Source organism: Micrococcus luteus, from assembly GCF_014138885.1.
Classification (GTDB): Bacteria; Actinomycetota; Actinomycetes; order Actinomycetales; family Micrococcaceae; genus Micrococcus; species Micrococcus luteus.
On the sequence record NZ_JACJIK010000001.1, the window covers coordinates 2326628 to 2383946 of the forward strand.

The window sequence follows — 57319 nt, forward strand, 5'->3', positions numbered from 1 at the left end:
GTGGCCCGTTCGGCGGGGGCGGGTCCTCCGCCGCGCGCGGCAGGGGCCGGCCGGGCCGGCCGAGCGCGCTCGTGCTGACCATCATCGCGGTGGCCGTGCTCGCGGGGCTGTTCGTGGTGTTCACGAACGTCTACACGGACGTGCTGTGGTTCTCGCAGCTGGGCTTCACCGAGGTCTTCTGGACCGAGGTCGTCGCCAAGGCCGCGCTGTTCCTGATCGCCGGGCTCGGGATGGCCCTCGCCGTGTGGCTGGCGATCCGCACGGCCTGGCGCCACCGCCCCGCGGACGCGTCCGCGGCCGCGCGGGACTCGCTCAGCCAGGCCCAGCGCCAGCTGGAACCCATCCGGCGCCTGGTGTTCCTGGGTGTCCCGCTCGTGCTCGGCGTGTTCGCCGGCTCCACCGCGATGAACGGGTGGAACACGGTCCTGCTGTTCCTGAACCAGGTGCCTTACGGCCAGGCGGACCCGGAGTTCGGCCTGGACCTCATGTTCTTCATGGCCACCCTGCCGTTCCTGACGCTCGTGGTCGGGTACCTGATCTCGGTGGTCCTGGTCTCCGGCATCACCGGTCTTCTGGTGCACTACCTGTACGGCGCGGTGCGCGTGGAGGAGGGCGGCGGCGTGCGGATCACCCCGGCGGCGCGCGCCCACATCGGCATCACCCTGGCCGTGTTCCTGCTGCTGCAGGGCGTCAACTTCTGGCTCAACCGCTACCGCACCACGCAGTCGCAGACCGGCAACTGGGCCGGCGCGCTCTACACGGACGTGAACGCGGTCATCCCGACGTCGGCGATCCTGGCGGTCACGGCCGTGATCGTGGCCGGCCTGTTCGTGTGGACGGTGGTCTCGGGCCGGTGGCGGCTGTCGCTGATCGGCACCGCGGTCCTGGTCATCACGGCGCTCGTGGTGGGCACGGCGTACCCCTTCATCGTGCAGGAGTACCAGGTGAAGCCGTCCGAGCGCACGCTCGAGTCCCAGTACATCGAGCGGAACATCGCCATGACGCGCGAGGCGTACGGCCTGGACGACGTCGAGGTGACGAACTATGAGGGCGCCACGGACACCGAGGCCGGGGCCCTGGCGGGCGAGGAGGCCAACACGGCCAACGTCCGTCTCATGGACCCGAACCTGATCTCCCAGACCTTCGGGCAGCTCCAGCAGTTCCGTCCGTACTACGCGTTCCCCACCACCCTGCACGTGGACCGCTACGAGGTGGACGGCCAGACGCGGGACACCATCCTGGCGGCCCGTGACGTCAACGTGGACGACTCCCAGTCGTGGGTGAACCGCCACACCATCTACACGCACGGCTACGGCATGGTCGTGGCCGACGCCTCCGAGGTCGCGGCCGGCGGCCGGCCCCAGTGGCTGCTCTCCGAGATCCCGACGCGCGGGCCGCTGGCCTCCGACCAGGACTACGAGCCGCGCATCTACTTCGGGCACAACTCGCCCTCGTACTCGGTGGTGGGTGCGCCCGAGGGCGCGCCGGCCGTCGAACGCGACCGGCCGCAGACGGCCGACTCCCAGGAGGACACGGCGTACACCTTCTCCGGCGACGGCGGCCCCTCGGTGGGCAACCTGTTCAACCGGCTCGCATACGCCGTGAAGTTCGGCTCGCCCGAGCTGGTGCTGTCCTCGGACGTGAACGAGGCCTCGCAGATCCTCTACGACCGCGACCCGGCCGAGCGCGTCCGCAAGGTCGCGCCCTACCTGACGGTGGACACCGCCCCCTACCCGGCGATCGTCGACGGCCGCGTGCAGTGGATCGTGGACGCCTACACGACCTCGGACCAGTTCCCGTACTCCACCGCCCAGCAGCTGGGCGAGGTCACGGTGGACTCCCTGAGCCAGGGCCAGAACCCGGCGCTGCAGGGCCGGGTGAACTACATCCGCAACTCGGTGAAGGCGACGGTGGACGCGTACGACGGCTCGGTGTCCCTCTACGCGTGGGACGACCAGGATCCGCTGCTGCGGGCCTGGCAGAACGTCTACCCGTCCTCGCTGCGCCCGTACTCGGAGATGAGCGCCGGACTCATGGACCACGTCCGCTACCCGGAGGACATGTTCAAGGTCCAGCGCGAGCTGCTCGGCCGCTACCACGTGACCGATGCGGACGACTTCTACGAGAACAACGACGCGTGGTCCGTGCCCTCGGACCCCACGCGCGAGGAGGACGTCAAGCAGCCGCCGTACTACATGACGCTGCAGATGCCCGGCCAGGACGAGCCGGCGTTCTCCCTCACCAGCAGCTACATCCCGCAGATCACGGACGGCGCCCAGCAGCGCAACGTGCTCTACGGCTTCCTCTCCGCCACCGGCGACGCCGGCTCGGGGGAGGACGGCGTGAAGGCCGAGGGCTACGGGAAGCTCCGACTGCTCGAGCTGCCGCGGTCCACCACGGTGCCCGGCCCTGGCCAGGCGCAGGCGAACTTCGACTCGAACGCGGACGTCTCGCGGGAGCTGAACCTGCTGCGCCAGGGCGCGTCCGAGGTGCTCAACGGCAACATGATCACCCTGCCGGTGGCCGGCGGCATCCTCTACGTCCAGCCGGTGTACGTCCGCTCCTCGGGCGGCACCACCTACCCGACGCTGCGCAAGGTGCTCGTCTCCTTCGGCGACAAGGTCGGCTTCGCGGACACCCTCCAGGAGGCCCTGGACCAGGTGTTCGACGGCGACTCGGGCGCGGTCACCCCGGAGGAGAAGCAGGCGGAGGCGCCCGCGCCGGGCGAGAAGCCGACGGCTCCGGGCACGGTCGAGGAGGAGCTCTCGGCGGCCCTCGAGGAGGCTCAGGACGCCCTGGTCCAGGGCCAGGAGCGTCTGGCCGAGGGCGACTGGGCCGGCTACGGCGAGCAGCAGAAGCGTCTCAACGAGGCCCTGAAGCGTGCCACCGCCGCCGACGACGCCCTGGGCGGCGACGCGCCTGCCCAGGACCAGGCCCCGGCCGAGGCGAGCCCCCCGCCGTCGTCGAGCCCCAGCCCGACGCCGAGCGGCTGACGGGCGTCGGCGGGCCGGGCCCGCCGGACCCTCGACGGCGGCCCCGGCCACGCACCGCGCGTGGTCGGGGCCGCTGTCGTCTCGGGGCAGGTGGCCGCCGCATGGCCGCCGGATGGCGGGGTGCTGGCGCCGATTTGAACTCGACGGAACAGGTGTGTATAGTTCTAGAAGTCGCCGCGGGGTGGAGCAGTTCGGTAGCTCGCCGGGCTCATAACCCGGAGGTCGCAGGTTCAAATCCTGCCCCCGCAACGAGAAGGAGAAGGCCCCCAGCATCTGCTGGGGGCCTTCTCGCATGTCCGGGTCCGGTCGCCCCGGCCCGCCGGCACGGTGCCGGCGGGCGAGCCGACCGCCCTCGGGCGATCAACGGGGGAGCGAGAGCGTCAGCGGCTCGAGGCCCGGACCGCCTGCTGGGCCGGCGTGCGGCGGCCCGGATCGGTGCGGCGCAGCCAGACGGCGGCGATGATCGCGGTGATCGCGATGGCGCCCCAGATGCCGACGACGGCCCAGGACAGGCCCGCGATGAGCAGCAGCGGCACGAAGGACACCGCCGCGATCTCCACGGGCACCACCGGGATGTATGCCACCCCGAACTGCTCCATGGTCCCGGACTTCAGCTTCGGGTCCACGATGCGCAGCATGGCCACGCCCGTGGCGACGGCGCCGGTGGCCCAGCCCCACGTGAACAGCTGCTTCTCGAACCACGCGTCGGTCATGACGCGCGGCGCCACGACGGTCCCCAGGAACAGGGCCAGCGCGAGGCCGATCACGAACAGCAGCAGCAGCGGCTGCCAGTAGTCCACGACCACGGTCGGGGCGATCGCGGCGATGCCGCAGACGATGAGGATGTCCGTGGCGGTGCCGGACACGGAGTTCAGCGAGCCCGGGTCGAGGAACTTCGCCGTCTTCGTGGCCTGGAACAGGACGCGGGCGATCAGGCCGAGGAGGAACGCGATCGCGAACGCGGGGATGATCAGCTGAGGACCGTCCTCACCCACGACGCTCGGCCACGCGGCCGTGATCCAGGAGACGACGCCGTGCGCGGCCGCCGCGATCATCGCGACGACGCCGATCTGGAAGGCCAGCGACTCCACCGAGGCCGCCGAGAAGGTGTGCCGGCCGATGACCGGGCGTTCCTCGACCTGGTTCAGCACCCCGGTGCGCAGCTCTTCCGGGATGGAGGTCAGGCCCGCGAACTCCTGCGCGTGGCCGCGCTGCGCGCCGATCTTGGCCTGGATGATGCCGCCCACCACGCCGACGATCATGCCGACCGTGGCGGAGGTGTAGGCCAGCGAGGTGACGGTCGCATCACCGTTGGCCGCGTACGCCTGGCCCACGGCGGCCGCGGAGCCGAAGCCGCCCGCCCAGCCGGCGAACAGCAGGGCGGCGAACGAGTCGGGCGCGTCGAACAGCGGCTGCAGGACGACCAGCGTGACGAGGGCGCCGATGGCCACCTGCGACGCGTAGATCAGTACGCCGTACGAGGCGAACGCGCCCACGGGGCGGCCGATCTTGCGGATGTCGAAGTCGTCGGTGAGCGCGATGCACACGAACACGATGACGATCAGGATCGAGCCGTACGTGCCCAGCTGGGAGCTGAACGGCAGCCAGCCCAGGCCGTTCGGGCCGAGGGCCAGGCCCAGGATGCCGGCGATGACGGAGGCCGGGATCATCAGGGTCTGGAGGGGCGTGATGACGGCACGGGCCAGCGTGCCCACGGCCAGGAGAGCGCCGATGAGGCCGGCGTCGACCAGCACGGACCAGGCCGTGAACTGCTCTTGCATGGGGTTCTTCCTCTGTGCGGGGACGGGGGTGTCCCACGGAGCGTGCCGAGGGACCCCGGGACAGTACCAGAGGAGCGCGGGGACCGGGGCGCGGCCGGGGGAGTCCCGGGCCGGGGCACACGAGGACGGCCCGCCGCGCCGGCGTGGGCCGGGCGACGGGCCGTGGGGTGGGGCGGGGTCAGCCGCGCGCGGTGCCGGTCTCCTCGGCGGTCCCCTCGGCCGCGTAGTCGAGGGTCAGGGTCTCATCGGCGTCGGCGTCGCCCGAGGTGAGGGCGGCCTGGCCGGCGCCGCCGGCCTTGAGGGCGGCGAGGCGGGCCTCCACCTCGGTCTTCTCGCCGAGGTCCTCGAGGGACTCGAACTGGGCGTCGAGGGAGGAGGCGGCGATCTCCTGCTGGCCGCGCACGCGGGCCTCCTCGCGACGGACCTTCTCCTCGAAGCGGGAGACCTCGGAGGTCGGGTCCAGCAGGTCGATCGACTTCACGGCGTCGGCCACCGCGGACTGGGCATGGGCGGACTTGGCGCGGGCGGTCAGCTCGTCACGCTTGGCGACCAGCTGCTGACGCTTGACCTTCATCTGATCCAGACCGGTCTTCAGGCGCTCCACGATCTCGCGCTGCGAGGCGATGGTCGGCTCCGCGGACTTCGCCTGGCGCTCGAAGTCCATCTGGCGCTCGATGGCCACCTTGGCGAGGTTGTCGAACTTGTCCGCCGAGGCGGTGTCGCCCTTGGCGCGGAAGTCGTCGGCCTTCTGGGAGGCGGCCAGCGCCTTCTGGCCCCAGCTGCGGGACGCGTCCTGGTCCTCGCGGTAGTCGTCCTCGATCATCCGCAGGTTGCCGATGGTCTGGGCGACGGCGGCCTCGGCCTCCGCGATGTTGTTCGTGTAGTCGCGGACCATCTGGTCCAGCATCTTCTGGGGGTCCTCGGCCTTGTCCAGCATCGCGTTGATGTTGGCCTTCGCCAGCGTGCTGATGCGGCCGAAGATGGACTGCTTGACCATGGTGTCTGCCTTTCGTCGGTCTTTCACGTCAGCGCAGACCGTCGGCCTGCGTCCACCCCGTCCCGCGCGTGCGGGCCGGGCCGACGCCCGAGGCGCCGGAGTTCATGGGGGCGGCGATCAGAAGCCGCCGCCGGAGATGTCGCCGAACCCGCCGAAGTCGCCGCCGCCGAGGCCTCCGCCGTCGAACCCGCCGAAGCCGCCGCCGCCCCAGCTGTCGCCGTGGCCGCTGTTCAGGATCGAGTTCATCAGGATGCCGCCGAGCAGCGCGCCGCCGAGGCCGCCGCCGAAGCTGCCGCCCACTCCGGCGCGCGGGCGTGCGCCGTACATGCCGCCCATGCCGGGGCCGTAGCCGAAGCCCTCGACGTCCGCACGGGCCAGCTCGCTCGCGCGCTCGGCCAGCTGGGAGGCGCGCTGCGCCTGCTGGAGGGCGGCCACGGGGTCGGTGCGGCCGAGGCCGATCGCCGAACGCAGCGTGTGGTCGGCCTCCGCGAGCCGGGTCCGGGCCTCCGAGCCCACCGCACCGCGTCGGGCGCCGATGAAGTCGGCCGTGCCGTCGATCTGCGCCTGGGCCTGGGCGATCGTGGAGGTGAGCACCTGGGAGGCCTGGCGGGCCTGCTCACGAGCGTCGCGGACGCCGGCCAGCGGGGTGTTGAGCTGGCGGTGCGCGGCCTCGAGCTGGTGCAGCAGCTCCAGGGGGTCCGGGCGGCCGGCCGCGAGGGACTGGCGCACCGCGTTCACGGCGGTCTTCATCCCCGCCACCGGGCCGGCCAGCTCGGGGTTCGACCCGTTGGCCACGAGCGCCTCGGCCTCGGCCACGTCCTGCTCGGACTGGGCGAGGCCCGTCTGCAGGTTGCCCAGCATGGCCCGCAACGACCCCTCGGCCTTGCCCACGGCCTCCGTGAGCGTGTCCACCTGGCTGAGCGCCTCCTCGGCGGCACGCACGGCCAGCGCCGCCGTGGAGCGGTCCTGGGCGTCCCACGCGCTCCGCGACTTCGCGACGGCGGTCTCCACGAACTCCAGCCGCTCCCGGGCCTGCGCCGCGTTGTCCGCGACCTCGGCGAGGGCGGACTCCGCGTACTGGCCGTGCAGCGCGGCGATCGCCGACTCGGACTCCTGCACCCGGGACCGCGCCTCGGGCAGGCGGGCATCGACGCGCTCGAGGGCCTCGGGCACCTGGTTCTCGAGGTCGCGCAGGGAGTCGAACTCCTCCTTGTGCGCCGCGAGGGCCGCGCCCACGGCCTCGCTGCGCTGGATGATCTCCTTGAGCCAGGCGCGCTGCTCGGCCTCGGTGTCCGGGATCTCGTCGTCGAGCTGGTGCTGAAGCTGGAACGAGGCCCGCATGTGCTCCTTGGCCTGGTCGATGTCCTCGCGGAACGTCGCCACGGACTTCTCCCCGTAGGACGCCTCAGCGAAGCCCAGCTCCTGCTCCGAGGAACGGATGGCGTCGTCCGCCGCCACGAGCTTGGAGCCCGCCTGAGTGCGCAGCTGCTCCACGCTGAGCTCGTCGAGGGGGTCGCGGCGGACCTCCTCCGTGCGGCCCCGTTCGACCGCGCCGCCCTGCGTGCGCTTCCGGCTGCGGGCCACGAGCACGCCGCCGCCCACGGCCGCGGCCACCGCGCCCGCGCCGAGCACCGCCGTCAGGGCCCCGCCGCCGGAGGCGCCCTGGGCCGTGCTCCCGCCGCCGGTGGTGCCGGCCGGCAGGGCACCGGCCGGATCGTACTCGGCCCCGCTGGCCCCCCTGCCGTCGAGCGTGCCGTCGGCGGCGTCGTCGAGCCCCTGCACCGCAGCGGTGCCCGCCGCGAGCCAGTCCGCCGAGCCGGGGTCCGTGCCGATCCTGGACAGCTCCGGACCCACGTAGGTGCGCGTCACCTGGTTCTGCAGGTTCGCGTCCCCGCCGCTGTCCAGCCCATAGGCGCGGTCCTCGACCGCGATCGCCAGGACCGAGTCGTTCGTTCCGAGCCCGCGCTGGCGCGCCACGTCCTGGGCCAGCGTCTGGGCGTCCGTGCTGAACTCATCCACGTAGACGACGTACAGCCCCTGCCCGGTGTCCCGGCGCAGGTCCTGGATCTCCTGGGTCAGCCGCTGCTCATCGGAGGTCGAGAGCACCCCGGCCTCGTCCACCACGTACACGCCCGGCGGCACCGTCACGGCGTGCGCGGCGGGTGCCGCCACCAGGAGGCCCAGGCCTCCCAGACCCGCGGCGGTCACGGCGCGCGCCAGACGGCCGACGTCGGCGGGGCGGGCGGGCACGGTCATGCGGGGTCTCCTTCGACGACGGAGGCGAGCCGCCGCACCGGGCGGACCCGCCGGATCCTGGGGTTGAGTGTAAGGCGGCGTGGGAAGCGGACACCAGAGATCCGGCGCGGCCGGGACCGTGGGAGGAGCGGATGTTCGGCCTCTAGGCGGCGTTCAGTCATGCACGCTAGCGTGGACGTGCCCCGGGGCGCGCGTCCGCAAGACGACGGGCGTCTGTGTCGACCGCCCGGGGCCCGACCCGAAGCGAGGACCCCGTGGACCAGACCGCCGCCCCCACCCAGCCCCCCGTGCCGACGGCCCGCACCGTCGCGCGTCCCCGGCCCCAGTCCCGCGCCCGTGCCGGGGCGGGCCTGCTCGCCGCAGCCGTGCTCATGGTGGGGCTCTCCGGTTGCGCGGTCGCGGAGGACGGCGGCGAGGCCGCGTCCGAGGCCGCGAGCTCCTCCTCCTCGCAGGCGACGGACACCTCGGCCGAGGCCGGGGGACAGCCCGTGGCGGACACCGCCGTCGGGAACGCCGCGAGGACCGCGCTGCCCTCCGTGGTGACCATCTCCGCGACGTCGAGCTCCGCCTCCGGTTCCGGTTCCGGGTCGATCCTGGACACGGAGGGGCACATCCTCACGAACACCCACGTGGTCACCCTCGGCGGCCAGGCCAACGACGCCGAGCTGACGGTGCGCACCTCGGACGGGGAGGTCTACGCTGCCACCGTCGTGGGCACCGACCCGCTGTCCGACCTGGCCGTCATCAAGATCGACGCCCCGGACCTCACCCCCATCCAGATCGGCCGGTCCGGGGATTTGAAGGTCGGGGACGAGGCCGTCGCCATCGGCGCCCCCCTGGGCCTGCCGAACACCGTGACCGACGGGATCATCTCCACCCTGGACCGGACCATCGCGGTGGCGTCCTCCGAGGCGCCCGAGCCGCAGGGCGAGAGCTCCGGCTCGTCCTCCGGCACCGATCAGTACCGTTTCCAGCTGCCGGGCACCCCGCAGGGCACCCGGGGCGAGGTGTACATCAACGTGCTGCAGACCGACGCGGCCATCAACCCCGGCAACTCCGGAGGCGCGCTCGTCGACGCCGAGGGTCGCCTGGTGGGCGTGAACGTCGCGATCGCCTCGGCCGGCCAGGACCCGAGCGAGGCGGGCAACATCGGGGTCGGATTCGCCATCCCCGTGGACTACGCCCAGCGGGTCGCACAGGACCTGATCGACCACGGCAAGGCCACGCATGCCATGCTCGGCGTGAGCGTCACCCCGGAGCCCGCCGAGGTGCAGGGCGGCAGCGAGAACGCCCGGACCGTGTTCAGCGACGGCGCCCGCGTCCAGCAGGTCGTGGGAGAGTCGGCGGCCGACGCGGCCGGGCTGAAGGAGGGCGACGTGATCACCGCCGTCGGCGACCGCGCGGTGATCGACTCCGAGTCCCTCACCGCCGTCGTCCGCGAGCACCGCGTGGGAGACTCGGTGGACGTCACCTACCTCCGCGACGGCGCGGAGCAGACGACCGAGGTGACGTTCACGGAGGACACCCGCTCGTGACCACCACGCTCACCACCCCCGCCGCGCTCGCGGCCCACCACGGCTGGCGCCGGGTCCTGGCCGTCGGCGCCCACCCGGACGACCTCGACTTCGGGGCCGCCGCCACCCTGGCCGGCTTCCGCGCGGCCGGGCTGCACATCGAGCTGTGCATCGTGACGGACGGGGACGCCGGCGGCTTCGACTCGGAGGGCCCGGAGGCGATGACCGCCCGCCGGCACGCCGAACAGCGCGCGGCCGCCGCCGTCGTCGGTGCCGCCGAGGTCCACTTCCTCGGCGAGCGCGACGGACACCTCGAGCCGGACCACGGCGTGCGCCGCAAGCTCGTGGCGCTGATGCGCCGCGTCCGCCCGGACGTGGTGCTCAGCACCCACCCGGAGCGGGACTGGGAGCGGATGCAGGCCGCCCACCCGGACCACCTCGCCTGCGGCGAGGCCGTGGTGCGCGCCGCGTACCCGGCGGCCGAGAACCCGTACGCGTACCCGGAGCTCGCGGCGGAGGGGCTCGAGGCGTTCAAGGTCCGGAACCTGCTGCTGTACGCCGCCCCCGCCGCGCGCCGGAACACGGTCGTGGACGTCACGGGCCTGGCGGAGCAGAAGCTGCGCGCCCTCGACGCCCACCTCTCCCAGCACCCGGACGTCGACGCGATGCGGCGGCACGTGCTCGCCCAGATGGCCGAACATCACCGGCGCGCCGCCGGCCCGGCCGCCGCGCCGGGTCACGCCGAGGCGTTCCACCTGGTCACGGTCAACGGTCCGAGCACCATCGCCGGGTTCTGAACCGCCCCCCCTGCGGGGGATCTCAGTTGGTGCTCGGCCGACCGCCGTAGCGCGGGCCGGTCTGCGCGGTGGGGTCGAGGTCCACGCCGACGACGGGCTCCGACGTCGGCACCTCCGAGCCCGAGCTGGGCTCCACGGAGATGCCCATCGCCGCGAAGCGGTCCAGCCCCCGGAAGGTGATGGGCTCGCCGAAGCCGTTGGCGTCGTACGTGCCGAGCGAGGCCGGGGCCGTGCCGTCCGAGGGGTAGAGCCACAGCTGGTAGGACTGACCCTCCGGCAGCTGGGGCATCCCGCTGATCGTCAGGTAGCCGCTGTTCTGCTCCCGGGACAGGAACGCCTGGACCGTGCCGCCGTCCTGGGCCGGGTACTCCGAGGTCGTGAACAGGTCCTTCGACTGGTCGATGCGGTGCACGATGCCCGGCCGTGTGAACTGGCTCCACACCGTCCACCCGCCGACGCCGAGCACGAGGGCCGCGAGCAGCAGGAGGGCGGTCACCTTGAGCCAGCGCAGGCGGTCCCGCGGCGGGCCGGCGGGGGCGGACTCGTCGCCGATCAGGTCCATGCCCACGTCCTGGGCGGGCAGGCGACGCAGGACCTCGTCGAGCAGGGCCGACGGCGGCTCGGCCGTCACGGACCGGAACGCCCAGGCCACCGCCTGGCGCGCACCGTCCACCCGGGAGCGCCACCGGGCCAGCTCGCCGCCCCGCCGCTGCACGGCGGAGAAGGCCGCGGTGTGCCCGGCCGTGTCGAGCGCGTGCACGGCCGAGAGGTCGGCCAGCTCGAGTGTGCGGCCGGCGTCCACGTCCTCGCGCACGTCCGCGCCGAGTGCCGGGCCGGTCGCCGGGGCCGGCGCGGACGGACGGGCGGCGTCCTGCGTGAGGTCGCGGCGGGCCGCCACGACCTGCCGCACGCCGTCACGCAGCAGGGTGCGGGCCTCGTCGGCCGGCAGACCGAGCCGATCGGCGACCTCCCGGTCGGTGCAGCCGCCCAGCCACGCCAGTCGCACGGCCTCGTAGGCGTCCGGGGCCACGCGGCCGACGAGGTCCTCGGGCAGCGGCGCGGGCCCGGCCGGGCCGGGACGACGCCCACGTTCCGCCGCGGAGCCACCGGCGCGGCGCAGCGAGGTCATCACGCGGTGGGCGAGGACCTCGAGCCACGTGAACACCTGGCGCTCACGGTGGGTCGCGTCGTCACGCTCGCTCAGGTCGAGCCCGGCCTCGGAGGCCTCCTCCCACGCCGTCAGGTAGGTGCGGACCGTGGCCGCGGCGGCGTCGTCGCCGGGGCCGAACATCGCTTCGGCCAGGCCGTGCACCCACGGGACCGTGGCGTCGTAGAACGCGGAGAACGCGGCCCGGTCACCCTCGGCGCTGCGGCGCAGGAGGGTGTCCAGGGCGGGCTGGCCGGCGTCATCGGGGCGGTCGACGTGGGGCTCGGGCGCGTCAGGAGTCTGCATGGTGGCCTCAGTCTAGGGAATCGGGACGGGCCGCGGACCCGGCGAAGTCGTGCTGGCGCCAGGCCTCGTACACGGCGATGGAGACGGCGTTCGCCAGGTTCAGGGACCGACGGGCCGGCTGCATGGGCAGGCCGACGGTCTCGGTGACCCGCGGATCGGCCAGCACCTCCTCGGGCAGGCCGGTGGACTCGCGGCCGAAGAGCAGCACGTCGCCGGGCCGGTAGGCGACCCGGTCGTGCCGCACGGACCCGCGCGCGGTGAAGGCCAGCACACGGGCGGGGGCGAGGGCCGCGAGGGCCGCGTCGAGGTCCGGGTGCACCGTCACCACCGCGAGGTCGTGGTAGTCCAGACCGGCGCGGCGCAGGTGGGCGTCCTCGAACCCGAAGCCCAGCGGCTCCACGAGGTGCAGCTCGGCCCCCGTGAGGGCGGCGAGCCGGATCGCGTTGCCGGTGTTGCCGGGGATCTCCGGGGTGAGCAGCAGGATCCGGAAGCCGGGGGTGCCGGGCGCCGGGGCGCGGTCGGCGCCCTCGTGCGGGTTCGGGCGGGGTGGGGTGGGGGAGTCGGGCACGCGCCCAGCCTAGTGGGGCGCCGCCGGGCGGGGACGTGCCTCAGTGGAGCCGGCCGACCAGCGCGCCGAGCGCGCGCCGGTCCACGAGATCCGGGTCCGTGCCGGTGCCCAGGAAGAGCGCGACCTCGCGCGCGAACGCGATCCCGGGCGCGGGCGGGGCGGTGAGCAGGTCGGCCTGCGCCTCCGGTGCGTCGGCGCCGCGCGTGTGGCGGATCACGGGTGCGTGCCGCGCGTCGCGGTCCGTCATCACGTGCACGAATCCGCCGACGGTGACTTGGGGCAGGGCCTGCTGCCACGCCATCATCGCGGGGCCGAGCAGCGGCGGGGCCACGGGACGGCCCCGGGAGCGCAGGTCCGCCCCGTCCCAGGTGTAGGTCCCTTCCGGGACCATGACGGAGCCGATCAGCGCCAGGCGATGGCCGCACAGCACCGCGTGGTCCACGTCGAGGTGCCGTCCCCAGCGCCCGCCCAGCCGCAGCCCGGTCAGGACCCGGGCGGCCGGCAGCGCGTCCGCCACGTGGCGCAGCAGCACGTCGAGGGTGCGGGCCTGCCGCAGCACCCGGTGCTCGTCCGGCAGGATCCCGCGCGGCCGCGGCGCCCCGTGGACGCGTTGGCTCGATCGCGGCAGGTCCAGCACGGTCGGGTCCGTCTCCGCCTCGCCGGGCGGGGGCTCGTAGCGCACGGGGCGGGCGGCACGTCCGCCGGGTCCGGACCGTCCCGACGGTCTCGCCCGCCCTGATCCGGCCGTCGCGTGGGGGCCGCGGGCACCGACGTCCGGGTCGGGCAGCGAGAGGTCGTACCGGCGCCGGGCCTCGGCGTCGCCGAGCAGGTCCCACGCCCGCGTCACGGCCCGGAAGGCGGCGGGGTCGCCACCGACGTCGGGGTGCGCGGCCCGGGCCGCGCGGCGGTAGGCCCGCCGGACCTCCTCGGCGGTCGCGTCGCGGGGCACGCCCAGGACCTCGTAGGCGGTGCGGTGCTCCTCGGCCGCGCTCACGGCGTGGCGTCCGGGCCGGGGGAGGCGCGCCGCTCGTGGTGCAGGCGCAGGAACAGCATGCCGTCGTCGTGGAGCACCTGGACCAGCTGCAGCCGGGCGGGGAAGCCGGGGCCGTCCTCGCCTGTCAGGACGCGGCCGGCGGCGGGTCCGGCCAGCAGCGGCGCCACGGTGAGGTGCACCTCGTCCACGAGGCCGGCCGCCGCGAGGCTGCCGAACAGGCGCGGTCCGCCCTCGCAGTGGACGACGCGGGCGCCGCGCGCGTGCAGGGTCGCCACCACGGTCTGGGGGTCCACGTGCTCCTCGCCGACCGCCAGCACGTCCGCGCGCGCGGCCAGCGCCGCCGCCCGCTCCGGCTCGGCCGCGAGGGCAGCCCGGGACGTGAGGATCCAGGGGCGGACCGGGGCGGCCGTGAAGAACGCGGACTCCGGGTCCAGGTCCAGGCTGCCGCTGACCACGGCCACGGGCGGGTCGGCAGGCCGGTCGGCCGCCGCGCGTCGACGCCGGTCCTCCTCGGAGAGGAGCGGTCCCTCGTAGCCTTCGGCGCGGATGGTCCCGGCCCCCACGAGGACGACGTCGGCGTCGTGCCGGGACAGGGACAGCAGCCGCTGATCGGCGGGGGAGCCGAGCCCGCCGGCACGGCCGTCCAGGGTGGCCGCGCCGTCGGCGGAGGCGATGAACACGACGCGGACCCAGGGTCCGGGGCCGGTGTCCTCGGCCGGGGGCGCGGCGAGGGCGGCGCGGAGGGCGTCGTCGTCCAGCTCGGGGCCGGTCTCGGTCAGCCGTCTCATGCCCGCCCCCCGCGGTGGGCGCGGTGTCCGGCCAGGGTGCTGCGGTCCGGCGGCGGGTTCTCCGCGCCCATGTTGTGGACCAGGCGCGCCGGCTGACGCCACCCGAACACGCACTCGAGCATGCGGGCCGCCGAGACGGAGGCGTCGGCGTCGTGCATGCGCAGGATCCGGGCGCCGCCGTACACGCAGGCCGCAGCCGCGGCCAGCGAGCCGGGCAGGCGCTCGTGCCGGTGCCGGTCCAGGCTCTCGCCGATGAAGTCCTTGTTCGAGACCGCGGCCAGCACGGGCAGCCCCAGGGCGGCGATCTCGTCCAGCCGCCGCGTGATCTCGAGGGTGTGCCGGGTGTTCTTGTTCAGATCGTGGCCGGGGTCCACGACGATCCTCTCCTCGGGGACGCCGAGCGCCACGGCCCGGTCGACGGTGCGCCGCAGGTGGTCGCGGACCTCCGTGACGACGTCGCCATAGGTCGGCCGGGGGACCACGGCCCGGGGTCCGCGCACGTGGGCGAGGGAGTGGGTGACCACGAGGTGCGCGCCCGCGGCGGCCACCACCCGGCCCAGGTCCGCGTGGAACAGCCCCGTGGTGTCGTTGACGACGTCCGCCCCCGCGGCCAGGGCCGCCTCGGCCACGGCCGGCTGGAACGTGTCCGCCGAGAGGATCAGCCGGCGTGACGCCTCGGACGACCCGGCCCCGTCCCCGCTCCGCAGGGCCGCGATCAGGGGGACCACCCGCGCCGCCTCCTCGGCCGGGTCGAGCTCCGCCCCGGGCGCGAACGGCACGCCGCCGACGTCGACCCACTCGGCTCCGGCGTCCGCCGCGGCGTGGGCCTGGGCGAGGGCGTCCTCGAGGACGGCGCCGGCGCCGTCGTCATAGAAGGAGTCCGGGGTGCGGTTGACCACGGCCATCGTGACGATCCGGCGGCGGAAGTCGATCTCGTGGTGGGCGAACCGGTGCACCGGGTGGACGAGCGGGACGGAGGGGGTCGGCACCCGGCCATTCAACCACCGGCGCCGCACGGTGACAGTGCGCCCCGGAAGGACTATGTTTCCCTCCCGTGACATTTACCTCGTCGCCGCGGGTCGGCCCGCGCCGGCCCCGCATCCGTCCGACCCAGCTCGTGGTCGGGTCCTTCCTCGTCGCCATCGTGACGGGCACCGGCGCACTGCTGCTGCCCGCCTCGTATCAGGGCCGCGCGCCCACCCCGCTGGAGGCCGCGTTCACGGCGACCAGCGCCACCACGGTGACGGGCCTCGGCGTCGTGGACACCCAGACGTTCTGGACACCCCTGGGTCAGCTCGTGATCCTCACGCTCATCAAGCTCGGTGGCCTGGGCGTCATGACGTTCACGTCGCTGCTGGGGCTGGTGATCCTCCGGCGGCTCGGCCTCACCCAGCGCCTCGACGCCGCGGCCTCCACCCGGGCCGAGGGGATCGGGGACCTGCCCCGGGTGCTGCGGGCCCTGATCCTGTACTCCACGGCCGTCGAGGCCTCGGTGGCGCTGCTGCTGAGCCTGCGCTTCTGGCTGGGCGCGGGAATGTCCCCGGGCCAGGCACTGTGGCAGGGGGTCTTCCACGCGGTCTCCGCATTCAACAACGCCGGGTTCGCGCTGTTCAGCGACAACCTCATGGGCTTCGTCTCGGACCCGTTCATCTGCCTGCCGATCGCGGCGGCGATCATCTTGGGCGGCCTGGGCCTGCCGGTCGTGCTGACCCTGCGGCGAGACCTGCGCCGACCCGAGCGGTGGAACCTCACGGTCCGGCTCGTGCTCGTGGGCACCGCGGTGCTGCTGGTGGGCGGCACGCTCATGTACCTCGTCCTCGAGTGGTCCAACCCGCGGACCCTGGGCGGTCTGGACCCGGCCTCGCGCGTGCTCGCGGCGTTCTTCCAGTCCGTCACGACCCGCACCGCCGGCTTCAACACCCTGGACTACGGGCAGATGCACCCCGTGACGCTCTTCGCCACCGACGTGCTCATGTTCATCGGCGGCGGCCCCGCCGGCACCGCCTCGGGCGTGAAGATCACGACGGCGAGCGTCCTGCTGTTCATCGTGCTCGCGGAGATCCGGGGGGAGGGCGCCGTCCATGCGTTCGGCCGCCGGCTCTCCCGGACCACGCACCGCGAGGCGATCACCGTGATCATGCTCTCCGCGACCGCGATCGCCGTCGCCACGATGGCGCTCATGGGCCTGTCCTCGTTCACGACCGACCAGATCCTGTTCGAGTGCGTGTCCGCGTTCAGCACGGTGGGCCTGTCCACCGGCATCACCGCCCAGCTGCCGCCGGCCGCGCAGGGCATCCTGATGCTCCTCATGTTCGTCGGCCGCATCGGCCCCGCCACCGTCGCCGGCAGCCTGGCCCTGACCGACCGCACCCGCCACTTCGAGTACCCGAAGGAGAGGCCCCTCATTGGCTGATCTCACCCGTTCCCTGTTCGCCCCCCGCCGGGGCGACCGCCCCACCGTGGCCGTCCTCGGGCTCGGCCGGTTCGGCTCAGGGGTCGCCCGCGAGCTCATGGAGTCCGACTGCCACGTGCTGGGGGTCGACGCCGATGCCGAGGCCGTCCAGGCGCTCAACGGCCGGCTGACCCACGTCGTCCGCGCGGACAGCACGGACGAGGAGGCGATGCGCCAGCTCTCGGTCCACGAGATGGACCACGTCGTCGTCGCCATCGGCGGCGACCTCGCCGACTCGATCCTCACCGTCTCGCTGATGCGGCGGTTCGGGACGCACCAGCTCTGGGCCAAGGCCAATGACGACCGCCACGGCGAGATCCTGCGTCAGCTCGGCGTGGAGCACGTGGTCCACCCGGAGCGGGACATGGGCCGCCGCGTGGCGCACCTGGTCAGCACGTCCTTCCAGGACTTCGTCGAGGTCGAGCCGGGCCTGGCCATGGTCCGGGCCGCGCCGCCGTCGCGCCTGCTGGGCAGGGACCTGCGAGCCACCGGGCTCGCGGGGGAGCGGGGCATGCGCGTGGTCGCGGTCCGCAGCCGCGGCACGTGGCTCTACCCGCCGAGTCACTACGTCCTCGAGCCCGAGGACACGATCCTCCTGGTGGGCCCGACCCGCGACGTCGAGCGGTTCCTCGCCCGGGACTGATCCGGGCACATCCGGCGCGGCTCCTAGACTGGCCGGGTGACCACCCCGGACCGCGTGCACCTGGACCACGCCGCCACCACGACGGTGCGCCCCACCGCGCTCGCGGCCCTGGCCGAGGCGGCCGCGCTGCCGGGCAACCCGGCCTCCCTCCACGCCTCCGGCCGCCGGGCCAAGCTGCACCTCGAGGAGGCGCGGGAGCGCATCGCCGCGGCGCTCGGGGCGCACCCCTCCGAGGTGATCCTCACGTCCGGGGGCACCGAGGCGGACAACCTCGCCGTCCAGGGGCTGTACCGGGCCCGCCGCGCGGCCGCGCCGGAGCGCACCCGGATCGTGCTGACCGGCATCGAGCACCACGCGGTCCTCGACGTGGTGGACTGGCTCGCCGCGCACGAGGGCGCCGAGCCGGTGCTCGTCCCGGTCGACGACGACGGGCGGGTCGACCTCGCCGCATGGGGGGCCGCGCTGGCGGCCGCGCCCGAGCGGACCGCCCTGGCCACGCTGATGTGGGCCAACAACGAGATCGGCACGGTCCAGCCCGTCGCGGAGGCCGCCCGGCTCGCGGCCGACCACGGGGTCCCGTTGCACACCGACGCCGTCCAGGCCCTCGGGGCGGTGCCCGTGGACTTCGCCGCGTCCGGGGCCGCGACCCTGGCCGTCTCGGGGCACAAGGTCGGCGCCCCCGTGGGGGTCGGCGCCCTGCTCGTGCGCCGGGACGTCACGCTGGAGGCCGTCGTGCACGGCGGCGGCCAGGAACGCCGCCTGCGCTCGGGCACGGTGTCGGTGGCCCTGGCCGCCGCGCTGGCGGCCACCGTGGCGGAGGCCGTCGCGGAGCAGCCCGCCGAGGCCGCCCGCCTGGGCGGGCTGCGGGACGAGGTGATCGCCGCCGTCGACGCCCTGGACGGGGTGCGCCTGACCGGGCCGCGGGACCTCGACCCGGCGACGGGGGAGCCGCTGCCGCCGGGGACGCGCCGACTGCCCGGCAACGTCCACATCACCGTGCCGGGCCGGACGGCGGACGCGCTGCTGTTCTCCTTCGACATGGCCGGACTGGACACCTCGTCCGGGTCGGCGTGCACCGCCGGGGTGGCCGAGCCGTCGCACGTGGTCGCGGCCCTGCCGGGGCGGACGGAGGCCGACGCACGGGCCACCCAGCGGTTCACCCTCGGCCGGACGACGACGCCGGCCGAGGCGGCCGCGCTCATCGACGCGCTGCGGACGCTGCTGGGGCCGGGCGTCTAGACTGGACCGCCCGCCCGCCCGCCCGCCCGTCCGTCGTCGAGAGAGGAGTCCGCCCGTGAAGGTCCTGGCCGCCATGTCCGGGGGAGTCGACTCCGCCGTCGCCGCGGCGCGTGCCGTGGACGTCGGGCACGACGTCGTCGGCGTCCACCTGGCCCTGTCCCGCATGCCCGGCACCCTGCGCACCGGCTCGCGTGGCTGCTGCACCATCGAGGACGCCTCGGACGCGTGGCGCGCGTGCGAGCGGCTCGGCATCCCCTTCTACACGTGGGACTTCTCCGAGCGGTTCGCGGAGGACGTCGTGGACGACTTCGTGGCCGAGTACGAGGCCGGCCGCACGCCCAACCCGTGCATGCGCTGCAACGAGCGCATCAAGTTCGCGGCGCTGCTCGAGCGCGCCCTCGAGCTGGGCTTCGACGCCGTCTGCACCGGCCACTACGCCGCCGTGCGGCCCGGTCCGGACGGCTCGCTGGAGCTGCACCGCGCCGCGGACGACGCGAAGGACCAGTCCTACGTGCTCGGCGTGCTCACCGCGGATCAGCTCGCCCACTGCCTCTTCCCGCTCGCGGACACGCCGTCCAAGGAGCTCGTGCGCGCCGAGGCGGCCGAGCGCGGCCTGTCCGTGGCGGCGAAGCCGGACTCCCACGACATCTGCTTCATCCCGGACGGCGACACCCGCGGCTGGCTCGCCGAGCGCATCGACCTCGCCCCCGGCCCCATCGTCGACCCGGAGGGGCAGGAGCTCGGCACCCACGCGGGCGCCCAGGCGTTCACGGTCGGCCAGCGCAAGGGCCTGGCCATCGGCCGTCCCGCGCCCGACGGCAAGCCCCGGTTCGTGCTCGAGGTGCGGCCGAAGGAGAACACCGTGGTCGTCGGCGGGCGCGAGCTGCTCGACGTCGACCGCATCACCGGCATCCGCCCGTCCTGGGCCGGCGCCCCGGTGCCCGAAGCCCGCACGGGCGCCTGGTTCGACTGCGCGCTGCAGTTCCGGGCCCACGGCGAGATCGTCGAGGCCCGCGCCCGCCAGCGCGCGGACGCGGCGGGGCACCCGGGGTGGGAGATCGAGCCGGCGCGCCCCCTGCGCGGGGTGGCTCCCGGTCAGACGGCCGTCCTGTACCGAGGCACCCGCGTGCTCGGCCAGGCCACCATCGACACCGCCCGCAATGCCCGGCTGTCCGCCCCCGCGGATGCGTAGGCTTCGGCCATGAGCCCGGACTACGACCCCCACGCCAGCTCGCTGCCCGGCACCGCGGACCCGGCGGTCCTCGACGAGCTCTTCGCGATCCGCGGCAGCATCGACAACATCGACGCCTCGCTCGTCTACCTGCTGGCCGAGCGGTTCAAGTTCACGCAGCGGGTCGGCGCGCTCAAGGCCCGGCACGACCTGCCGCCCTCGGACCCCGGGCGTGAGGCCGCCCAGATCGCGCGGCTGCACCGGCTCGCGCTCGAGGCGGACCTCGAGCCCGCGTTCGCCGAGAAGTTCCTGAACTTCATCATCGCCGAGGTCATCCGCCACCACCGCGCGCTGGCGGCCGAGGGCCGGCCGGACGCCGAGGCGGAGCCGGGGGAGAGCCCCGGGGACGCGGATGACTGAGGCCGCCCACGACGACGGCGCCACCGGCCCCGTCGCCCTCGGCGGCACGCCGTGGCGCGGCACCGACGTCGCCGAGGCGCAGCTCGTCACGCTCGGCGAACTCGGCGCGGACCACTGGCCGGTGCTCCCCGAGCTGCCCGATCGCGGACCCGGCGCCGACGCCACCGGCCGCTCGGCCGCCCTCCTGCAGGAGCTGGCCGTCGACCTGCAGCCGCACGGCTGGCGGGTCAGCCCGCCCGGGGCCGCCGGCTCCGGCCGTGACCGACGCCGCGCCGTCTCCCTCTGGCACGAGGACGCGCACCGCTGGGCGGACACCGCGGGGGCCGAGGGCGCCGTCGTCGAACGTCTGGCCGTGCGGGTGCGCGGCCCGCTCAGCCTGCTCGCCGGCCTCTGGCTGCCCGGGGGAGAGCGCGTCCTCGGCGACCACGGCGCGCGCCGCGACGTCGCCGAGTCCTATCTCGAGGGACTGCAGGACGCCCTGCCCCGCCTCCGGAGGGCCACCGGCGCGGGACGCCTCGGCGTCGTCGTCGACGAGCCGTGGGCGGCGGCCGTCCTCGCCGGGACCCTGCCCACCGCGAGCGGGTACCGCACCGTCCGGTCGCTGCCGCGCGAGGAGGCCCGCGGGCTGTGGCGCGCCGCCCTCGACGGGCTCACCGCCCTGCCCGACGTCGCCCGGGTGTGGCTCGCACCGGGCCGCCGCGCCGCCTCCCCGGGGGCCGAGCTGCCCGGGCCCGCCGCGCTGGCGACGCTGACGGGAGAGTCCCTGCCCAGGCCCGACGCAGCCGCGGACGCGCCCGTCCCGGCCCCGGTCTCCCTCGTGGTGGGCGTGGGCGCCCTCGACGACGGCGCGGACGGCACGCCCGGCACCCGCGAGGCGTGGGAGGCGGCGGCCGGCTGGGCCGACATCGGGCGCGGGCTGACGCTGGCCCCCGAGCCGGGCGTGCGTCCGGTCGACGTCGTCCGCACGTGGGAACGGCTGGGGGTGGACCCCGGACGCGTGGGCGACGTCGGCCTCACGGCGGCGGGGTCGCACGACCCCGCCGTGCTCCGCACTCTGCGGCGGGACGCGGAGGAGCTGACCGCACGGCTCGCCGAGCTGCGCGGCTGAGCCGGCGCCCCGACAGACCGGGGCGACCTCCGGCGTCGTCCGCCGGGGACGGGCCCGCCCGGCGGGTATCATCGGGCTGATCCTGAAAATTTCCTGTGCCCGGGGCCGGTCCCGCCCGCGGCGCCGGGGGGAGCGCTGACGAGGAGGTCAGGATGGGCAAGGCCAAGATCCTGGTGGTGGACGACGACGAGGCGCTGGCCGAGATGATCGGCATCGTCCTGCGCAACGACGGCTTCGAGCCGACGTTCGCCGCAGACGGCACCTCCGCACTGCCCGCGTTCCACCGCGAGCGCCCCGATCTGGTGCTGCTGGACCTCATGCTCCCCGGCATCGACGGCATCGAGGTCTGCAAGCTCATCCGAGCCGAGTCGGACGTGCCGATCGTGATGCTCACGGCCAAGTCGGACACGGCGGATGTGGTGCGCGGCCTCGAGTCGGGTGCGGACGACTACGTGCCCAAGCCGTTCAAGCCCGCCGAGCTCGTGGCTCGCGTCCGGGCGCGCCTGCGTGAGGGGGAGGCCAAGCCGGCGGAGGTCCTGCACATCGGGGACCTCGAGATCGACGTGGCGGGCCACCAGGTCACCCGCGCCGGCGTCGGCATCGCCCTCACCCCGCTGGAGTTCGACCTCCTCGTGGCCCTCGCCCGGCGGCCGCGCCACGTCTTCACTCGCGAGATGCTCCTGGAGGAGGTCTGGGGCTACCGGCACCAGGCCGACACCCGGCTCGTGAACGTCCACGTCCAGCGCCTGCGCTCCAAGGTCGAGCCGGATCCCGAGAACCCGTGCGTCGTGCTGACCGTCCGCGGCGTCGGGTACAAGGCCGGCCAGGGCTGAGCGCATGACCGTGTCCGGCCCGGATGTGAGCGCGGCCCCGGCGGCCGAGTCCGGTGCCGAGCCGGTCGAGCCCGCCGCCGCCCGCCCACGGTCGTGGGGCCCCGGCCCCGCGTGGCGTGCGCTGCGCCGCCGGTGGCGTCGGTCCCTGCGGCTGCGCACGGCGGTGCTCGCGGCCCTGCTCTCGATCCTCGCGGGCCTCGTGGTCGCCGCGTTCCTCACGCAGCAGATCACCCAGGCCCTCTTCGAGGCCCGCTACGAGCAGGTCCAGTCCGAGGCACGCCGTGGCCTGAGCCAGGTGCGCGAGACGTTCGCGCAGACCACCGCCACGGACGCGCAGAGCACGGACGTGCTGGTGACCCAGACCCTGCGCGCCCTCGAAGGCGACTCCGGCACGACGATCCGCCGCCGCTACCACCTCGCCCCGCTGCCGGACTCCGAGTCCGCGTACGTGGGGACGATCTCCTCCGCCGGGCTCGATCCCGCGGTGATCCCCCAGGAGCTGCAGGACGCGGTCGCCTCCGGGCCGGGCGTGTACGACGCGAGCGTGGCGCTGCCGAACCCCGGCGGCGGCACCCGGCCCGGCCTCGTGTTCGGCGCCCAGGTGGTGCTGCCCCCGGGTGCCACCTACGGGCTCTACCTCGTCTACGACCTCGCGGACGTCCAGAGCTCGCTCGACTCGGTGCTCGGGGTGCTGCTGGTGTTCGGCGTCGGCTTCCTGGTGATCAACGTGCTGGTCTCGTGGTGGGTCTCGCGGCATGTGACCCTGCCCGTGCAGCAGGCGGCCCGGGCGGCCGAGTCCCTCTCGAGCGGCAACCTGGCGGTGCGGATGCCGGTCGACGGTGAGGACGAGATGGCCCGCCTGGGCATGTCCTTCAACCGGATGGCGGACAGCATCCAGGACCAGATCGGCCAACTCGCCCAGCTGTCCCAGATGCAGCAGCGGTTCGTCTCGGACGTCTCCCATGAGCTGCGCACGCCGCTGACGACCGTGCGGATGGCGGCCGACGTGCTGTACGGCTCACGCGAGGACTTCGACCCGGTCAGCCGACGCTCGACCGAGCTGCTCTACCACCAGGTCGACCGCTTCCAGGCCATGCTCGCGGACCTGCTGGAGATCACCCGGTTCGACGCCGGCGCCGCCACCCCGGCCCTCGAGGCCACGGACATGCTCGAGCTGGCCCGCGACGTCGTGCTCACCTCTCAGCCGCTGGCCGATCAGATCGGCGTGCCCGTGTACATGGTGCCCATGGACCGGGACCGCGCCGACGGCCACGTCGCCCACGTCGACCCGCGGCGGATCGAACGGATCCTGCGCAACCTGGTGAACAACGCGATCGAGCACGCCGAGGGCCGGCCGGTGGACGTGCTCGTGGCGGCCGACGAGGAGGCCGTCACGTTCGCGGTCGTGGACCACGGCATCGGCATGAGCCCCGAGCAGGTGCAGCGCGTGTTCGACCGGTTCTGGCGCGCCGACCCCTCACGCAAGCGCACCACCGGCGGGTCCGGACTGGGTCTGGCGATCGCCACCGAGGACACCCGGCTGCACGGCGGTCGGCTCGAGGCGTGGGGCGAGCTGGGGGAGGGGTCCACCTTCATGGTGACCCTGCCGCGGGCGCCGCGCCCGGCCGTGCAGGGCGCCGAGGCCCCTGAGCCGATCGGCCGCTCCGTGCTGCCCATTCCGCCCCGCTACAGCACGGCGGACCGCCGGTACGCCGATGACCTGTCCCGGCCCGTCCCGCAGGAGGCGGACGCCGACGCCGTCGGCACGGTCGCGGACGTCGCCACGGCGGCCCCGCCGTCCGCGCGCCAGGCCGAGCAGGCCCTGACCGCACCGACCAGGCCGGTGCGCGTGGTCCCTGCGGAGGATCCCGCCCACGGGTCGGCCCCCGGGGACCCGACCGGCGATGACCCGGCCGAGGAGGCCCGATGACCACCGTGGATCCGCAGTCGCCCCGCCCGCCGCGGCTCGCCGTCGTCGGCGTGATCGTCGCCCTGATGCTCGCCCTCAGCGGCTGCACTCAGATCCCCCAGAGCTCCGAGGTGCGCAGCGCGGACCCGGTCGACGGGGCCACCGCAGACGCCGACGCGCCGCAGTTCCATCCGCCGGGACCGGCCGAGTCGGACACGGCGGAGGAGGCCATCCGGGGCTTCCTGCTCGCGGGCACGAGCCCGCAGGACGACTACGCGGTGGCGCGCGAGTTCCTCGACGGGCCCGCGGCCACCCAGTGGACGCCCGGGCAGCGCACCCTCGTGTACTCGGCGGAGCCGCGCATCACCCGGGGCGACGGCGCCGGGGACTACCAGATCCAGGTCGAGGTCGACTCGGAGATCGACGAGTACGGCCTGCGGACCATCGTGCCGCCGGGGACCACGCGGGCCTGGGCGGTCACGGTGCAGGAACGGCCGCAGGGCATGCGGATCACGTCCACGGAGAACGGCACGCTGCTCTCCCAGGCGCAGTTCGGACAGCTGTTCGCCCCGCACGAGCTCGCCTTCTACGACACCGCGAAGCGCTACGTCGTGCCGGACGTGCGGTGGTTCGTCAATCGGGGCACCACCGTGACCGCGGTGACGCGAGCGCTCCTGCGCGGGCCGGCACCGTATCTGGCCGGGGCGGTGGACACGGCCTTCCCGCTGCGCACCGGCACCGACCTGGCCGCGCCCACGGTGCCCGTCGACGACGACGGCGTGGCCCACGTCGACCTCACCCAGGCGGCCGCCGAGGGGGCCGACGCCGACCGGCGGCACCGCATGCGGGAGCAGCTGGAGCTGACCCTGACGGGCCTCCAATCGGTCAAGGAGGTCGAGGTGACCGTCGCCGGCGCCCAGCTGTCCACGTCGGGAGACGACGGCCCCGCCCCGGTCCAGACCGACCCCGCCGTCGGCTCAGTCCAGGTGGGCATCGACACGGCGACGGGCGGACTCGTGTACGTGCAGGGGACCAGCGTCACGCCGGTGGGCGGCGCCCCGGACGTCACCGCGCTCGATCCGGTCCGCCCGACCATGTCCGGCGACCGCAGCCGCTTCGTGTTCGTCACCCGTGACCGGACGGCGGTCCACGTCGCCGGCACGGACGGCACCCTGCGGGAGATGCTGCGCGGCACCGGGCTCACCGTCCCGTCACTGGACCTCCTGGGCTGGGTGTGGGCGGCCGACAGGGAGACGACCTCGCGGATCCGCGCCGTCCCGGCCCAGCCCGGCGGGCAGGAGCGCATCGTGACGGCCACCTGGCTGCGGCCCGGCGAGCGGATCGTCGACCTGCGGTTGTCGCGGAGCGGGGCCCAGGCCGCGATGCTCGTCGACGACGGCCAGCGGACCACCCTGCGCGTGTCCGGCGTCGTGCGCGGCTCGGACGGGGTGCCGAACGCCCTGACCGAGCCGATCCTGCTGCCCTCCTCCGGCTCCGAGGACTCGGTGGAGTGGGCCGGAGACACGAACCTGCTCGTCTCGGCGTACGCCGAGAAGCCCGACGAGCGCGTGGTGCCGCGGATCGTCTCGATCGACGGCACCGTCCGGGAGCTCAACCCGCTGGGCGGTCTGCGGGGGATCTCCGCCGGTGACGACGGCGCCTACTACGCGGAGACGGAGGAGCTCGTGTTCCTGCTGGTGGGCTCCTCGTGGCGGGCGCAGGAGCTCGACCGCGGGGTGCGCGACCTCTCGTTCCCGGACTGAGCCGAGCTCGCGCCCGCCGCCCCGTCGTCCACTCCTGCACAGCCGCCCCGGCCCGCACAGCGGCTCGCCCCGGCGCCCGGACGGCGGCGGCGTGCGGTGGACTCGTTGCATGCGTTCCCCGCCGTCCTCCCCGTCCCCGCCGTCGGTGTTCGGCACCCTCGGTCGGGCCCTGGCCGACCTGGTCCTGCCCGCCGAGTGCGCGGTGTGCGCCGCGCCGGGTCACCGGCTCTGCCCGGCCTGCGCGGAGGGACTGACCGCCGTCCTGTCCCGGCCCTTCCGGGCGGAGCAGGACGCCCCGGCCTTACCCTTGGGCCCCGGCGGCGCTCCCCTGCCGGTGATGGCGGCCGGGCGCTACGCAGACCCGCTGGCGGCCGCCGTGCTCGCGTTCAAGGACCATCACGCGCTGCACCTGCGCGGCGTGCTGGGCGAGGCCCTGTGCCGGGCCGTCGCCGCGGCGCGCCTCGAGCCGGACCTGCCCGGGGCGCCGCACGCCCTGCTCGTCCCGGTCCCGGGCGGCGCGGCCGGATTCCGACGGCGTGGCTACGACCCGCTCGCCGAGCTCACCCGGGCGCTGCCGGCGCCGTGGCTGGTCTCCGACGCCGTCCGTGCGCGCCTGCTGCCCCGCGCGAGCACGCTCCGGGGCGGCGGCCCGTCCCACGCGGGCGCCGGGGCGGGCCAGCGCCGCCGGCGGGCCCGGGACTGGCGCGTCGTCGCCGGGCGGCTGCCGGCCGGCGCGCCCGTCCTGCTCGTGGACGACGTCCTCACCACCGGCGCCACCCTCGCCGCGCTAGCGGAGGCGGTGCGCCGCGCCGGCGGGCACCCCGTCGGGGCCGTCGTGCTCGCGGCCGTGGCCCCGCCGCGGGACCCCGCCGAGCCTGGCCCCCGGCCAGGCCCCCGGGTAGGGTGAACGGCACGGAATCGCCCCTACGGTTCCCGTCCTGCCGACGGTTGGAAGGAGGTCGCACCCTCGGACCCGCCGCCGCCCTGCGGACGCGACACCGAGGCGCACCTCCCCTCCCGAGGCCGGACCCGTGAGAGTCGGACCAGGAGGACGCCATGACCATGGATGTCAGCTACATCGCCCGCAACCTCAGGCTCCCGGAGAGCTTCCGCGACCACGTCGTCGAGCGCACCGAGCGCCTCCAGCCGCTCGCCGAGGGCGCCGACACGCTCGAGGTCCGCGTGACGAAGTCCTCCCACCACAAGCACTCGGACGAGACGGTCCGCGTGGAACTGACGGTCCGTGGCCCGCGGGACGTCGTGCGGGCCGAGGCCGACGCGGACGACAAGCTGGTCGCCTTCGACCAGGCCGCCACCCGACTGGCCGAGCGCCTGCGGCGCATGCGCGACCGCCGCAAGGACCGCCGTCACGGCAAGCTCGGCGCCTCCCGCGGCGCGGGCGAGGTCGGATTCGTGCCGCCGCTGCCGCCGTCGGGTGCCGCGCTGGCCGCGGAGGAGGCCGCCGAGCAGGACGCCCCCGAGGTGGGCACCCCGGTGCGCATCCGTCAGAAGGCGTTCCCCGCGACCCCCATGAGCGTGGACGAGGCCGTGGACGCGATGGAGCTGGTGGGCCATGACTTCTTCCTCTTCCAGAACGCCGAGACCGGCGTGCCCTCCGTGGTCTACCGCCGCCGGGGCTGGAGCTACGGCGTGATCCGCCTGGACGAGTCCCTCCCGCAGGATCACGTCTCCGCCTCCGAGGGGGAGCGGGCCTACCAGGCGCGCGAGGACTGACCGCCCCGCCGACGTCGACCACGACCTGCTGACGCCGCGGCGCCCGTCCCCTCCGGGACGGGCGCCGCGGCCCGTCCGGACTCGGCCCGTACACTGTCCCGGAGACCGCGCCACGGCCGAGCGCGAGGGGCATCCCGTCCCGCCCCGGCCACACCGCAAGGGAGCAGAGAACCAGTGCCTTCGATCATCGACCGCGTCCTGAAGATCTCGGACAACCGCGTCCTCAAGCGCATGCAGGCCACGGTGGACGCCGTGAACCTCCTCGAGGACGACTTCCGGGCACTCAGCGATGCGGAGCTGCGTGCCGAGACGGATGCGCTCCGGGCCCGGCATGCGGACGGCGAGTCGTTGGACCTGCTCCTGCCGGAGGCGTTCGCCGCGGTCCGGGAGGCCGCGGGACGCACGCTCGGCCAGCGGCACTACGACGTCCAGCTGCTCGGCGGCATCGCGCTGCACCAGGGCAACATCGCGGAGATGAAGACCGGCGAGGGCAAGACCCTCGTGGCCACCGCCCCGGCCTACCTCAACGCGCTGTCCGGCAGGGGCGTGCACGTGGTGACGGTCAACGACTTCCTCGCCTCCTACCAGGCCGACCTCATGGGCCGCGTGTTCCGCTTCCTCGGCATGCAGACGGGCGTCATCGTGGCGGGCCAGACCCCGGCCGTACGCCGCGAGCAGTACGCCGCGGACATCACCTACGGCACGAACAACGAGTTCGGCTTCGACTTCCTCCGGGACAACATGGCCTGGTCCCTCGACGAGCTCGTGCAGCGTGAGCACCACTACGCGATCGTCGACGAGGTGGACTCGATCCTCATCGACGAGGCCCGCACCCCGCTGATCATCTCCGGCCCCGCCCAGGGAGAGGCCAACCGGTGGTACGGCGAGTTCGCCCGGTTGGTGCGCCGCCTCGAGGCGGACACGGACTACGAGGTGGACCACAAGAAGCGCACCGTCGGCATCCTCGGCCCCGGCATCGAGAAGGTCGAGGACCACCTCGGCATCACGAACCTGTACGAGACGCAGAACACCACGCTCATCCAGTTCCTGAACAACGCGGTCAAGGCCAAGGAGCTGTTCAAGCGGGACAAGGACTACGTGGTCCTCGACGGCGAGGTGCAGATCGTCGACGAGCACACGGGCCGCGTGCTCAAGGGACGCCGCTACAACGAGGGGCTCCACCAGGCCATCGAGGCCAAGGAGGGCGTCGAGGTCAAGCCCGAGAACCAGACGCTGGCCACGGTGACCCTGCAGAACTACTTCCGTGGCTACGAGAAGCTCGCCGGCATGACGGGCACCGCCGAGACGGAGGCCGCCGAGTTCACGTCGACCTACGGCCTCGGCGTCGTCGTGATCCCGCCGAACCGGGAGCGACAGCGCGTGGACCGCAACGACGTGGTGTACAAGAACGAGAAGGTCAAGTTCGACGCCGTCGTCGACGACATCGCCGAGCGGCACGCGAAGGGCCAGCCGGTCCTGGTGGGCACCACCTCGGTGGAGAAGTCCGAGTACCTCTCCACGCTGCTGGCCAAGCGCGGCGTCCGCCACGAGGTCCTGAACGCGAAGAACCACGCTCGCGAGGCCGCCATCGTGGCGCAGGCGGGCCGCCCGGGCGCCGTCACCGTGGCCACCAACATGGCCGGCCGCGGCACCGACATCATGCTCGGCGGCAACGCCGAGTTCACGGCGGTGGCCCGCATGCAGGAACTGGGCCTCGACGCCGCCGAGGACCCGGAGGCGTACGAGGCCCGCTGGCCCGAGGTGCTGGCGCAGGCCGAGGCCGCCGTGGAGGACGCGCACCGTGCGGTCATCGAGGCCGGTGGCCTGTACGTGGTGGGCACCGAGCGGCACGACTCGCGCCGCATCGACAACCAGCTGCGCGGTCGTTCCGGCCGTCAGGGCGACCCGGGCGAGTCCCGGTTCTACCTCTCCCTCACGGACGAGCTCATGCGCAACTTCAACCCGGGCGTGGCCCAGCGGATCATGAACAGCCCGTCGATCCCGGACGACATGGCGCTCGAGTTCGGCTTCGTCTCGAAGGCGATCCAGAACGCGCAGGCGCAGGTCGAGGGGCGCAACGCCGAGCAGCGCAAGAACGTGCTCAAGTACGACGACGTGATGAACCGCCAGCGCGAGGCCATCTACACGGACCGCCGTTCCATCCTCGAGGGGGAGGACCTGCAGGACCGGGTGCGCCGCTTCGTGGAGGACGCCGTCGGGAACATCGTGGACGCGGCCACCGAGGAGGGCCACGCCACCGACTGGGACCTCGACCAGCTGTGGCGGGACCTGGCAGAGCTCTACCCCGTGGGCATCTCGCAGGAGGACGTCCTCGACGAGGTCGGCGGCCGGGGCCGGCTCAAAGCCGAGGTCCTCAAGCGCGAACTCGTCTCCGATGCGCTCCTGGCGTACGAGGACCGGGAGGCGCAGGTGGGATCCGAGGCACTGCGCGAGGCGGAGCGTCGCGTGGTGCTCGCCACCATCGGGCGCCGCTGGCAGGAGCATCTCTACGAGATGGACTACCTCAAGGAGGGCATCGGGCTGCGCGCGATGGCCCAGCGCGAGCCCCTCGTGGAGTACCAGCGCGAGGGCTACACGATGTTCCAGAACATGCTCGCCGCCATCCGCGAGGACGCCGTGCGCACGCTGTTCCAGGCGCAGATCAGTGCGGCCCCCGCGCCGACGTCTCTGCCCGGCGTCAAGGACGCCCGCGCCGTGACGATGGCACCGCAGATCTCCGTGGAGGGCATCGACGCCCCGCAGCAGCCGGCGCAGCTGCGTTTCACCGGTCCGTCCGAGGACGGGCAGAGCGCGGTCACCCGCAGTGGCACGGACTCCGGCGCCACGGTCGCGGCGGGCACGAACCGCCGCTCCCGCCGTCAGGCGGAGCGCCGCGGCCGCCGCGGCTGACCGGCATCCCGCCACGACGCAGCACGAGGGCCCGCAGACCTCCAGGTCTCCGGGCCCTCGATCGTCAGTCCGACGGGGCGATCCGGCTCAGCCGATCTCGACCGACGTCACCTTCCACCGGCTGAGCCGCCGCTCGAGTCGGAGCGCGAAGGCCCGGGCCCGGCCCTCCCACAGCACCGTCGCGCTGGCCTCCACCCGGCCGGGCGCGACCTCGCACACGCGGGCACCCACCGGGCGGGGTGCGGACGCGGGCGTCCGGGGCGGGACGGCCGCGGAGGGCCGTCGACCGGGCCCGGTCGGCGCGACGGCGCCCAGCAGCTCCATGCGACGGGTCAACTTGTCCAGGACCTCGGGCGAGAGCCAGGCGGAGAGGTCCCGCAGGGCACGGCGGCCCGTCTCTACCTCGACGCAGGCGACGGCGATCACGGCGGCGAGCGAGCGGACGCGGCGCAGCTCCTCGCGCCCCTGTTCGGTGCGGGCCCGCCGGGCGATCTCCTCACCGCGGGGCAGGACCGCGGGGCTGTGGGCGGGCCCGTGGAGGAGGGTGTCGGCGGTGCGCCGGGCGGACGCGGTGCGGGGGCGGGTGGCGAGGGCGGTCATGGCGGTCTCCTGAGGACGAGGCGAAGCGGGGGAGTGCAGGGTCGTGGATGTCATGGCCGTGGTCCGTCCACGCCGGCGTGCGGGGTGAACACGGGGGAGGTCAGCACGGTGCCGGGCAGCAGCAGGTGCGGGTCGTCGCCGATCACCCGTCGGTTGGCCTCGTACCAGCGGCGCCAGCGGGCGTCGATCTCTCGGGGGGTCGCGTCCGGGCCGAGCTCGGCGGCGGCGAGGTGCCACAGGCAGTCGCCGCGCCGGACGGTGACGGTCGGGTGGTCCGGATCCGCACGGCCGGTGCCGGCGCCCGGTGGGGCCTGCGCCGGGGGCCGGGGCGTCCACGCGGCGTCCGGCGCCGGGGCCTCGACGCCGGTGGCGTGCGCAGGCACCGCAGCCACGGTCCAGGAGGCGTCCGGCACGGGATGAGCCGCGTCCGCCCACGCGGCCGGTGCCGCGAGCAGCTGGGCACCGACGACGGCGCCTGCCACGCGTCCGAGCAGGGCGGGAGTGAGGCTCCGGCCCAGGCGGGCCCAGGCCGGCCGACCCGCGCGGCGCCCCAGCGCGACGAGCGCCAGCCCGATCAGGCCCACCGCCCACCATGCGAGCAGTCCGAGCCCGGCGAGACCGGCACCGAGGCCCAGCACGCGGGTCAGTTCCGCCCCGGGCGCGCTGGTGCCCGTCTGCAGCAGCGCCGCGGCACAGGCGAGCAGACCGGGACCGGCCAGAAGCAGGACGGTGAGGCCGACGGCGTCCGCCGCGTCGACCGGACGGGTCGGGGCCGGGCCGGCCGGTGATGTCGAGCGCTCCATGGATTCCCCTCCTGTGCGTCCGTCCGGCCGGGATCCCGCGATCAGGCCGGTGATGATGATCACAGTGAACTGCACGGGCCGATAGGTGTCAAGAGTGATGTTTGATGATGTTTGATGACGACCGATGTCCGGCGCTGAGCCTCCTATGCTGAGCGCATGCGGTGGAACGGACTCTTCGACGACCTGGAGGCGCACTGGGCCGACCTCGGCTGGCAGGAGACGGTGGCCGAGGCCGCGGAGCTGACCCGAGCGGAGTGGATGGCGCTGTCCCTGGCCGACCGCCTGCGCGGAGCCCGAGGGCGGCAGGTCCGGCTCCACCTGGCCTGGGGCGAGGTCGTGGACGGCGTGGTGCACACGGTGGGCCAGGGCTGGGTCGGCGTGCACGTCGACGGCTCGGGATCGGCGATCGTCGCGGTGGACTGCGTGGCGGCCGTGGAGGCCGACCTGACCCGGGCCGTGGCCGCGCCCGAGCTCGCCGCGGCCGGCTGGGGGACGGTGCTGCGCGGCATCGCGCGGACGCGCCAGCCGGTGGCGGTGACGGGACGCCTCGGCGCGGCGCTGGCGGAGGGCACCGTGGACCGGGTCGGCGGCGACCACCTCGACATCGCCCGCCACCCGCGGGACGAGGCCCGGCGGGCCGCGGCCGTCCGCGGGCGGCTCGTCATCCCGTTCGGGGCGCTGGGGACGGTCCGGACCGCGCTGCGCCCCGCCTGAGCAGACCGTGTGGGCTCAGCGGGCCTGCGCGTCCGCCTCGGTCCACTCCCGGACGCGGGCGCGCGTCACTTCCTTCTGACGTTCCACGTAGTCCTCGAGCCAGGACAGCTCGATGCGCCACTGACCGCGGCCCCCGACCTGGATGGCCTGCAGCTCACCCGAGCGGACCAGGGCACGGGCGGCCTGACCGGAGATGTTCAGGGTCTCCGCGACGTCGGTCAGGGTGAGAAATCGCTGCACGGTGCTCCTTCGGTCGAGGCGTCCAGGACGGTCGCGGGCGGCCCACGACGTCGACCCATTCAACCCCGGGAACACCCGGAGGCGACACTTTTCCACAGCGTACGCGGCGGATCCGGCGATCCACGGCCCCTGTGGTTACTCTGGGCGCAGCGCGGAGGGGCCGACACCGACGGGGTGCCGGGGCCGCGGCGGCCCGAGGGGCCGGTCCGAAGGGGGGAACATCCGGTGTCCACGACCATGTCCGCGTCCGCCGAGGGCGGCCGTCTGCGCCGGCCCCGCTGGCGGGATCCCCGGCTCCTCGTCGGTCTCGTGCTCGTCCTCGCCTCGATCGCCGGCGTCGTGGCGCTGGTCGCCTCCGCCCAGCGGACCGCAGCGTACTGGACGGCTGCGGAGGACCTGCCCCCGGGCACACCCATCGCGTCCGGGGACCTGCGCCCCGTGGAGGTGAACCTCAGCGAGGCCGGCGAGCGGTACCTCAGCGCCGATGCTCCGGCTCCCGAGGGGCGGATGGTCTCCGGGACTGTCCGGGCCGGTGAGCTGCTGCCGGCGGCGGCACTGGTGGACGCGGACCCGGACGGCCGTCGTCCCGTCGGGGTGGCCCTGGACGAGCCGCTGCCGTCCGGCGTGGGCGTGGGAGACCGCGTGGACGTCTGGGTGGCCATGCCGGCGGAGGGAGGCCGCGGCCATGCAGACCCGGCCCGGCTGGCCGAGGCGCTCGAGATCTCCGAGGTCACGGCGGAGCAGAACGGCTTCGGCGGCTCGGGCACCACCCGGGTGCAGCTGCTGGCACCAAAGGAGACCCTGCCGCGCATCGTGGACGCGAAGGTGAAGGACGCGCGGGTCACCCTCGTGCCGGCCCACGGGGTGCGCTGACCGTGCGCATCGCCCTGGCCACCACCGTCCAGCCGGGCCTGGACCACATCGGCCCGCTCGAGCGGCACCAGACGGACATCACGGTCCTCCGCCGGGCCGAGGACATCGCCGAGCTGCTCGCCATCGCCCGCTCCGGTCTCGTGGACGCGGTCCTCGTGGCCGGGGACACCGAGTCCCTCACCGCCGCCTTCCTGGAGGAGACGGCCCGGCTGCCCCGACCCGTGGGCGTGGCGGCGCTCAGCGAGGTCCGTGCCGAGCGGCGTCGTCTCCGCAGCATGGGGGTGCCCTGCGTGCGCGCCGACGCCGACCCCGAGCAGATCGCGGCCGTCGTCGTGGAGTCCGCGAGCGCCGCCGCGGAGGGCCGCCGGCCGGAGACCTCGCACGGGGAGGACGCCGACCACGCCCGGGATCACGCCGAGGACCTCGACGACCTGCCGATCACCCTGGAGACGCTCGGCGCGGACGAGGTGCCCGGCCTCACGGACCCCTGGCGCGACGCCGACGAGCCCGACGACGCCGGGCCGGGCGCCGCCCCCGCCGCGGCCACCCCCGACGACGGCCCCGCCACCGCGGGCGAGGGAGCCGACCCCGCACCCTCTCCGGAGGAGGGCGAACCGACCGCACCCGCGCGGGAGTCCCTGGTGACCGTGGTGTGGGGTCCCACCGGCGCCCCGGGACGCACCACCGTCGCCGTGAACCTCGCCGCCGAGCACGCCGTGGCCGGCCGGAACACGCTGCTGGTCGACCTGGACACGTACGGCCCCGCCGTCGGTGTGCACCTGGGGCTGACGGAGGAGTCGGCCGGCGTGTCGCGGGCCGTGCGGCGGGCCGACCACGGCCGACTGGGCGCCGCCGACCTGGCGGCCGCGGGCGTCCGCGTCCGCGTCGCCGGCGCGGACCTGACGGTTCTGACGGGGCTCACCCGCGTGGACCGGTGGCCCGAGCTGCGCCCCGCCGCCGTCTCCGCGCTGATCGCGGCCGCCAGGGAACACTGGGACCGCGTGGTCGTCGACGTCGGGTTCGGTCTCGAGCAGGACGAGGAGTTGTCCTTCGACGTGCCCGCCCCACAGCGCAACGGTGCGACCCTGGCGGCGCTCGCCGCGGCCGACGAGGTCATCGCGGTCGGCGGGCCGGACGCCGTCGCCCTGCCCCGCCTGGTCCGCGGGGTCGAGGAGCTGGCGGAGGCGGCCCCGGCGGCACGGCTGCGCGTCGTGGTCAACCGGCTCCGGCCCGCCGCCGCCGGCGTCGCCCCGCGCGGGCAGGTCGAGGCCGTCTGGAACCGCTACGCCTCGCCGGCCACGCCCCTGGAGGCGTTCCTGCCGTGGGACCCGGCCGCCGCGGACCCCGCGCTGCTCGCCGGCCAGGTGCTCGCCGAGGCCGCTCCGAACAGCCCGCTGCGTCGCGCCCTCGCCACGCTGGCCGGTGTCCCTGCCCGCCCCGCCCGCCGCGGACGGCACCGCGCACGGCCCTCGCAGACCATCGCCGCCGTGTCGTCCGACGCCGCCCGCGACGCCACGGACACGGGCCGCCCGGCACGTCGCCGTACCCTGATCCCATGGTCAGTTCGCTCGCGCAGGACCCCCTGACGTCGCACCCGGACATCGGAGACGAGGACCGCGCCTGGCTGCAGCGGCTCGTGGGGGACTGGCAGCTCGTGGCAGACCTGGCGCTCGCGGACCTCGTGCTCTGGTGCCCCGTGCCCCGCCGCGACGAGGCCGGAGGGTTCGTCGCGCTCGCCCAGGTCCGGCCCTTCACCGCTCCCACCCTCTTCCACCGCGACATCGTGGGCTCGCGCGCCCGCGCGGACCTGCGGGCCGTCGTCGGGCAGACGTGGCATGGCGGGGAGCGGGCCGAGGGGGCCGGCCCCGTCGAGGCCCCGGGAGGCACGCTGCAGGTGCGTCTGTGGCCGGTGGTCCGGGCCGGGAGGGTCATCGCGGTCGTCTCCGCGCACGCGGACCCGAACGGCCGGCCGGCGCGCTCGGTGATCGAGGAGAACTACAGCCGGACGGCCAGCACCCTGCTGGACATGATGCAGCACGGCCGCTGGCCGGCGCCCGAGGAGCCTCCCGGCCTCTGGGCGGGCGGCACGCCGCGGGTGGGGGACGGCCTCGTCGTGCTCGGGCCGGACTCGGTCGCCGAGTTCACCAGTCCCAACGCGGTCTCCGCCCTGCGCCGGCTGGGCATCGCCTCGACCCTCGAGGGGCACCGGCTCACCGACGTGCTGGCCAGCACCGAGGCCGCCCGTGTGCCCACCGACGAGGGGACGTGGGCGGTGCTCACCGGGCTGCGTGCCGGACGGCGGGAGGTGCAGTCCGGCGGGGCGTCCCTCACGGTGCGCTCCGTCCCCCTGCTCGGTCCGGACGGCTGGCAGGGGGCGCTGCTGCTGCTGCGCGACGTGACCGAGCTGCGCCGCCAGGAGCAGCGTCTGCTCACCAAGGACGCGACCATCCGCGAGATCCACCACCGCGTCAAGAACAACCTGCAGACCGTGGGATCGCTGCTGCGCATGCAGGCGCGGCGCACGTCCTCGCCCGAGGCGGAGCGTGCGCTGCGTCAGGCGATGCAGCGGGTGGACACGATCGCCCTCGTCCACCAGACGCTGAGCGAGGAGATCGAGGACCAGGTCCCCGTGGACGGTCTGCTGCAGCGGCAGTTCCGCCTGGCCGTCGAGGTGTCCGGGGACGGGAGGCCGCTGCAGGTCGCGGTCACGGGCGAGTTCGGTGAACTGCCCTCCCACGTGACCACGCCGCTGGCGCTGGTGCTCAATGAGCTGGCGGCCAACGCCGTCGAGCACGGCACGGCGCCGGGCGGTGGCTGCGTGGGCCTGCACGCCGACCGCGAGTCGACCCCCGCAGGAACGGTGCTGGTCGTGTCCGTGACGGACGGCGGCCCCGCCGCCCCCGACGGATGGGTGCCGGGGGAGTCTCCCCGCGCGGGCGAGGGATCGGGGCTCGGCCTGCGCATCGTGCACTCGCTCGTGGAGGGGGACCTGCGCGGCACCCTGCGCTGGGAGCGGTCCGACGACGGCGGCACGCGCGTCGTGCTGCGACTGCCCCTGACGTGAGCCCGGCCGGGCATGACGACGGCCCCGTCGACGAGGTCGACGGGGCCGGTGGTCCGGGTGGGTCAGGAGGCGCGGCGAGCGCGTGCCGCGCGGCGCTTCATGGCGCGCCGCTCATCCTCGCTCATGCCGCCCCAGACGCCCGAGTCCTGGCCGGACTCCATGGCCCACTTCAGGCACGTGTCCACGACCTCACACGAACGGCACACCGCCTTGGCCTCCTCGATCTGCAGGAGGGCGGGGCCGGTGTTGCCCACGGGGAAGAACAGCTCCGGGTCCTTGTCCAGGCACGCTGCTTTACTGCGCCAATCCATCGGTCCGCTCACTTTCTGTCGGAAGAGCCGGAGCCCGCGGGCGCCGGTGGTCACGGCCTCCGCCGGCGGCGGGCGCGGGGGCCTGCGCGGACGACGCGCGGCACGACCGATACGGAGGGCGACCCTGGTCATTGCAACGGGGACCGCTTTCGTACGAACGCGGCCCCCGGAAATCTCTCGCGTGCCATCCTCGCACGGCCCTCACGAGTGAACAAGAGGTGAATGAGGTGCATCACCGCGCCTCCCAGTGAGTCCTTGGTCACACCCATGCCCGGGACGGCGCGTCGCCGCGAACCTGGCCCGCGCACCGCCCGGCGTACCGTGGGGCACACGTCCGTCCCCGCAGCCGTCCCGCAGGAGAGGCCCCATGACACAGTCCCGCCGCCCCGACCCCGTCGCCCCGTCCGAGTCGTCGGGCGCCGACGCGACGACGGTCCCGCCCCGCCCCGGCCGGGGCCTGCCGGCGGCCGTCCTCGTGGTCGCCGCGGCGCTCGTGGTCGAGGCGGGCGCGCTCCTCTGGCTCGCCGTGGACGCGGTGGTGCATGCGGCGGACGGGGTGCTCCCGGCCGGCGCCCGCGTGATGCTGGTCGTCATCTACGCGCTGCTCACCCTGTGGATCCTCGCGACCTCCGTCGCCCTGCTGCGCGGTCGGGCGTGGAGCCGCGGCGCCGCCGTCGCGATCCAGCTCTTCGGTGTGCTCCTGTCCTCGTGGCTCTTCAGCGTGGACGCCGCCGCTCTGGGTGGGCCGCTGCTCGCGGTCTCCGGCGTCGCGCTGCTCACCCTCTTCACGACGCCGGTCACCCGGCATCTCACCCCCGCCCCGGAGGCCTCGACGGACGCCTGAGCCCGGCTCCGACGACGACGGCGCGCCCCCGGTCGGGGGCGCGCCGTCGTCGTCATCGGGGGGCGTGGTCAGTTCACCGGGCCGGTGAACTTCTCGCCGGGGCCCTTGCCCGGGGCGTCCGGGAACGGGGAGGCCTCACGGAACGCCAGCTGCAGCGAGCGCAGGCCGTCGCGCAGCGGGCCGGCGTGCTGGCTGCCGATCTCGGGGGCCGCGGCCGTGACCAGCCCGGCGAGGGCCGTGATGAGCTTGCGGGCCTCGTCGAGATCGATGAGCTCGCGGGCGTCGGGGGAGTCGGCCAGGCCGCACTTGACGGCGGCGGCGGTCATCAGGTGCACGGCGGTGGTCGTGATGACCTCGACGGCGGGGACCTCGTGGATGTCGCGGATCTCGGCGGGGGCGTCCATGGGGGTGGCGTCCTGGGCCTGACGTTCGTCTGTCATGGTGGTAAGCTTCCCATAGACCACTCGTGGTCCGCGCACGTCCTCGTCATCCGGTGACCCCGGAGCAGGCGTGCACGGGCCAGGAGCAGCAAAGTGGAGGCCTCTCTCCCACCCGCGTCAGCAGGATGTCCGGTTCGCCCCGGGCCGAGTTGCCGGGTCGCCGGTCGGGACCGCCGCGTCGTGGCGCGCAGCCCGCACCGAGGGTCCCGTCCGACGGGATCGTGTCGAGGCCTCCGTCTGCGTCCGCGCAGGGGAGGCCTTCCTCGTTTCCGAGGGTCCCTCCGGTGGGCGCGGGATCACCCGTCGTCTCGCACAGAGGAGTACCACCATCAGCGATCCCCGCATCAACGAGCGTATCCGCGTTCCGGAAGTCCGCCTGGTCGGCCCGAACGGCGAACAGGTCGGCATCGTCCGCGTCGAGGACGCCCTCCGGCTCGCCGCCGAGGCGGACCTGGATCTCGTGGAGGTGGCCCCCACGGCCAAGCCTCCGGTGTGCAAGCTGATGGATTTCGGCAAGTACAAGTACGAGGCCGCGGTGAAGGCCCGTGAGTCGCGCAAGAACCAGGTGAACACGGTCCTCAAGGAGGTCCGCTTCCGCCTGAAGATCGACAAGCACGACTACGAGACCAAGACCGGCCACGCCAAGAAGTTCCTGAGCCAGGGCGACAAGGTCAAGGCCATCATCCAGTTCCGCGGCCGTGAGCAGCAGCGTCCCGAGCTCGGCATCAAGCTGCTGCAGCAGTTCGCCGAGGACGTCGCCGAGCTGGGCACCGTCGAATCGCAGCCGCGCCAGGACGGCCGCAACATGGTGATGGTGGTCGGCCCGCTGCGCACCAAGGCCGATGCGCGCGCGGACCAGCGCAAGAACTCGGCCGAGAGCCACCGCGAGCGTCAGGGCGGCGGTTCGCGTCGCGACCAGGCCGCCCGCGAGGCCAAGGAGCGCGCCGCGCAGAAGGCGGCGTCCGACTCCGCCCCGGTGCGGAATTCGGTCGGGGACGCGTTCCCCGAGCAGCTGAAGGCCATGGCCGCCCGGACGCAGGAGAACGCCTCCGCGGCCCCGGCCGAGACGAAGCAGGCGCCGAAGACCCCGGCCCCGGCGGCTCCCCGCCCGGCCACGGCCGCCCCGGCTGCGAAGCCGGCCTCCAGCGCCACGCCCGCATCGTCCCCGAAGCCGGCCGCGACGCCGAAGCCGCAGTCCTCGGCTGCGCCGGCTGCCACGCCGAAGCCGCGGTCCGCCGCCAAGCCGGCCGCGCCGTCGTCGGCTCCGAAGCCGGCGGCCAAGCCGATGCCGGCCCCGCCCAAGCCCGCCGCCCCCCGCGGCGGTGCCCCCAAGCCCGGTCCTCGGGCCTGACCCCCCGGGGTCGCCACAGACCAGCCCGGTCCGGACGGACCGGGGTGACCAGCACTGCCGTGCGCGCCGCGCACGGCAGCGATGAGTGAAGGAGAACGGCAGCCATGCCGAAGATGAAGACCCACAGCGGTGCCAAGAAGCGCTTCCGCGTGACCGGCTCCGGCAAGATCATGCGCCAGCAGGCGAACCGCCGCCACTACCTGGAGCACAAGTCCTCGCGCCTGACCCGCCGTCTCAAGGGCGACCAGCTCGTCTCCAAGGGCAGCATCAAGCAGATCAAGCGGATGCTCGGCATCTGACACCCCCCCGGCCTCGCCGGAACCCCTTCCTCCTCGGCCGTGACGCGCCAGTGCGCGCCCCGGGGACCACACAGATTGGAGTACGCACGTGGCACGTGTGAAGCGGGCAGTGAACGCCCACAAGAAGCGTCGGACCATGCTGGAGCGCGCCTCCGGCTACCGCGGCCAGCGGTCTCGCCTGTACCGCAAGGCGAAGGAGCAGATGCTCCACTCGTTCACCTACAACTACCAGCATCGCCACAAGCGCAAGGGTGACTTCCGTCGCCTGTGGATCACCCGCATCAACGCGGCCGCCCGCGCCAACGGCATGACCTACAACCGCTTCATGCAGGGCCTCAAGCTGGCCGGCGTCGAGGTGGACCGCCGCATGCTGGCCGAGATCGCCGTCTCCGACGCCGCGACCTTCGCCGTGCTGGTGAAGACCGCCCGCGAGGCGCTGCCCGCAGACGTGAACGCCCCCGCCGCCTCCCGCTGAGCCGGCTCCGGGGCCTTGAGGGCCCCCACCACCACGTCCCAGGCGTGAACACCACCGCCGACGGGGCGGGTCCTCCACCGAGGCCCGCCCCGTCGGCGTCTGCGCATCCGCAGCTGAGCCCCGACCAGAAAGACCCCATGACCTCGCACGCCGAGCCGATGACCCATCCCCGCGCCGAGCGCGTGCGCGCGGTGGCAGCCCTGGCGGGCCGCTCCGCCCGACGCCGGACGGGCACGTTCCTCGTCGAGGGGCCGCAGGCCTGCCGCGAGGCCCTGCGCGCCCACCTGGGGGAGGGGCCGGCGGCCGCCGCGGGGCAGTGGCGCGCGGGGCGGGTGCTGACCCAGGTGTACATGTCCGTCGGACTCGTGGACCGGGACCCCGCGCTGGCCGAGCTCGTGGCGCGCGTCCGGGACCGCCCGACGCCGGGTGGTGAGTGCGTCCTGGTGCGCCAGGCCAGCGACGAGGTGCTCACCGCCATGGCCGACGCCGTGACGGGGCAGGACATCGTCGCCGTGGCGCGGATGCCGCAGCCGCAGGCCGTCGAAGCGGTCCTCGGGGAGGCGCGCCTGGCCGCCGTGCTGTGCCGCGTGCAGGACCCGGGGAACGCCGGCACGGTCATCCGAGCCGCGGACGCGGCCGGGGCGGACGCGGTGGTCCTCACGCCGGGCTCCGTCGACCCGTTCAACCCCAAGGTGGTCCGGTCCACCGCCGGGTCGCTGTTCCACCTGCCCGTGGTCACCGCCGTCCCCGCAGAGGCGGCCGCGGCCGCCGCCCGGGCCGCAGGCCTGCAGGTGTGGGCCGCCGACGGCTACGGCGCGGACCGGCTCGATGCCCTCGCCCCCGGGGTGGTCGCCGCGCCGACCGCGTGGCTGTTCGGCAACGAGGCCCAGGGCCTGGACGGCGGCGAGCTCGCACTGGCGGACCGCCGGGTGGCGGTGCCGCTGTACGGGGCCGCGGAGTCCCTGAACGTGGGGACCGCCGCCACGGTGTGCCTGTACTCGTCCGCGATGGCGGGGGCACGGCGCGCCGGCTGACGGGGCGCACGAGGCGGCGCCAGCCGTCCGGAGACGCAGATGGGGCGGGGATCCACGTGGATCCCCGCCCCATCTGCGTGTTCCCGGGTGGAACCCGGGCCGCTCAGCTCGCTCAGGCGCGGGTGCCGGTGCGGCGGGTGATGGCCTGCCACACGGCCGCGACGATGACACCACCGATGATCGCGAAGATCCAGGTGCCCAGACTGAAGAACTTCTCGTTCACGTTGATGTTGAACACCAGGGAGGCAATCCAGCCGCCGAGGAGAGCACCGACAATGCCGGTGAGGAGGGCGCCGAGCCAGCCGCCGCCCTGACGTCCGGGGAGGATGGCGCGAGCGATGGCACCGGCGATGAGGCCGAGAACGATCCAGCCAATGAAGCCCATGATAGTGATTCCTTTCAGGTTGCGAATCTGACGTACGAGAACGAACGTAGCAAGGGGTTTTCGTCCGGGGCCACCTCTGGCGCCCCGGCTTTTTCGGGATTTCCCGGCCGCACGAGGATCGCCCCGGCCGGGAGCGGGCCGATCAGCGGGGCGAGCCGTCGTCGGCAGCCCGGACGCCGGGCCGCGCCGCGACGTCACGACGCACGAGCAGGAACGCCAGCACCAGGCCCGCCAGGGCGATGCCCGCACCGACCAGCGGCGGGGTCCGCAGCGACGCACCGGCCCCGATCGCGGCCGCCCCGACCCACGCGCCCATCGCGTTGGCCATGTTCAGCGCGGAGTGGTTGAGCGAACCGGCCAGCTGCGGTGCGGTGGGCGCGGAGTCCACGAGCAGCACCTGCAGGGACGGGGCGATCCCGGAGCCGCTGACGGCCACGCAGAAGAGGAACACGATCATCACCGGAGCCCACGAGGCCGTCAGCGCGACGGCGGCCAGCGAGACCGCGCTGAGCCCGAAGCTCAGGCGCAGGGTGCCCACCGGGTCGCGGTCCGTGAGGGCGCCGCTGACGAGCGTGCCGATCACCATGCCGACGCCGTAGAGGGCCAGCACGGCGGGGACCCACCGTTCCTCGAGGCCCGCGACCTCCGTGAGCAGCGGCGCGATGTAGGTGTAGAGCGCGAACATGCCGGCGAAGCCGATCACGCCCACGGCCACCGTCGCCCACAGCCGGCCGGAGGCCAGACCGCGCAGCTCGCGGCCGACCGAGGCGCCCGCGGGGGCCGGCACGGACGGGACGAGCCACGCGGTCGCCCCGACGCACAGGGCCGCGCAGACCGCCACGATGATGAACATCCAGCGCCAGCCGACGGCCTGCCCGAGCGCCGTCGCGCCCGGCACGCCCAGCACGTTGGCCACGGACAGCCCGGCCATCACCCAGGCCACGGCCTGGCCGCGGCGGGCGGGCCCGGCGAGGTCCGCCGCGGCCAGGGCGGCCGCGGAGAAGTAGGCGCCGTGGGGCAGGCCCGACACGAACCGGGCCGCCATCATGCTCCCCATGTCCGGGGCGAGGAACGCGGCCACGTGCCCCACGACGAACAGCAGCATCAGCACGATGCTCGTGACCCGCCGGTCGACGCGGGCGAACGACGCGGCCAGAAGGGGAGCGCCGATCACGACGCCCAGCGCGTACATGGAGATGAGCACGCCGCCGGCCTCGAGACCGATGCCGAGGTCGGCCACCGCCTGCGGCAGCAGGCCCATCATCGCGAACTCCGTGGTGCCGATCGCGAAGCTGCCCAGGGCCAGCGCGAGGATGGCCGGCAGCAGACGCACGCGGCGGCCGCCCAGCAGCGCGCCGGGGCCCGGCGGCACGGTCGGCGGGACGGACGGGTCCGGGTGCGTCGGACGCGGGGCACGGGGGGAACGGTCGTGGGCGCCGTCGGCGGCGGGAGTGGGGATGGGCACCGACCCAGCCTACGGACTCCGGTCTGCGGGGGCGGGGGCCTCGCTAGCCTGGGCTCATGACCTCCGCCACACCTGCTCGCCCCGCGCCCGCCGCCCGCCCGACGACGTCGCCCCGGGACGGTGCGCGACCGCGGCAGGTCGTGGGGCTCGCGCTGCTCGACGATGTGGCCGCGCCGACCCGCCTGCTGGCGGCCCGTCGCAGCGCGCCTGCCCCGCTGCGGGGGCTCTGGGAGTTCCCCGGGGGCAAGGTCGAGCCGGGGGAGGGCGTCCAGGAGGCGCTGCTGCGGGAGTGCCGGGAGGAGCTCGGGGTCGCCGTGCGGCTCGGCCCCGAGGTGGCGGCGCCGGAGCCGGACGGGTGGGAGCTGGCCAACGGCGCCCGGATGCGGGTGTTCTGGGGCGTCCTGGCGGAGGAGGGGGCGACGCCCCGAGCCCTCCAGGACCACGACCTGCTGGCGTGGCTGCCGCTCGCCGGGCCGGGCGTGCGGCACCTGGACTGGATCCCGGCGGACCGGCCGATCGTGGCCGAGGTGCTCCGTGGCGCCGCCACGGCGTTCTCCGCGGGGCGCTGAGTCGACACGCGGCCGGCCGCGCCCCGCGGACCGGTCAGAACAGCGCGGGCTGCGCCGCCGGAGCGGAGGGCCGGGACGCCGGCCGGCGCCGGGCCGGGGGATCGTCCTCGCGCCGGATGCCGTGGGCGCCGCCGCGGGCCAGGCCGTGCCGTGCGGCGGCCTCCCCGGCCATCCGGGTGAGCATGCGGCGGTACGACTCGGGCGCGTAGGCGGACCGGGCGTACATCTGCTCGTAGCCGGCCAGCAGATCCGGGTGCTCGCGGCGGATCCAGTCCAGGTACCACTCCTTCGCGCCCGGCCGCAGGTGCAGGGCGCCCGGCATGACGCGCGCGGCTCCGGCGTCCGCCAGCGCGCGCATGAGGGCGTCGATCTCGCGGTCCCCGTCCGTGAGCCACGGCAGCAGGGGCATGGCCATGACGGTGACGTCCGCACCCGCGGCGGCGAGCCGCTCGATCAGGCGCAGGCGTGCGGTCGGCGACGGCGTGCCCGGCTCGACCGCGGCGGCGATGGCGGGGTCGAGCATCGCCAGGGACAGCGAGACCTGCACCGGCACCTGGCGCGAGGCCGCCTGCAGCAGGGGCACATCCCGCGCGAGCAGGGTCCCCTTGGTCAGCACGGAGAACGGGGTGCCGGAATCGGCCAGGGCCCGGATGATCCCGGGCATCAGCGCGTAGCGGCCCTCGGCCCGCTGATACGGGTCCGTGTTCGTCCCCAACGCCACCGCCTCGCGGCCCCACGTGGGGCGGGCGAGTTCGGCGCGCAGCACCTCGGCGACGTTGACCTTCACGACGATCTGCCGGTCGAAGTCGACCCCGGCGTCGAGCTCGAGGAAGGTGTGGGTGCTGCGGGCGTAGCAGTACCGGCAGGCGTGGGTGCAGCCGCGGTACGGGTTCACGGTCCAGCGGAACGGCATGGCCGAGGCGGACGGCACCGAGTTCAGTGCGGTCTTGGCGAGCACCTCATGGAAGGTGACGCCCGCGAACTCCGGGGTGGTGACACTCCGCTGCAGGTCCGAGAGCGGCAGCAGGGCGGCGGAGCCGGCCGGTGTGCCGGCCGTCGCCCGCTGGGCTCCGCCCTCGGACCGCAGGGTCTGCGCTTCCCATCGCATGGCCAGAAGTAGAACACATGTTCGAATCGACCCGCAAGCGTGTTCGAGTCCGGGCGTGGCGCGGGCGCCGAGACGCGCCTACCGTGGTCGCCATGACCTCCCGTGCACCCGCCCCGGCCGCCCGCGTCCTGCTCACGGGCTTCGAGCCCTTCGGCGGCGATGTCCACAACCCGTCGATCGCCGCCGCGCGGGACGCCGTGGGCATCCTGGCGGACCGGGGTGTGACGGCCGAGGCGGTCGAGCTGCCGTGCGCGTTCGGCGCGGCCGGGCCGGCCCTGACCGCGGCCCTCGACCGGGTCCGGCCGGAGGTGGCGATCGCCGTCGGGCTGGCTGGCGGCACGGCGACGGTCCGGGTCGAACGGGTGGCCGTGAACCTGCAGGACGCCCGGATCCCGGACAACGCGGGGGAGCAGCCCGTGGACCGGCCCGTGCGCGCCGACGGTCCCGCGGCCCTGTTCGCCACCCTGCCCGCCAAGCGTGCCGTCGCCGCGATCCGGGAGGCCGGCGTCGCCGCGGAGCCGTCCCTGTCCGCGGGCGCGTTCGTGTGCAACCACGTCATGTACTCGCTCCTCGACGGCCCCGGCACCGCCCGGGCCGCCGGCTTCATCCACGTGCCGTGGGACACCGAGCACCGCCCGACGCCGGACACCCCGGCCCTGCCCGCGGCCGACCTGGCGCGCGCGGTGGCCGAGGCCGCCCTGACGGCGCTGGCCGGCGGCCCCGACCTCGACGTCCCCGGCGGCACCCTGCACTGACCTCCCCGGACCCCGGGTCCGTGTCGGCGCGATCGCCCGTGCCCGTCAGCGGCGGCGCCGCAGGCCGCGGACCACGGGCCGCTCGATGTAGCCGCCCAGGGCCAGGCTCGCGCGTCGTTCGAAGACGTTGCGCGAGGCCGGATCCCCGGTCCGCCACATCGACCACGCCGCCGCCAGCGCGTACGCCGGCAGGAAGGGCAGACCCAGCAGGAGGGCGTACTGGTCCGCATGGCCGGCCTCGTGCCGCCACAGCGCGGGCGTCATGCGCAGGCCGGGGCGGGTGAACACGACGTCGCCGACCGTGAACGCGGCCCCGCCCGGGAACCGGTGCGTCCAGCCGTGGGCCTCGATCAGCCCGTGCGGTCCGGGCCGCAGCGCGCAGCCGGCGACGACGGCGCCCACCAGCCCCAGCGGCGTCGCCAGGTTCAGCAGGTTCCACAGCCCGCGCGCCCGCACGTGCGCCGGAGGCGACGGCCGGGAGGGGGCCGCGGTCATGGCTGTGCCGCAGGATCGGCGTCCCCGGCGGGGGACCCGGACGCGGGGACGTCGAAGTAGAGCGGGGCATGGGCGGCGCAGCCCGGGTTGAACGGCGCCCCGCAGGCCGGGCACGCAGGATCAGCGGTGGCCTCGAGGGCGAGGTAGGCGGTCACGCTCAGCTCGGTGCGGCACACCCCGCACAGCACATGCGGCCGGTCGAACTCGCCGGCAGGCACCGGCACGGCCGGGTGGTCGGCGAGCTCCGCGTGGCAGCGGTGGCAGGACCAGTACGCGGGGCAGCAGGCGAAGCGCAGGGCGACGACGTCCCGCGCCGTGGCGTAATGGGCGCAGCGGGTCTGCGCGTCCAGGCCCACGCCCCGCAGCAGCGGGTCGGTGCCGTCGAGGGAGTCCGGGGCGGTCATGCGCCTCAGCCTAGGTGTTGTGGGTCATGAGGTTCTTGACATGGGTACCGGGCTGAGATGAGACGAGTGGGCCTCTCCCGCAGGATGGAAGTTCCGGGCGTGTCAACTTGTCTGTGTAAGCGGGGTGGTCACAGGTAGGGGTTGATCCGGTCGGGGTAGGCCGCGGCGAGCTGGGCGAGGGCCTGCTTCCAGTTCGTGACGGCCTGGCCTTCGACGAGCCGGCCCTGGGCTTTGCGCTGGCCGGCGGGTTTGCCCCGGTCCCGAGCGCGTTCGGCGGCGCGTTTGTCTTCGATGTTGCAGATCGCCAGCCAGAGCAGCTTCACCGCCGCCTCGGTCGAGGGGAAGTGGCCGCGGTTCTTGGTCACCTTCCGTAGCTGGAAGTTCAGCGACTCGATGCTGTTGGTCGTGTAGATGACCTTGCGGAGCATGGGTGGGAACTGCAGGAACGGGATGAACCGCTCCCAGGAGTTCGCCCAGGTCGCGGCTGCAGACGGGTACTTCGTGCCGAGCTCGGAGGCCTCGAACTCGGCCAGCGCCTTCCTCGCGGTCTCTTCGTTGGGGGCGGTGTAGATCGGCTTCAGCGCGGCGGCGACCTTCTTGCGGTCCTGGTAGGCCACGAACCGCATCGCGGCCCGGATCAGGTGAACCACGCAGGTCTGGACCATCGAGTCCGGCCACGTCGCCTCGATCGCCTCCGGCAGGCCCTTGAGCCCGTCGCAGCACACGATCAGCACGTCCTGCACGCCCCGGTTGGCGAGATCGGCGCAGACGTGGGCCCAGAACGCCGAGCCCTCGGTGTCCTGGACCCAGATCCCCAGCACGTGCTTGATGCCCTCGAGGTCCACGCCGACGGCGATGTAGGCGGCACGGTTGAGGACCTGGCTGTTCTCTCGGATCTTGATCCGGATTGCGTCGAGATAGATCACCGGATAGAACTCCTCCAGCGGCCGCGACTGCCACGCCAGGACCTCTTCGCTCACGGCGTCGGTGATGTTGGAGATCGTCTCGTGCGACAGGTCCGTGCCGATCGTGGAGGCCAGGTGGTGCTGGATGTCCCGGATCGTCATTCCGCCGGCATAGAGGCTGATGATCATGTCATCCAGGCCCCCGAGGCGCCGCTGGCCCTTGGGCACCAGGCGCGGGGTGAACGACCCGCCCCGGTCTCGCGGGACGTCCAGCTCGATCGGCCCGACCTCGGACTCCACGGTCTTCGGGGTGGTCCCGTTGCGGGAGTTGGCGTGCTTCGGCGCCTCGCTCGAGCCCTTCTCGTAGCCCAGATGGCTGGTCAGCTCGGCCTGCAGGCCCCGCTCGAGCGCGGCCTTGACCAGCGCGGGCACGAACCCGCCGTCACCGGTGAGCTCGACGCCGCCCGCGTCGATCTGCGCGAACAGGGCATCAAGCTGCCCTGAGGCTTTCAGCTGCTCGACCAGGTCCTGGCCCGAGGGCTCGCCTGGGTTCTTCTCGTCGATCATGGTCATGATTCTTACCGTTCCTCTCGGTACGGCTTACACAGACCATCTGACACGCCCGAAGTTCCTACACCACCGACCTGCCCGAGAAGACCCACTCATGACTCACGCTAACGCACCCCTGACCCCGACCGGCCGTCTCAGGATGGTCCACCGCCACCTGCACGACGGGATCCCGCAGGCGCACGTGGCCGCCGAGTTCCGGGTGAGCCGGCCCACGGTGGCCACTTGGGTCGCCCGCTACCGCGCCCAGGGAGAAGCCGGCCTTCAGGACCTGCCCAGCCGGCCGCACCGTTCACCTGCCCAGCTCGATCCGGTCTTGGTCGCCCAGATCCACGCCCTGCGGCGGGAGCGCAAGTGGTCCGCACGGCGCATCCATCACCACCTCGTCTCCGAGGGCCACCGGGTGTGTCTTCGTACCGTGGGACGGTGGCTGCACCGACTCGGGATCTCCCGCCTACGGGACCTGACCCCGGCCGGAGAAGACCTGCGCCAACGACCCCAGAAGATCACCGCCCGCGGCCCGGGGCACATGGTGCACCTGGATGTGAAGAAGATCGGGAAGATCCCAGACGGGGGCGGCTGGCGTGCTCACGGACGTGACAGTGAAGCAGGCCGTGCTTCCAAGCGTGGTGCAGGCCGGCGGGTCGGCTACACCTACCTGCACTCGGCGATCGACGGGTACACCCGCCTGGCCTACACCGAGGCGTTGGAGGACGAGCGGGCGGCCACGACCGTGAGCTTCTACTGCCGGGCGAGGGCGTTCTTCGCCGCCCACGGCATCACCGTGGACCGGGTGGTCACGGACAACGGGAACAACTATCGGGCTGCGGACTTCACCGCGAAGGTGGTCTCGCTCGGGGGCCGGCATCACCGGATCCGCCCCTACACCCCGCGCCATAACGGGAAGGTCGAACGGTACAACCGGCTGATGGTCGATGAGGTCCTCTACGCCCGCCCGTACTCCTCAGAGCAAGCTCGGCGTGCGGCGTTGGCAGTGTGGGTGAACCACTACAACTACCATCGGCCTCATACCTCCTGCGGAGACGCTCCTCCGGCCTCGTTGGCACCGGCCCGAGTCAACAACGTCATGCCCTCCTACACCTAGGCCGAGCGGGCCCGGGGCGGACACTAGACTGACGGGCGTCCCACCGTCCCCCATGCGAAGGTCGTTGCCCTGATGACACCCAGCCCCGAGACCGGCGCGGAGCCCACCGCGCCCGTGGCGGAGATCTCCCCCGTGGACGCGGAGGCGGTGGAGGCCGCTGTGCAGGCCGCGCTCGCCGCATATGAGGCCGCGGCCGACCTCGATGAACTCAAGGCCGCCCGCCTGGCCCACACCGGCGACCGGGCCCCCTTGACTCTCGCGAACAAGGCGATCGGCGCTCTGCCCAAGGAGCGCAAGGCGGAGGCCGGCAAGCTCATGGGCGCCGCACGCGGCCGCCTGGGCAAGGCCCTGGCCGCCCGCACCGAGGTGCTCGAGGCGGAGCAGGCCGCGCGGATCCTGCGCGAGGAGACGGTGGACGTGACCACCGCGGTCCGTCGCCGCCGCGTCGGCGCCCGTCACCCGCTCTCGCTGACGATGGACCGTGTCTCGGAGATCTTCGTCGGCATGGGCTGGGAGATCGCGGAGGGCCCCGAGCTCGAGTCCGAGTGGTTCAACTTCGACTCCCTCAACTTCGCGCCGGATCATCCGGCCCGCGAGATGCAGGACACCTTCTTCGTGGACCCGGCCGAGGCCCACCTGCTGCTGCGCACCCACACCTCTCCGGTGCAGATGCGCTCCCTGCTCGAGCGGGGAGCCCCCACCTACGTGCTGTGCCCGGGCCGCACGTTCCGCACGGACGAGCTGGACGCCACGCACACCCCGGTGTTCCACCAGTTCGAGGGCCTGGCCGTGGACAAGGGCCTGACCATGGCCCACCTGCGCGGCACCCTCGAGTACTTCGCCCGCCAGATGTTCGGGGCGGAGGCGGCCATCCGCCTGCGCCCGAACTTCTTCCCGTTCACCGAGCCCAGCGCCGAGCTGGACATCTGGCACCCCGGCGCCAAGGGCGGGCCCCGCTGGATCGAGTGGGGCGGCTGCGGCATGGTGCACCCGAACGTGCTGCGCGCCGCGGGCCTGGACCCGGAGGAGTACTCCGGGTTCGCGTTCGGCATGGGCGTGGAGCGCACGCTCATGTTCCGCAACGAGGTCCCGGACATGCACGACATGATCGAGGGCGACGTCCGCTTCTCCCAGCACTTCGGAATGGAGGTCTGATCCATGCGCATCCCCCTGGACTGGCTGCGGGAGTTCGTCCCCGTGCCCGCGGAGCACCGTGCCGAGGACGTGATGGCCGACCTCGTCCGCGTCGGCCTCGAGGAGGAGGACGTCCACCGTCCGGCTGCCGAGCTGCAGGGCCCGATCGTCGTCGGGCAGGTGCTCTCCAAGGAGCCCGAGCCGCAGAAGAACGGCAAGACCATCAACTGGTGCTCCGTGCGCGTGGTGCCCGAGGGCGCCGCACAGCCGCTCACCGGCGAGGGGATCGAGCCCTCCGGCGTGCAGGGCATCGTGTGCGGCGCCCACAACTTCGAGGTCGGGGACAAGGTCGTCGTGGCCCTGCCCGGCGCGGTGCTGCCCGGCGACTTCCGCATCAGCCCCCGTAAGACCTACGGCCACGTCTCGGCCGGCATGATCGCCTCCAGCACGGAGCTGGGCATGGGCGACGACGGCACGGACGGGATCATCGTGCTCGGCGACCTCGGGCTCGACCCCGAGCCGGGCACCGACGCCCGGGACGTCCTGGACCTGCACGGCGAGGCCGCCGAGATCAACGTGACGCCCGACCGCGGCTACGCGTTCTCGATGCGCGGCGTCGCGCGCGAGTACGCGCACGCCACCGGCGTGCCCTTCACGGACCCGGCCGCCGCCGTCCACCCGCCCGCGGCCGACGACGCCGGCCCGGCCGTCCGCATCGACGACGACGCGCCGATCCACGGCGAGCCCGGGGCCACCCGGTTCGTGGCCCGCACGGTCTCCGGCGTGGACGCGACCCGCCCGACCCCGCCGTGGCTGGCCGCGCGCCTGCGCCTGGCCGGCATCCGCACCATCTCCCTGCCGGTGGACATCTCCAACTACGTCATGTGGGAGCTGGGCCAGCCCCTGCACTTCTACGACGCGGACACGCTCTCCGGCGAGATCGTGGTGCGCCGCGCGCGGGCCGGAGAGACCCTGACCACCCTCGACGGCAAGGAGCGCGAGCTCGACCCCGAGGACCTGCTCATCACGGACGACTCCGGCCCCATCGGCCTGGCGGGCGTCATGGGCGGGGCCGCCACCGAGGTCACGGACGCCACCACCACGATCGTGGTCGAGTCCGCGAACTTCGACCCCGTGTCGATCGCCCGTACGCGGCGCCGGCACCGCCTGCCCTCGGAGGCGTCGAAGCGCAACGAGCGCGGCGTCGACTGGGAGATCGCCGACGAGGCGGCCGAGCGGGCCGTGCAGCTGCTCGTCGAGCTCGCCGGCGGCACCGCCGAGCCCGGGGTCACCGACGTCGGGACGCGGCCGCAGCCGGCCGTCGTCGAGATGGCCGCCGACTTCCCCTCCGCCCTGGTGGGCGTGGCGTACACGACCGACGAGGTCGTGGAGACGCTGCGCGCCCTGGGCGCCGAGGTGGCCGTCGCCGAGGCCGCCGCCGACGTCGCCCCGCGGCTGACCGTGACCGCCCCGTCGTGGCGCACGGACCTGCGCATCCCCGAGGACCTCGCCGAGGAGGTCGCGCGCCTGCGCGGCTACGACGCGATCCCCTCCGTGGTGCCCGTGGCCCCGCCGGGCCGCGGCTTCACCCGCCGCCAGGCCCAGCGTCGCCGCGTGTCGGCCGCGCTCGCGGCCGCGGGACTCACCGAGGTGCTGGCCTACCCGTTCGTCTCCGAGGAGCAGAACCGGCGTTTCGGGGCGGACTCGGACGCGCAGGGCCAGGCCCTGGCGATGGTGGCCCTGGCCAATCCGATCGCCTCCCAGTACCGGTACCTGCGCCTGTCGCTGCTGCCGGGCCTCGTCGAGACCGCGCGCCGCAACCTCGGACGCGGCTTCCGCGATCTGGCGCTGTACGAGATGGGGCTGGTCTTCCTGCCCGGCGCGCAGCTGGGCTCGGCGACGATCCCCCCGCGCGCGGTCCACCCCTCCGCCGAGGTCCTCGCCGACCTCGAGGCCGGCATCCCCGCTCAGCCGTGGCACGTGGCCGGTCTGTACGCCGGGCACGACTCGGCGCCCGGGCCGGACCACGACCCCCGCCCGGTGGACTGGCAGGACGCGATCGCCGGGGCCCTCGACGTGGCCGACGTCCTCGGCGTCGAGCTGACCGTCCGCCAGGGCCGGCACCACGCGTTCCACCCGGGCCGGGTGGCCGAGCTCGTCGTCGTGACCGAGCACGGGGACCGGGTGGTGGGCGTCGCCGGCGAGCTGCACCCGCAGTGGCTCGAGGCCGAGGACCTGCCCGCCCGCACGAGCGTGTGGGAGCTGGACCTGGACGCGCTGTGCGCCGCGGCCCCCGAGATCGTGGTCGCCGCACCGCTGTCCACGTTCCCCGTGAGCACGCAGGACGTGGCGCTCGTGGTGGACGAGGCCGTCGTGGCCGGGGACGTGCGCGCGACCCTCGCCGAGGGTGCCGGGGAGCTGCTCGAGGCCGTCGAGCTGTTCGACGTCTACCGGGGCGCGGGCGTGCCGGAGGGGCGGAAGTCCCTCGCGTTCTCCCTGCGCTTCCGCGCCCCTGACCGCACGCTCACCGCGGAGGAGGTCTCCGAGGCCCGCGCCGCGGCCACCGCGCTCGCGGCGCAGCGGCACGGGGCGGTCCAGCGCTGACCGTGTCCGTCGCGACCGGCCCGTGGGGCCTGACCTCGGCCGTCCCCGCCTCGGCGGGGGCGGCCGACGCCGTCTCCGCGCTGCTCGGTCAGGTGCGCACCGCCCTGACGGCGGCCTGGGGCGTGCCGGTGGGGCCGCTCGGGCTCCGGCACGCCTGCCCGCGCTGCGGCTCGGCCGCGCACGGCGTCCCCGCGCTGACCGGCCTGCCCCCCGGCCGGGTCGCCCTCGTCTCGTTCACGCGCGTCCGGATGCCCGGCACTGAGGACCGGGCTCGGATCGGGGCGTGGTGGGCGCCGGCACGGCCCGCCGACGGGCTCGGCCTCGGGGTGGACGTCGAGCGGGCGGACGCCGCGGCCTTCGCGGACGAGGACGGCCTGGGCGGGGTGGGCTTCTCGACGGCGGAGCGCGCCCGGGTGCGGGAGCTTCCCGCCCCCGAGAGGCCCGCCGCGCGGGCCCGGCTGTGGACGCGGAAGGAGGCGCTCGTGAAGGCCGCCGGCACCGGCTTCACGGGCGACCCCGCCGCCGTCGACGCACTGACCGTGCCGGCCGACGTCGTGCTGGTGGACCTCACCGACCGGCTGCCGGGCGGTCTCCTCGGGGCGCTGGCGCTGCGGGGCCGCTGAGTCGACCGCGCGGGCGCCTCAGCCCGGGAACGGCGGCAGCTCGGGCCGCAGCGTCCACGCGTCGAAGAGCTCGTCCACCTGCGCTCGGCTCACCCCGGCGTGCGGGGCCCACGCGTGCACGTGCGTGCGCAGCCCCAGGGAGTCGACGGTGCCGAACCGGTGCTCCCGCACCCAGGCGCGCAGCATGGAGCCGAAGAGGTCCGTGCCCAGCAGGTGCCGCAGCGCCTCCACGGTGAGCGCGCCGCGCTTGTACACCCAGTCCTCGAACATCTCCTCCGGCCCGGGCTCGGCCAGCGCCTGCTCCACCGGGTGCGCGGCCAGCTTCTGCCAGGCCCGCCGCGCCATCGAGGTGATGCTGGACCGCCCCGAGGCCTCGGCCCACAGCCACTCGGACCAGCAGGCGAAGCCCTCGTGCAGCCACAGGTCGGACCAGCGGCCCAGGGTCACGGCGTTGCCGAACCACTGGTGGGACATCTCGTGGGCGATCAGCCGCTCGGACTCCCACGAGCCGTCCAGGTGGTTGGTGCCGAACAGCGACATGCTCGCGGCCTCGAGCGGGATCTCGAGCTCCTCGTCGGCCACGACCGCGGTGTAGTCCTCGAATGGGTATGGCCCGTAGGCGTCGATGAACGTGGCCATCATGGCCGGCTGGGGGGCAAGGGCCCGGAGGGCCCGCTGCTCGGTCCGCGGGGAGACCACGAGGCGCAGCGGCGGCAGGCCCTCGGCGGGAGGGGCGGCGTCCACGAGCCGGTAGCGGCCGATCTGCACGCTGAGCAGGTAGGCGGGCACGGGCTGGTCGAGCCGCCACCGCCACGTGACCCGCGAGCCGCGCGTGCGCACGGGCGCGCCCACGCCGTTGGCGACGGGCAGGTAGCCCGCGTCGCAGGTGAGGGTGATCTCCGCCGTCGAGCGGGAGGTGGGGGAGTCCACGCACGGCAGCCACGTGGAGGCGCCGTGGGGCTGCCCGGCCACGAGCACGCCGTCCGTGAGCTCCTCCCAGCCGATCGTGCCCCACGGGCTGCGCCGCAGCGTGGGCGTGCCCGCGTAGACCACGGTCAGCTCCACGAGCGTGCCCTCCGGCCGGCTCTCGTCCAGGTCGACGACGAGGCGGCTCGGGGCGCGGCCCGGCTGGGTGAACGAGGAGGCGACGGCGCGGCCGTCGACGACGGCGTCCACCCGGGACACGCGCAGCCGGTACAGGTCCAGCTCGATGCGGCGGCTCTGCTTCGTCAGGCGCACGCGCAGGACGGCGGTGCCGGAGACCCGGTTCGCGGCCAGGCGCACGTCGAGGTCCAGTGCGATGTGCTCGACGGTGGCGGCGTCGGTGCCGACGCCCGGGACGTAGGGATCGGTGCTCATGCTTCCTCTCGGGAGGGGGTGGCCGCGGCGGCGGGGTCGCCGTCGGGACGACGCCACGGGGAGACCGGGTTGCCGAGCCACCACGTGCCGGCGGGCAGCTCCTCGCCGCGCATCACGAGGGACCCGGCACCGACGGTGGTGCCGCGGCCCAGGCGGGCGGCGGGCAGCACCACGGAGTGGGGGCCGAGGGTGGCGCCGTCCTCCAGGACGACGGCGTCCAGGGACATCACGCGGTCGTGGAACAGGTGGGTCTGGACGACGCAGCCGCGGTTCACGGTGGCGCCGTCGCCGAGCTCCACGAGGTCGGCCTCGGGCAGCCAGTAGGACTCGACCCAGGCGCCGTGGCCGATGCGGGCGCCCATCGCGCGCAGGAACCAGACCAGGGCGGGGGTCCCGGCCGCGGCCCGGCTGAACCACGGGGCGGCGAGGAACTCGGTGAAGGTGTCCGCGACCTCGTTGCGCCAGATGAACGAGGACCACAGCGGGTGCTCGCCCGCGCGGATCCGGCCGACGAAGACCCGCTTGGCGAGCACGGTCAGGCTCGCCGCGACCGCGCCGGCCGCGAGCAGGACGACGCCGCCCAGGACGAAGGCCAGCGCCCACGTGCCGACCGCGATGAGGGCGGCCAGCGTCGCGCCGACGGCGAGGGACAGGGCCACGTGCAGCCACACCGGGATCGCGCGCAGCAGCTCCCAGGCGGTGCGGGCGGCCTTGAGTCGGGCCGGCGGGTCGTAGGTGAGGGCGGCGTCTGCGGTGACCTCGTTGCGGCGCAGGCGCACGGGCGGGGAGCCCATCCAGGACGTGCCCGCCTTGGTCTTGGCCGGGGTGGTGGACAGCACCGCCACGAGCGAGTCGCGGCGCAGGGTGCGGCCGCCGGGCACCATGCCGGAGTTGCCCACGAACGAGCGCTTGCCGACCTTCGCGGGGGCCACGTGCATCCACCCGCCGTCGAGGGAGTAGGAGGAGACCATCGTGTCGTCGGCGAGGAACGCGCCGTCGCCCACGCGGGTCATGCAGGGCAGGAGCACCACGGTGGAGGCCTCGACGCCGCGGCCCACCTCGGCGCCCAACAGGCGCAGCCACGTCGGCGTGAAGCGGGAGGCGTAGATCGGGAACAGCTGGTCGCGGGCGGCGTCGAGGACGCGCTCGGTGGCCCACACCTGCCAGCCGACCCGGGAGCGCACGGGGTGGTGCCCCTCCGTGATGCCGAGCGCGAGCAGGCGCACGGTGACGAGCACGAGCAGCATCTGGGTCAGGAACCAGACGCCGGCCACCAGGGGGCTTGCGGCCAGCAGGCGCGCCGCGGTGGTCCCGACGGCGGCCAGCGGCCCCGCCTCCGGGGCCGGCGGCCACCAGGTCAGCGACCACGCGGCCACCGCGGCCGCCGCGGCGGCGGAGACGAGCGGAAGGAGGGAGATGAGGGTCGAGAGGACGGTCGCCATCAGGCGCCAGCCCGGGGTCTCCCGCGGCGCCTCGGCGGGGCCGCGGGACTTCACCTTGCCCACCTTGACGGCGGGGGAGCCGGCGTGGCGCTGGCCGCCGCGCACCCGCCCGGCGACGGTGGACCCGGCCTCGACGTGCGCCCCGGCGCCGACCTGGGCGCCCGGCAGGAGCGTGGAGCGGGCGCCCACGACGGCGTCCGCGCCGATGCGCACCTCGCCGAGCCGGACGACGTCGCCGTCGACCCAGTAGCCGGACAGGTCCACCTCAGGCTCGATCGCGGCGCCCTCCTCGACCGTGAGCATGCCGGTGACCGGTGGCACGGTGTGCATGTCCACGTCCTTGCCGATCCGGTTGCCCAGCAGTCGCGCGTAGGCGGGCACCCACGTGGCGCCGGCCAGCGAGTAGGGGTCCACGAGGTCGCTGATCTGCTGGGCGAGCCACAGGCGCAGGTGGACGCGGCCACCGCGCGGGTAGGACCCGGGGCTCACGCCGCGCAGCAGCAGCCGGGCCGTCGCGGCGGTGAGCAGCATGCGGCCGGGCACGGTCACCACCAGCAGACCGGCCACGATCAGCACCCACCACGGCACGGTGGGCAGCCCGGGCGCGAGCCCGGAGAGCGTCAGCAGGTTCAGGGCCAGGCCGGTCCACACGCCCAGGCGCAGGGCGGGCAGGACGAACACGGGCAGTCCCACGAGGGTCTGGACCCACTGGGTGCGGTGGCGGGTGCGGTCGACGTGCCGGTCGTGCACCTCGATGCCGCGGGGGCCGTCGTCGCCCACGACGGCGGCCACGAGGGCCCCGGCGGTGGGGTTGCGGTAGACGTCCTGGACGGTCACGGCCGGGTGGCGCAGGCGCAGGCGGGCCACGAGCTGGGCAGCGGCGAGCGAGCCGCCGCCGGCCTCGAAGAAGTCGGTGTCGGCGTCCTTGGGGGGCGCGCCGAGCACGTCCGCCCACTGGCGCAGCACCCAGCCGTCGGCGGTGTCCTCGTTCGGCTGGGGCGCGTCCTCGTCCACCTCGGCGCCGGGCA

The 57319-nt window shown here is 74.4% G+C and carries 51 protein-coding genes and 1 tRNA gene (2 of these 52 cut by a window edge); 31 read left to right on the plus strand and 21 right to left on the minus strand.

Annotated elements, in window-relative coordinates; translation table 11 throughout:
* Together HDA34_RS10810 and HDA34_RS10815 are read left to right on the plus strand one after the other, a co-directional pair.
* Positions 1–2993, plus strand: partial view of a UPF0182 family membrane protein gene (locus HDA34_RS10810; RefSeq protein WP_101967786.1) — the 3' portion only. 151 nt of this gene lie to the left of the window's left edge; only the last 2993 of its 3144 coding nucleotides appear in the window; its start codon lies off the left edge, out of view; it ends in the stop codon at positions 2991–2993.
* A 175-nt stretch (positions 2994–3168) separates the two neighbouring features.
* Positions 3169–3242: transfer RNA gene (locus HDA34_RS10815), tRNA-Met, on the plus strand.
* A gap of 131 nt (positions 3243–3373) precedes the next feature.
* On the opposite strand, the gene HDA34_RS10820 is transcribed toward HDA34_RS10815, so the two are convergent.
* The 3 genes from HDA34_RS10820 to HDA34_RS10830 form a co-directional block, all read right to left on the minus strand.
* Complete coding sequence (locus HDA34_RS10820) at positions 3374–4774, minus strand: sodium/glutamate symporter (RefSeq protein ID WP_101967787.1); 1401 nt, start codon at positions 4772–4774, stop codon at positions 3374–3376.
* A gap of 178 nt (positions 4775–4952) precedes the next feature.
* Positions 4953–5771 (minus strand): PspA/IM30 family protein, encoded by an 819-nt coding sequence (locus HDA34_RS10825; RefSeq protein WP_101967788.1) that lies wholly within the window; start codon positions 5769–5771, stop codon positions 4953–4955.
* Positions 5772–5888: 117 nt separating this feature from the next.
* The gene (locus tag HDA34_RS10830; RefSeq protein ID WP_073117099.1) at positions 5889–8027 is read right to left on the minus strand and encodes a TPM domain-containing protein; all 2139 of its coding nucleotides are present in this window, start codon (positions 8025–8027) and stop codon (positions 5889–5891) included.
* 254 nt (positions 8028–8281) lie between these two features.
* Here HDA34_RS10830 and HDA34_RS10835 point away from each other — a divergent pair, with 254 nt between their 5' ends.
* Entirely contained in the window at positions 8282–9562 is a 1281-nt protein-coding gene (locus tag HDA34_RS10835; protein ID WP_051995236.1) for a S1C family serine protease, read from the plus strand.
* Positions 9559–10338, plus strand: a complete 780-nt coding sequence (locus HDA34_RS10840; protein ID WP_036314367.1) for a PIG-L deacetylase family protein — start codon at positions 9559–9561, stop codon at positions 10336–10338. The genes HDA34_RS10835 and HDA34_RS10840 overlap by 4 nt, the downstream gene beginning before the upstream one ends.
* A gap of 22 nt (positions 10339–10360) precedes the next feature.
* Here HDA34_RS10840 and HDA34_RS10845 read toward each other — a convergent pair whose 3' ends face one another.
* The 5 genes from HDA34_RS10845 to folP are packed head-to-tail and all read right to left on the minus strand — an operon-like array spanning position 10361 to position 15130.
* Positions 10361–11791 carry an anti-sigma factor gene (locus HDA34_RS10845; protein ID WP_073117100.1) on the minus strand — a complete coding sequence of 477 codons (1431 nt, stop codon included), beginning with the start codon at positions 11789–11791 and terminating at the stop codon, positions 10361–10363.
* A gap of 7 nt (positions 11792–11798) precedes the next feature.
* The gene (locus HDA34_RS10850) at positions 11799–12359 is read right to left on the minus strand and encodes a tRNA (cytidine(34)-2'-O)-methyltransferase (RefSeq protein ID WP_061867011.1); all 561 of its coding nucleotides are present in this window, start codon (positions 12357–12359) and stop codon (positions 11799–11801) included.
* A gap of 40 nt (positions 12360–12399) precedes the next feature.
* Entirely contained in the window at positions 12400–13353 is a 954-nt protein-coding gene (locus HDA34_RS10855) for a J domain-containing protein (RefSeq protein WP_061867010.1), read from the minus strand.
* On the minus strand, positions 13350–14141 hold the full coding sequence (locus HDA34_RS10860) for a dihydrofolate reductase family protein (RefSeq protein ID WP_061867009.1): 792 nt from the start codon (positions 14139–14141) through the stop codon (positions 13350–13352). The genes HDA34_RS10855 and HDA34_RS10860 overlap by 4 nt, the downstream gene beginning before the upstream one ends.
* Positions 14138–15130 (minus strand): dihydropteroate synthase, encoded by a 993-nt coding sequence (gene folP / locus HDA34_RS10865; RefSeq protein ID WP_061867008.1) that lies wholly within the window; start codon positions 15128–15130, stop codon positions 14138–14140. Before folP ends, HDA34_RS10860 begins: the two co-directional genes overlap by 4 nt.
* Before the next feature lie 65 nt (positions 15131–15195).
* On the opposite strand from folP, the gene HDA34_RS10870 reads away from it, so the two are divergent.
* From HDA34_RS10870 to secA, 12 genes are all read left to right on the plus strand, one after another.
* Entirely contained in the window at positions 15196–16554 is a 1359-nt protein-coding gene (locus HDA34_RS10870; RefSeq protein WP_162833775.1) for a TrkH family potassium uptake protein, read from the plus strand.
* A complete protein-coding gene (locus tag HDA34_RS10875; RefSeq protein ID WP_061867007.1) occupies positions 16547–17236 on the plus strand; it encodes a potassium channel family protein in 690 nt (229 codons plus the stop codon). Before HDA34_RS10870 ends, HDA34_RS10875 begins: the two co-directional genes overlap by 8 nt.
* 36 nt (positions 17237–17272) lie before the next feature.
* Positions 17273–18475, plus strand: a complete 1203-nt coding sequence (locus HDA34_RS10880; protein WP_073117103.1) for a cysteine desulfurase family protein — start codon at positions 17273–17275, stop codon at positions 18473–18475.
* Positions 18476–18530: 55 nt separating this feature from the next.
* Positions 18531–19667 (plus strand): tRNA 2-thiouridine(34) synthase MnmA, encoded by a 1137-nt coding sequence (gene mnmA / locus HDA34_RS10885; protein ID WP_134377028.1) that lies wholly within the window; start codon positions 18531–18533, stop codon positions 19665–19667.
* A gap of 9 nt (positions 19668–19676) precedes the next feature.
* On the plus strand, positions 19677–20066 hold the full coding sequence (locus HDA34_RS10890) for a chorismate mutase (RefSeq protein WP_060974202.1): 390 nt from the start codon (positions 19677–19679) through the stop codon (positions 20064–20066).
* Positions 20059–21174 (plus strand): hypothetical protein, encoded by a 1116-nt coding sequence (locus tag HDA34_RS10895; protein ID WP_101967790.1) that lies wholly within the window; start codon positions 20059–20061, stop codon positions 21172–21174. Before HDA34_RS10890 ends, HDA34_RS10895 begins: the two co-directional genes overlap by 8 nt.
* A gap of 152 nt (positions 21175–21326) precedes the next feature.
* Entirely contained in the window at positions 21327–22007 is a 681-nt protein-coding gene (mtrA, locus tag HDA34_RS10900) for an MtrAB system response regulator MtrA (protein ID WP_060974204.1), read from the plus strand.
* A gap of 4 nt (positions 22008–22011) precedes the next feature.
* On the plus strand, positions 22012–23937 hold the full coding sequence (gene mtrB, locus HDA34_RS10905) for an MtrAB system histidine kinase MtrB (RefSeq protein WP_073117105.1): 1926 nt from the start codon (positions 22012–22014) through the stop codon (positions 23935–23937).
* Positions 23934–25679, plus strand: coding sequence for an LpqB family beta-propeller domain-containing protein (locus tag HDA34_RS10910; RefSeq protein ID WP_073117107.1), 1746 nt, complete (start codon positions 23934–23936; stop codon positions 25677–25679). Before mtrB ends, HDA34_RS10910 begins: the two co-directional genes overlap by 4 nt.
* Before the next feature lie 109 nt (positions 25680–25788).
* Positions 25789–26586 (plus strand): ComF family protein, encoded by a 798-nt coding sequence (locus tag HDA34_RS10915; RefSeq protein WP_073117108.1) that lies wholly within the window; start codon positions 25789–25791, stop codon positions 26584–26586.
* A 149-nt stretch (positions 26587–26735) separates the two neighbouring features.
* Entirely contained in the window at positions 26736–27413 is a 678-nt protein-coding gene (hpf, locus tag HDA34_RS10920; protein ID WP_060973936.1) for a ribosome hibernation-promoting factor, HPF/YfiA family, read from the plus strand.
* Positions 27414–27587: 174 nt separating this feature from the next.
* Positions 27588–30323 (plus strand): preprotein translocase subunit SecA, encoded by a 2736-nt coding sequence (gene secA / locus HDA34_RS10925; protein WP_069942064.1) that lies wholly within the window; start codon positions 27588–27590, stop codon positions 30321–30323.
* An 87-nt stretch (positions 30324–30410) separates the two neighbouring features.
* Here secA and HDA34_RS10930 read toward each other — a convergent pair whose 3' ends face one another.
* Both HDA34_RS10930 and HDA34_RS10935 read right to left on the minus strand, forming a co-directional pair.
* Positions 30411–30923 carry an Rv3235 family protein gene (locus HDA34_RS10930; protein WP_063189509.1) on the minus strand — a complete coding sequence of 171 codons (513 nt, stop codon included), beginning with the start codon at positions 30921–30923 and terminating at the stop codon, positions 30411–30413.
* A gap of 50 nt (positions 30924–30973) precedes the next feature.
* Positions 30974–31726: a LysM peptidoglycan-binding domain-containing protein gene (locus HDA34_RS10935; protein WP_134377026.1), complete on the minus strand. Its 753-nt coding sequence runs from the start codon at positions 31724–31726 to the stop codon at positions 30974–30976.
* Positions 31727–31882: 156 nt separating this feature from the next.
* Between HDA34_RS10935 and HDA34_RS10940 the strand changes: the two genes are divergently transcribed.
* The gene (locus HDA34_RS10940; protein ID WP_036383497.1) at positions 31883–32440 is read left to right on the plus strand and encodes a hypothetical protein; all 558 of its coding nucleotides are present in this window, start codon (positions 31883–31885) and stop codon (positions 32438–32440) included.
* A 15-nt stretch (positions 32441–32455) separates the two neighbouring features.
* Here HDA34_RS10940 and HDA34_RS10945 read toward each other — a convergent pair whose 3' ends face one another.
* Positions 32456–32680 (minus strand): helix-turn-helix domain-containing protein, encoded by a 225-nt coding sequence (locus HDA34_RS10945; RefSeq protein WP_123244132.1) that lies wholly within the window; start codon positions 32678–32680, stop codon positions 32456–32458.
* 225 nt (positions 32681–32905) lie between these two features.
* Here HDA34_RS10945 and HDA34_RS10950 point away from each other — a divergent pair, with 225 nt between their 5' ends.
* The 3 genes from HDA34_RS10950 to HDA34_RS10960 are packed head-to-tail and all read left to right on the plus strand — an operon-like array spanning position 32906 to position 36617.
* Positions 32906–33553, plus strand: coding sequence for a CpaB family protein (locus tag HDA34_RS10950; protein ID WP_123244131.1), 648 nt, complete (start codon positions 32906–32908; stop codon positions 33551–33553).
* A 2-nt stretch (positions 33554–33555) separates the two neighbouring features.
* On the plus strand, positions 33556–35139 hold the full coding sequence (locus tag HDA34_RS10955) for a tyrosine-protein kinase family protein (RefSeq protein WP_123244130.1): 1584 nt from the start codon (positions 33556–33558) through the stop codon (positions 35137–35139).
* Positions 35109–36617, plus strand: coding sequence for a sensor histidine kinase (locus HDA34_RS10960; RefSeq protein ID WP_134377025.1), 1509 nt, complete (start codon positions 35109–35111; stop codon positions 36615–36617). The genes HDA34_RS10955 and HDA34_RS10960 overlap by 31 nt, the downstream gene beginning before the upstream one ends.
* Before the next feature lie 62 nt (positions 36618–36679).
* Here the strand turns inward: HDA34_RS10960 and HDA34_RS10965 are convergent, their stop codons facing one another.
* On the minus strand, positions 36680–36928 hold the full coding sequence (locus HDA34_RS10965) for a WhiB family transcriptional regulator (RefSeq protein ID WP_002854852.1): 249 nt from the start codon (positions 36926–36928) through the stop codon (positions 36680–36682).
* Between the two features lie 367 nt (positions 36929–37295).
* Here HDA34_RS10965 and HDA34_RS10970 point away from each other — a divergent pair, with 367 nt between their 5' ends.
* Positions 37296–37772 (plus strand): hypothetical protein, encoded by a 477-nt coding sequence (locus HDA34_RS10970; protein WP_134377024.1) that lies wholly within the window; start codon positions 37296–37298, stop codon positions 37770–37772.
* Positions 37773–37840: 68 nt separating this feature from the next.
* Here the strand turns inward: HDA34_RS10970 and HDA34_RS10975 are convergent, their stop codons facing one another.
* Positions 37841–38212, minus strand: a complete 372-nt coding sequence (locus HDA34_RS10975; protein ID WP_036313345.1) for a DUF1844 domain-containing protein — start codon at positions 38210–38212, stop codon at positions 37841–37843.
* Positions 38213–38588: 376 nt separating this feature from the next.
* On the opposite strand from HDA34_RS10975, the gene infC reads away from it, so the two are divergent.
* From infC to HDA34_RS10995, 4 genes are all read left to right on the plus strand, one after another.
* Positions 38589–39563, plus strand: a complete 975-nt coding sequence (gene infC, locus HDA34_RS10980) for a translation initiation factor IF-3 (protein ID WP_220482387.1) — start codon at positions 38589–38591, stop codon at positions 39561–39563.
* A gap of 104 nt (positions 39564–39667) precedes the next feature.
* The gene (gene rpmI / locus HDA34_RS10985; RefSeq protein ID WP_002853699.1) at positions 39668–39862 is read left to right on the plus strand and encodes a 50S ribosomal protein L35; all 195 of its coding nucleotides are present in this window, start codon (positions 39668–39670) and stop codon (positions 39860–39862) included.
* A gap of 88 nt (positions 39863–39950) precedes the next feature.
* The gene (gene rplT / locus HDA34_RS10990; protein WP_002853696.1) at positions 39951–40337 is read left to right on the plus strand and encodes a 50S ribosomal protein L20; all 387 of its coding nucleotides are present in this window, start codon (positions 39951–39953) and stop codon (positions 40335–40337) included.
* A gap of 137 nt (positions 40338–40474) precedes the next feature.
* A complete protein-coding gene (locus HDA34_RS10995; RefSeq protein WP_134377022.1) occupies positions 40475–41371 on the plus strand; it encodes a TrmH family RNA methyltransferase in 897 nt (298 codons plus the stop codon).
* 112 nt (positions 41372–41483) lie between these two features.
* On the opposite strand, the gene HDA34_RS11000 is transcribed toward HDA34_RS10995, so the two are convergent.
* Positions 41484–41756 (minus strand): GlsB/YeaQ/YmgE family stress response membrane protein, encoded by a 273-nt coding sequence (locus tag HDA34_RS11000; RefSeq protein ID WP_020624693.1) that lies wholly within the window; start codon positions 41754–41756, stop codon positions 41484–41486.
* Positions 41757–41898: 142 nt separating this feature from the next.
* Positions 41899–43221 (minus strand): MFS transporter, encoded by a 1323-nt coding sequence (locus tag HDA34_RS11005; protein ID WP_134377021.1) that lies wholly within the window; start codon positions 43219–43221, stop codon positions 41899–41901.
* A 56-nt stretch (positions 43222–43277) separates the two neighbouring features.
* Here HDA34_RS11005 and HDA34_RS11010 point away from each other — a divergent pair, with 56 nt between their 5' ends.
* Complete coding sequence (locus tag HDA34_RS11010) at positions 43278–43790, plus strand: (deoxy)nucleoside triphosphate pyrophosphohydrolase (protein ID WP_098092377.1); 513 nt, start codon at positions 43278–43280, stop codon at positions 43788–43790.
* A gap of 34 nt (positions 43791–43824) precedes the next feature.
* Here the strand turns inward: HDA34_RS11010 and HDA34_RS11015 are convergent, their stop codons facing one another.
* The gene (locus HDA34_RS11015) at positions 43825–44898 is read right to left on the minus strand and encodes an Rv2578c family radical SAM protein (protein ID WP_134377020.1); all 1074 of its coding nucleotides are present in this window, start codon (positions 44896–44898) and stop codon (positions 43825–43827) included.
* A gap of 92 nt (positions 44899–44990) precedes the next feature.
* On the opposite strand from HDA34_RS11015, the gene HDA34_RS11020 reads away from it, so the two are divergent.
* Positions 44991–45653: a pyroglutamyl-peptidase I gene (locus HDA34_RS11020; protein ID WP_060974027.1), complete on the plus strand. Its 663-nt coding sequence runs from the start codon at positions 44991–44993 to the stop codon at positions 45651–45653.
* A 45-nt stretch (positions 45654–45698) separates the two neighbouring features.
* Here the strand turns inward: HDA34_RS11020 and HDA34_RS11025 are convergent, their stop codons facing one another.
* The 3 genes from HDA34_RS11025 to HDA34_RS11035 all read right to left on the minus strand — a co-directional run bounded on the left by HDA34_RS11025 (position 45699) and on the right by HDA34_RS11035 (position 48024).
* Entirely contained in the window at positions 45699–46148 is a 450-nt protein-coding gene (locus HDA34_RS11025; protein ID WP_049147952.1) for a hypothetical protein, read from the minus strand.
* The gene (locus HDA34_RS11030; RefSeq protein ID WP_049147953.1) at positions 46145–46552 is read right to left on the minus strand and encodes a CHY zinc finger protein; all 408 of its coding nucleotides are present in this window, start codon (positions 46550–46552) and stop codon (positions 46145–46147) included. Before HDA34_RS11030 ends, HDA34_RS11025 begins: the two co-directional genes overlap by 4 nt.
* Before the next feature lie 128 nt (positions 46553–46680).
* On the minus strand, positions 46681–48024 hold the full coding sequence (locus tag HDA34_RS11035) for an IS256-like element ISMlu11 family transposase (RefSeq protein WP_012750929.1): 1344 nt from the start codon (positions 48022–48024) through the stop codon (positions 46681–46683).
* A 97-nt stretch (positions 48025–48121) separates the two neighbouring features.
* Between HDA34_RS11035 and HDA34_RS11040 the strand changes: the two genes are divergently transcribed.
* The 4 genes from HDA34_RS11040 (at position 48122) to HDA34_RS11055 (ending at position 53490) form a co-directional block, all read left to right on the plus strand.
* A complete protein-coding gene (locus tag HDA34_RS11040; protein ID WP_182496716.1) occupies positions 48122–49129 on the plus strand; it encodes an IS481 family transposase in 1008 nt (335 codons plus the stop codon).
* A gap of 72 nt (positions 49130–49201) precedes the next feature.
* Entirely contained in the window at positions 49202–50284 is a 1083-nt protein-coding gene (gene pheS / locus HDA34_RS11045) for a phenylalanine--tRNA ligase subunit alpha (RefSeq protein WP_049147954.1), read from the plus strand.
* Positions 50285–50287: 3 nt separating this feature from the next.
* Complete coding sequence (gene pheT / locus HDA34_RS11050; protein WP_078025580.1) at positions 50288–52867, plus strand: phenylalanine--tRNA ligase subunit beta; 2580 nt, start codon at positions 50288–50290, stop codon at positions 52865–52867.
* A 2-nt stretch (positions 52868–52869) separates the two neighbouring features.
* Positions 52870–53490 (plus strand): 4'-phosphopantetheinyl transferase family protein, encoded by a 621-nt coding sequence (locus HDA34_RS11055; RefSeq protein ID WP_036337488.1) that lies wholly within the window; start codon positions 52870–52872, stop codon positions 53488–53490.
* 18 nt (positions 53491–53508) lie between these two features.
* On the opposite strand, the gene HDA34_RS11060 is transcribed toward HDA34_RS11055, so the two are convergent.
* A complete protein-coding gene (locus HDA34_RS11060) occupies positions 53509–54849 on the minus strand; it encodes a M1 family metallopeptidase (protein ID WP_036337490.1) in 1341 nt (446 codons plus the stop codon).
* A protein-coding gene (locus HDA34_RS11065; protein ID WP_041104187.1) for a Pls/PosA family non-ribosomal peptide synthetase crosses the window boundary here: on the minus strand, positions 54846–57319 show its 3' portion. The gene runs 1534 nt beyond the window's last position; only the last 2474 of its 4008 coding nucleotides appear in the window; the start codon falls outside the window, past its right edge — the gene reads right to left on this strand; the stop codon is at positions 54846–54848. The genes HDA34_RS11060 and HDA34_RS11065 overlap by 4 nt, the downstream gene beginning before the upstream one ends.

Bases quoted from the DNA above. Each gene is read 5' to 3' on its own strand.
- HDA34_RS10820 (WP_101967787.1), bottom strand. From the start codon at position 4,774: ATGCAAGAGCAGTTCACGGCCTGGTCCGTGCTGGTCGACGCCGGCCTC.
- HDA34_RS10825 (WP_101967788.1), bottom strand. From the start codon at position 5,771: ATGGTCAAGCAGTCCATCTTCGGCCGCATCAGCACGCTGGCGAAGGCC.
- HDA34_RS10830 (WP_073117099.1), bottom strand. From the start codon at position 8,027: ATGACCGTGCCCGCCCGCCCCGCCGACGTCGGCCGTCTGGCGCGCGCC.
- HDA34_RS10845 (WP_073117100.1), bottom strand. From the start codon at position 11,791: ATGCAGACTCCTGACGCGCCCGAGCCCCACGTCGACCGCCCCGATGAC.
- HDA34_RS10860 (WP_061867009.1), bottom strand. From the start codon at position 14,141: ATGAGACGGCTGACCGAGACCGGCCCCGAGCTGGACGACGACGCCCTC.
- HDA34_RS10890 (WP_060974202.1), top strand. From the start codon at position 19,677: ATGAGCCCGGACTACGACCCCCACGCCAGCTCGCTGCCCGGCACCGCG.
- HDA34_RS10895 (WP_101967790.1), top strand. From the start codon at position 20,059: ATGACTGAGGCCGCCCACGACGACGGCGCCACCGGCCCCGTCGCCCTC.
- mtrA (WP_060974204.1), top strand. From the start codon at position 21,327: ATGGGCAAGGCCAAGATCCTGGTGGTGGACGACGACGAGGCGCTGGCC.
- mtrB (WP_073117105.1), top strand. From the start codon at position 22,012: ATGACCGTGTCCGGCCCGGATGTGAGCGCGGCCCCGGCGGCCGAGTCC.
- HDA34_RS10910 (WP_073117107.1), top strand. From the start codon at position 23,934: ATGACCACCGTGGATCCGCAGTCGCCCCGCCCGCCGCGGCTCGCCGTC.
- HDA34_RS10915 (WP_073117108.1), top strand. From the start codon at position 25,789: ATGCGTTCCCCGCCGTCCTCCCCGTCCCCGCCGTCGGTGTTCGGCACC.
- hpf (WP_060973936.1), top strand. From the start codon at position 26,736: ATGACCATGGATGTCAGCTACATCGCCCGCAACCTCAGGCTCCCGGAG.
- HDA34_RS10930 (WP_063189509.1), bottom strand. From the start codon at position 30,923: ATGACCGCCCTCGCCACCCGCCCCCGCACCGCGTCCGCCCGGCGCACC.
- HDA34_RS10935 (WP_134377026.1), bottom strand. From the start codon at position 31,726: ATGGAGCGCTCGACATCACCGGCCGGCCCGGCCCCGACCCGTCCGGTC.
- HDA34_RS10940 (WP_036383497.1), top strand. From the start codon at position 31,883: ATGCGGTGGAACGGACTCTTCGACGACCTGGAGGCGCACTGGGCCGAC.
- HDA34_RS10960 (WP_134377025.1), top strand. From the start codon at position 35,109: ATGGTCAGTTCGCTCGCGCAGGACCCCCTGACGTCGCACCCGGACATC.
- HDA34_RS10965 (WP_002854852.1), bottom strand. From the start codon at position 36,928: ATGGATTGGCGCAGTAAAGCAGCGTGCCTGGACAAGGACCCGGAGCTG.
- HDA34_RS10970 (WP_134377024.1), top strand. From the start codon at position 37,296: ATGACACAGTCCCGCCGCCCCGACCCCGTCGCCCCGTCCGAGTCGTCG.
- HDA34_RS10975 (WP_036313345.1), bottom strand. From the start codon at position 38,212: ATGACAGACGAACGTCAGGCCCAGGACGCCACCCCCATGGACGCCCCC.
- rpmI (WP_002853699.1), top strand. From the start codon at position 39,668: ATGCCGAAGATGAAGACCCACAGCGGTGCCAAGAAGCGCTTCCGCGTG.
- HDA34_RS10995 (WP_134377022.1), top strand. From the start codon at position 40,475: ATGACCTCGCACGCCGAGCCGATGACCCATCCCCGCGCCGAGCGCGTG.
- HDA34_RS11000 (WP_020624693.1), bottom strand. From the start codon at position 41,756: ATGGGCTTCATTGGCTGGATCGTTCTCGGCCTCATCGCCGGTGCCATC.
- HDA34_RS11010 (WP_098092377.1), top strand. From the start codon at position 43,278: ATGACCTCCGCCACACCTGCTCGCCCCGCGCCCGCCGCCCGCCCGACG.
- HDA34_RS11015 (WP_134377020.1), bottom strand. From the start codon at position 44,898: ATGCGATGGGAAGCGCAGACCCTGCGGTCCGAGGGCGGAGCCCAGCGG.
- HDA34_RS11020 (WP_060974027.1), top strand. From the start codon at position 44,991: ATGACCTCCCGTGCACCCGCCCCGGCCGCCCGCGTCCTGCTCACGGGC.
- HDA34_RS11025 (WP_049147952.1), bottom strand. From the start codon at position 46,148: ATGACCGCGGCCCCCTCCCGGCCGTCGCCTCCGGCGCACGTGCGGGCG.
- HDA34_RS11030 (WP_049147953.1), bottom strand. From the start codon at position 46,552: ATGACCGCCCCGGACTCCCTCGACGGCACCGACCCGCTGCTGCGGGGC.
- HDA34_RS11035 (WP_012750929.1), bottom strand. From the start codon at position 48,024: ATGATCGACGAGAAGAACCCAGGCGAGCCCTCGGGCCAGGACCTGGTC.
- HDA34_RS11040 (WP_182496716.1), top strand. From the start codon at position 48,122: ATGACTCACGCTAACGCACCCCTGACCCCGACCGGCCGTCTCAGGATG.
- pheS (WP_049147954.1), top strand. From the start codon at position 49,202: ATGACACCCAGCCCCGAGACCGGCGCGGAGCCCACCGCGCCCGTGGCG.
- pheT (WP_078025580.1), top strand. From the start codon at position 50,288: ATGCGCATCCCCCTGGACTGGCTGCGGGAGTTCGTCCCCGTGCCCGCG.
- HDA34_RS11060 (WP_036337490.1), bottom strand. From the start codon at position 54,849: ATGAGCACCGATCCCTACGTCCCGGGCGTCGGCACCGACGCCGCCACC.